This is a genomic window from Micromonospora sp. NPDC047670, assembly GCF_043204915.1.
In the GTDB taxonomy this organism is placed as follows: domain Bacteria; phylum Actinomycetota; class Actinomycetes; order Mycobacteriales; family Micromonosporaceae; genus Micromonospora.
On the sequence record NZ_JBIDDA010000006.1, the window covers coordinates 336,451 to 392,796 of the forward strand.

Sequence of the window (56,346 nt, forward strand, 5' to 3'; positions counted from 1 at the left end):
GAGGCGGCTTGCGTTGGCGGTGACGCCCAGTAGCGCGTTGGCCTGCTGCCGTTGGGCCGCGCCGACCGTGCCGGCGACCAGTGGTGAGGTGGTGGGCAGGGCGAACGCGCCGGCGGCGCCGCCGACCGTGGCGGCCACCGCGATCACGCCCAGCGACGCCTGGCCGAGCAGTTCGAGGCCGACGACGAGTTGCGCGAGGCAGCGCACGAGATCGGCGACGATCGCGACGCGGCGGGCGTCGAGGCGGTCGGCGAGCACGCCGCCGAGGGGGAGCAGGAGCAGCCGGGGCACCATCGCGCAGGCCAGCACGAGGGCGAGGGCACCCGTGGAGCCGGTCGCGCGGAGCACGGCCAGCGCCAGGGCGGCGGGCACCACGGCGTCACCGACGGCGGAGACGGTGCGGCCGAGGAACAGCAGCCGGAAGGGGCGTGCGCGCAGAGGATGGGTCACCCGAGCAATATACTTCGACATCGAATCTTTCGACAACGAATATTTTGATGTCGGCATAGGCTGGAGCCATGACCGACCGCGACCACGTCGACCGCCACGTCGAGCGCTGGCTGCCGATCCTGCCGACGCTCGACCCCGACGTCGAAGGGGCGGTGACCCGGATCCAGTTCCTCACCCGCCACCTGCGCGACGTCAAGGAGCGGACCCTCGTCGGCTTCGACCTGCACGGGCACGAGTACGACACCCTGCACGCCCTGGCCGGGCGAGGAGGTCGGGCGGCCCCGTCGGACCTGGCGCGCGACCTGGCGATGGCTCCCGCCTCCGTCACCGCCCGGGTCGACGCGCTGCTCCGGCGCGGCTTCGTGCGCCGGATCCCGTCCAGCACCGATCGGCGGCGGGTCGACGTGGAGCTGACCGAGGCGGGCCGGGCCGCCTGGCACGGGGCCATGGACGTGCGGGGCGCCGAGGAGCACCGGCTGCTCGCCGCCCTCACCCGGCCGGAGCGGCGCCTGCTGTCCGACCTGCTGCGCCGGGTCGTGCTGCGCACCGAGCAGCCGCGCGACTGATCGACCCGGCGAGGAAACGCCGTGGCGGCGCCCGTGCGCCTGCTGGCAGGGTGGCCGGCACGACGACGCGGGAGGTGGCGGGGCGCTCGCCGACGACGTACGACGGCGGGTCTTCGCGGCGATCGTGCTGGGCGGCGCGGACGCCGCGGCGGTGGCCGGCCGGACCGGCCTGTCGGCGCGGCAGGTGGTCACCGCGTTCCGGCGGCTCGTCGACGCGGGCCTGGTGGTTGGCGGCGACGGTGAGCTGCGGGTGGACGCCGATGGTCGTCACCCTCGACCAGTTGGAGACCGCCGGGCTGGCGCGGCGACGCCCGTCACCCGGCGATCGGCGGGCCCGCCTGGTGGAGGTCACCCCGGAGGGCGAAAAGGTCCTCGTCCAGGCCCAGCAGATCGCCGCCCGGATTCAGGACGACGTGCTCTCCGCGCTGCCCGAGGCCGATCGCGCGGTGTTCGTGCGGTCGATCACGAGCCCGGTCGGCGGCCGGCTCGGCGGCGCCGGCGCCTGCGGCCCGGCCCGCCGCGCCTGATCGGCCCCTCCGCGTCGTGGCAGCGGCCACCCGGCTCGATGGACCCGGTGCGGCCGGCGCGCGGATATCCGGTTGCCCCGGCCGTGATGATCGACGGGTGACGACCACAGACTGGACGGTGACCCCGACCCACCCCGACCATCCCGACGCGGTGGCCCTGCTCGAGGCGTACTACGAGGAGATGGTCCGCCGCTACCACGGCCGCCCGGTCCGCCCGGGCGAGGTCGCGGCGGCGATGGCCGACGAGCCGAGCCACGACCTGGCCGCGCCCACCGGGTTCTTCCTCGTGGCGCACCGCGACGGCCGCCCGGCCGCCTGCGCCGGGCTGCGGTTGCGCCCCGACTGGGCGGAGCTCACCCGGGTGTACGTGAGCCCGGCGCACCGCGGCCACGGCGGCGGCGCGGTGCTGCTCGCCGCCGTGGAGGAGCGGGCCCGCGCCGCCGGGATCGCCCGGATCCGGCTGGACACCCGCAGCGACCTCGTCGAGGCCCGTGCCCTGTACGCGCGGCACGGCTACCGCGAGATCCCGGCGTTCAACGACGACGTCTACGCCCAGCACTGGTTCGAGAAGGTCCTCGAGCTGACGACTCCGGCGGCGCGTGCCGGTACTGACTGATCGACCGCGCTGGCGGGGCCCGGTCCGACCGAGCCCCGCCAGCGGCGGTACCACCACTCAGTTGTCGAAGATCGCGCTGTGGATGTCCACGGGGTTGGCGGCGTTGTTGGTGGCCACGCCGTACACGGCCACGAAGACGCCGTTGTTCGGCACCAGGCCGGTGTAGTCACCGATCATGCGTCCCGCGCTCGTCGCCGGGAGCTTCCGCGTGTCGAACGGCCCCTCGATGTGCTGCTCGCGCCACGCCCCGGGCTGCGTGCAGTCCTTGGCGCAGGTGATGGCCCACAGGTCGGTGGGCAGGGTGGCGGGGTCGGGCGTGTTGTTGCGGAAGTCGTAGTACGTGACGGCGACGGTGCCGTCCTCGGCCGCGGCGACGACCGGTACGGCGGCGGAACCGGTGGGCGTCTTGTCCACCCGGATCGGGCTGGACCAGCTCTTCCCGCCGTCCGTCGAGCGGGAGTAGTCCACGTGGAACGTGCCGTCGGCGGCCTGGCTCTGCCAGACGGCGTTCACCACCTGGCTGTTCGGCCGGGCGGCCAGCAGCGGCAGGGAGGCGTTGCGTACCGGGTCGCCCGAGTTGTCCGGGTCCGGGATGCGGGGGCCCACCGCGAACGGGGCCGGCACGTCCAGCGTCGGCGCCGACCAGGTCCGGCCGCCGTCGGTCGAGCGGATGACCTGGGTGGCGGATTCGGTGTTGGTCTCGTAGTGCATGCCCATCACCAGCGTCCCATCCGCGAGGGGCACCAGCTGGGTGCCGATGGCGCCGCTGTTGTTCGGGAAGTCGTACACCTTGCGCGTGGTCCAGGTGCGCCCGTCGTCGGTCGACTTCGCCAGGTAGATCGGCTGCACCCAGCCCGCCTCCGTGCTGTCGACGCGGTCCCACACCGCGTAGACGACGCCCGGGCGGTAGGGGTCGGCGGTCACCGTGGGGCGGTCGTTGAAGAACCGCGGGTTGTCGTCACGCTGGAGGGTGACCGGGGCTTCCCAGTTCTGGCCGCCGTCAGCGGACCGGGCCACCAGGATGGCGGTCACGTCGCCGGCGCGCGACAGCGAGAACGCCGCGGCCACCGCCGCGCCCGACGGGGTGACCGTGATCCAGTGGTCGGTCGTGACGTCGTAGTCCCCGCCGTTGGCGGCCGTGCCGCCGGTGCAGCGGGAGAAGGCGGGCAGGCTCTGGGACCGCTTCCAGCTCAGACCGAAGTCGTCCGACACGGCGGTGACCGCGCCGTTGCTGCCGTAGCGGTTCCAGCGGTCCTGCTGGAACACCGTGACGAGGTGCCACGGACGGTTCGGGTCCCGCGCCACCACGGGCAGGGCTTCGGTGTTCGGGTTCAGCGTGTAGCCGTCGGTCGGGGGTAGTCCGCAGCCTGCCGGCAGCGGGCTGACGCCCGAGACCGGCCGCACGATGGCGGCTGCGGGAGCTGTGGAGCCTTCCGCGTGGGCGGGCTGCGCGACGGCGCAGGCGAACAGGACGGCCGTCGCGGACAGCAATGCCTTGGAGCGTCGGATCACGGACCTTCCTCGTCTTTCGTCGGTAGATCGTCCACAGGGGACGCTACTGCCTCATTGGGGAGATTGGAACGCCGCATCGTTCAGCCGGCACGTGAGACGAGGCACGCGGTCACCGGGCGGTCGGGACCGTCCGCATGTCAGCCCCCGGGGGCACCCGGCGGCGCCCTCGGCCTGAGCCCGCCGCCGGCCCGCTGGATGCCGACCGGCTTGACGACGACCGCGCGGCGCGCTAAATAAGGAACAGGAAGTTGAGTCGCCCAGACTCAACTAGAGACCTTCGGCCAGGAGAACCGAGGAGGCAGGACCATGCTGATGCGCACCGACCCGTTCCGCGAGATCGACCGGCTCACCGAGCAGTTCTTCGGCACCGCCGCGCGCCCGGCGGTCATGCCGCTGGACGCCTACCGCGACGGGGACTGGTTCTACGCGGCGTTCGACCTGCCCGGCGTCGACCCGGACAGCATCGACTGCACCGTGGAGCGCAACGTGCTGACCGTCCGCGCGCAGCGGCGCCGGCCCGCCGGCGACAACGTCGAACTCGTCGCCGCCGAACGCCCGATGGGCACCTTCACCCGGCGGCTGTTCCTCGGCGACACCCTCGACACCGACAAGCTCGAGGCCGGCTACGACAACGGCGTGCTGACGCTGCGCATCCCGGTGGCCGAGCGGGCCAAGCCCCGCCGGGTCACCGTCACGGCCGGCGCCAACGGCAACGGCAACGGCCGCAAGGAGATCAGCGCCTGAGCACCGGGCGGGGGCGGAACGGGCGGTGCGCCGTCCCGCCCCCGTCACGTCCCGCGAGGGTCGGCGCGGTCGGCCCGCTGCGGATAGAGGGCCGCCAGGGCGTGCGCGGTGGCGCGGAACCGCTCGCGCAGCTCGGCCGGGGCGAGCACCTCCACCTGCGCGCCGAGCTTGAGCAGCTCCACGTGCCCGTGCTTCACCGACTCGATCGGCACCGTCGTGCGCACCCAGCCGGCCGGGTCCGGCGCCGTGGCCGCCGTCCGCGCCGCCCGGCTCATGGCCGGCGGGAGGACGTGCGCCGCCAGCTCCAGCGCGGCCGTCGTCATCCGCACCCGGGCCTCGTCTCGGTACACGCCCCGCTCGTACCGCTCGGCGTGCTCCTGCCAGCAGCGGGCCAGGTCGAAGCCGTCCGGGCGGTCGAACCCCTCGTCGAGGACGGTCAGGTCCAGCACCGCCCCGACCCGGTAGGTGCGCACCTGCCCGCCCGCGTCGGCCACCAGGTACCAGCGGCCCGCCTTGAGCACCACGCCCAGCGGGGCGAGCGTCCGGGTCACCTCCCGCGGGGTCTTCCACCGCCGGTAGCGCACCCGCACACGCCGGTCCTCCCACACCGCCCGGGCCAGCTCCGCCAGGTGGGGGGTGTCTTCGGGCTCACGGAACCAGGTGGGGGCGTCGAGGTGGAACCGCTGCCGGATCCGTCCGCCCCGGTCGGCGAGCTCCGCCGGCAGCGCGGCGCGCAGCTTCAGCTCGGCGGCGGCGAGCACCGACCCGAGGCCCAGCTCGGCGGCGGGCCCCGGCATGCCGGCCAGGAACAGCGCCTCCGCCTCGCCGGCGGTCAACCCGGTCAGCCGGGTGCGGTAGCCGTCGAGCAGCCCGTACCCGCCGGCGGGGCCGCGCTCGGCGTACACCGGGACCCCGGCGGCGCCGAGCGACTCCACGTCCCGGTAGACGGTGCGCACCGACACCTCCAGGGCCTCGGCGAGCTGCGGGGCGGTCATCCGGCCCCGGGTCTGCAGGAGCAGCAGCAGGGAGACCAGCCGACTCGCGCGCACCGCCCGACCGTACCGCCCGGGGCGGCGGGTGATCGGTGGCCGGTGCGCCGATCGCGTAGGGCGCGCCTCCGCCCGTTTGCCAGCCGGGGCTGAGAACCTTTTTCACATGCTGTCCCCGAACGCTCCGGCGCGGCCCCGCCAGTCGCCGGCGCCGGCCCTGCCCGGTGGGCCCGCCGACTTCACCGAGGCGTGGCTGCGCAACCGGCGGCTGTCCGAGCACACCCGGGACGCGTACCGGCGGGACGTCGCCGGGTGGCTCGGCTGGTGCGCCGCCCGCGAGCTGGACCCGCTGCACGCGAACTTCCTGCACGTCAACGAGTACGCCCGGGCACTGGAGGCGACGCTGGCGGCGCGCAGCGGCAAGCCGCTCACCCCGGCCACCGTCGCCCGCCGGCTCTCCGCGCTGTCGAGCTGGTACGACTTCCTGGTCAAGCTGCGCGCCGTGGAGGCCAACCCGGTCGCCGGCGCCGACCGGCCCCGCATCGACCGCGACCACTCCGCCACCGTGGGGCTCAGCCCGGAGGAGGTGGACGCGCTGCTCGCCGCCGCCGAGGCCGACACCGGGCCGACCGCCGCGCGCAACCGGGCCGCCATCGCCCTGCTGGCCGACCTCGGGCTGCGCGTCGGGGAGCTGGTCTCGCTCGACCTGACCGATCTCGGCGCCGAGCGGGGCCACCGCAGCGTCCGGTTCGTCGGCAAGGGCGGCAAGTCCCGTCGCCGCGCCCTCACCCCCGGCACCGCGTACGCCCTCGACGCGTACCTGGCCCAGCGGGCGGCCGCGCAGGGCGTGGCGGTGCAGGAGCTGACCGGCCCGCTGCTGGTCACCGCCACCGGCGCCCGACTGGACCGGCACGCCGTGTTCCGGCTGGTGCGCCGGCTGGCCCGCGCCGCCGGCATCCCGGCCTGGGCGAAGCTGTCACCGCACTCGCTGCGGCACGCCTTCGCCACCACCGCCCGCGCCGAGGGCGTCCCGCTCGAGGACGTGCAGGACGCGATGGGCCACGCCGACCCGCGTACCACCCGCCGCTACGACCGGGACCGGCACAACCTCGACCGCGACCCCGCGTACGCCATCTGGGCCGCCCGCGCCCGCCGGCGCGGCTGAGCGGCCCAGCGCGGGACCGTGCGCGGCGGCGGCCCGTGCCCCACCGCGCACGGTCCCCACGCCGGGCTGCGAAGGTGCGGCCGGCGGCGGCCCGTGCCCCACCGCGCACGGTCCCCACGCCGGGCTGCGAAGGTGCGGCCGGCGGCGGTCAGCCCTGCGGGCGGGGGCAGATGCAGAACGGCTGCCCGGCCGGGTCGGTCAGCACCACCCACCGGTCGCCGCCGGGCTGGAAGTCCGGCTTGGTGGCGCCGGCGGCCACGAACTCCCGCTCGGCCCGCGCGAGGTCGTCGACGTGCAGGTCGAGGTGGTAACGCTTGCCGGTGTCCGCGTCCGGCCAGGACGGCGGCCGGTACCCCTCGACGAGGCCGAACCCGACGGCCACGCCCCCGGCGGAGACCATCGCGTACTCCGGCTGGCTGTGGGTGATCTCCCCGCCGAGGACGCGCTGCCAGAACGCGGCGTGGGCGACGGGGTCGGGGCTGTCGAGGTTGACCATGGCGAGGTCGGCGGTGACTGTCATGCCCGGCAGTCTGCCGCGCGTACCTGCCATCCTGTGTCAGGTACGCGCGCCGTCCCCGCCCCGCTGAGGCGTCGGCGCCGGCCGCCGCGACCGCGCCGACTTCCTGCGGACGGCCCCGTCGGTTCTCTACGGTCGACGGGTGGGCGCTGAGCAGCCGTGGAACCGGCCGGCCCGGCGGCGCCGGCCGGTGCGCACCGGGCTGGTGTTCGCGGGCGTCGCCGTGGTGCTGTGCTGCGTCGGGGTGGCCGGGCTCGGCGCCTGGAACGTGCAGGTGGTCACGCAGGCCAGCGGCCCGGTGCGGGAGACCGCCGACGGGTTCCTGCGCTCGGTCGCGGCGGGCGACACGGACGGCGCGTACGACCGGCTCTGCGCCGACGCGCGCAGCCGGTGGAGCCCGATCGGGTTCACCAGTTGGCTGCGCACCCCGCCGCTGGTCAGCGGCTACGAGATCCTCGACGTGTCGGTGGCGACGCGCGGTGGCCGCCCGCACGGCACGGTGACGGTGCGGCTGACCCGCGACAGCGGCCTCACCGAGGAGCGGAAACTGTCGGTCGTGCGGGAGGACGGGGACTGGCGGGTGTGCGGTGACCCGTACTGACTCCTCAGCGGCGCGGACCGAGCTCGCCGGCCCGGTAGTGTCGCCGGCAGAGCACCTGGTAGCGCACCTCGGCGGTGTCCACGGTGTCGCCGATGACGACCTGCTGGCCCTCGCGGACCACCCGCCCGCCGACCACCCGGGCGTTGAGCAGCCCCTCCCGGCCGCACCAGCACAGCACCTCGACCTGGATGCGGGCCACCTCGTCGGCGAGTTCGAACAGCCGCTGGGCGGCCGGGAACAGGCAGGACCGGAAGTCCGTGGCCAGCCCGAACGCGTACACGTCTACGTCGTAGCTGTCGACCAGCTCGGCCATCTGCTCGATGTGTTCCAGGTTGTAGAACGAGGCCTCGTCGCAGATGAGGTAGTCGACGCGGACCCCCTCGGCCCAGGTGTCGCGCACCAGCGCGACCAGGTCCAGCTCGTCGGTGACCTCGACGGCCTCGTGGGCCAGCCCGATGCGGGTGGTGACCTGCGGGCCGAGTGAGCGGTCGATGCGGGTGGTGACCAGGCCCCGGCGGCCCTGCCGGGCGTGGTTGTGGTTCATCTGCAGGGCCATCGTGGACTTGCCGCAGTCCATCGGCCCCCAGAAGAACTTCAACGCCGCCGCGTGCAGCGGACGCCCGTCCACGCCGCGCGCCGCGGCGCAGCCGGCGGATGATTCGTCGGGGCCCAGCGGCGGGCGCGCCAGACAGGTCGGGGCGGCGGCGTGGTCGGTCACGGACGGGCAGCCTAGCCGATCGGCGCTCCCCGATCCGGTCGGCGCGGGCCGTGCCGGCTCAGAGCACCCGGGGCGGGGTGTTGCCGGCGGCGACGATCGCCCGGCGGATCGGCACGGCCAGCAGCAGCAGGAACCCGACGACGAAGAAGATCAGCAGGGAGACCAGACCCACCCGGTACGAGGAGGTGAGCTGGAACACCAGGCCGAAGGCCAGCGGCCCGAGCCAGCTGGTGCCCTTGTCGCTGATCTCGTAGAAGCCGTAGTACTCGCCCTCCTTGCCGGCGGGGATGAGCTGGCTGAACAGCGACCGGCTCAGCGCCTGGCTGCCGCCGAGCACCAGGCCGATGGCCGCGCCGAGGACCATGAACGGCACCGGCGCCTCGGCGGGCAGCCGGAACGCGCCGAGGATCACCCCGGTCCACAGCACCAGGCTGATCAGCACGGTCTTCCAGGCGCCGATGCGCTTGGCGAGGGCGCCGAGCAGCAGCGCGCCGCCGAAGGCGAGGAACTGCACCAGCAGGATGGTCACGATCAGGGTGCTCTGCCCGAGGTTCAGCTCCTCGGTGCCGTACTGGCTGGCCAGGGCGATGACGGTCTGGATGCCGTCGTTGTAGACCAGGAACGCGAGCAGGAAGAACAGCGTCAGCGGGTACGCCTTCATCTCCCGCAGGGTGCGGCCGAGCTGCCGGAACCCGTCGGTGAGCGGGTTGCCGCCGGCGAGCGCGGCGGCGGTGGGATGTTCGCGCAGCCAGCGCAGGGGGACCAGGGTGAACGCCGCCCACCACAGCCCGGCGGACACGATCGACCAGCGGGCGAGGTCCAGGGTGCGCTGGTGGTCGCCCTCCTCGCCGAGCATGCTCACCGCGACCAGGTTGAGCGCGAGCAGCAGGCCGCCGCCGAGGTAGCCCAGCGCCCAGCCGCGGCTGGAGATGCCGTCGCGGTCGTCGGGGCCGCCGAGCTGCGGCAGGAACGAGTTGTAGACCACGACGCCGGCGCCGAAGGCGATGTTCGCGACCACGAACAGCGCCCCGCCGAGCAGATACCGGTCGCCGGTGACGAAGAGCATGCCGACGGTGGCGCCGGCGCCGGTGAAGGCGGCGGCGGCCAGCAGCCGCTTCTTGTGCGCGGAGCGGTCGGCGATCGCGCCGACGATCGGCAGCGCGAACACGGTGAGGAACACCGACAGCGACACCAGGTACGGGAAGTACGAGCCGGCGGCGACCTTGATGCCCAGCGGGTACACGTGCCCGGAGCAGGTGTCGACGCCGAGTTCGCAGCCGGCGGCGAGTTCGGTGACGGTGGTCAGGAACGGGCCGAGGAACACGGTGATCACCGTGGTGGAGAAGGCGGACATCGCCCAGTCGTAGAAGTACCAGCCGGTGCGTTCGCGGCGGGTGCTCGCCGGGGCGGGGGTGTCGCCCACCGTGGGGGCGGCGGTCTCGGCCATCGGGGTCCTTCGAGGCGGGTCAGGCGGCCCAGTGGCCGCGGCTGCGGTAGACGTCGCGCAGCACGCCGACGTGATCGGTCATGATGCCATCCACTCCAAGATCAAGTAACTCGTGCATCTCGGCAGGTTCGTCGATCGTCCAGACGTGCACGTGCAGTCCGAGTCGGTGGGCGTAGCGCAGGAACCGGCTGTCCACCACGCGCACCCGTCCGTAGCGCACCGGCACCTGGGCGGCGACGACCGACGGGGGCAGCCGCAGGGCCCGGCCGGTCAGCGAGGCCATCCGCAGCCGGGCCACCCCGCGCATGCCGAGGCTGGTGGCGATCCGGCCCTCGGTCAGCGCGCGCAGCCGGGTCAGCCGGGCGTCGCTGAACGAGGCGAGCAGCACCCGGTCGCCGGCCCTGCCGCGCGCGACGGCCGTCACCGTCGGGTCGACGCCGCCGTCGGCCTTGACGTCGATGTTGAACCGCACCTCGGGCCAGGCGTCGAGGACCTCGTCGAGGCGGGGCACCACGGCGGCGCCGCCGACGCGCACCGAGGCCAGGTCGGCCCAGCGCAGGTCGGCGATGCGCCCCGGCTCGCCGGTGACCCGGGTCAGGGTGGCGTCGTGGAAGATCACCGCCACGCCGTCGGCGGTGCCGTGCACGTCGGTCTCGACGTACCGGTAGCCGAGCCCGATCGCGCGGGCGAACGCCGCGGCGGTGTTCTCGTCACCCTCGGCGGCGCCGCCGCGGTGGGCGAAGGCCAGCGGCGCGGGGGCGTCGAGGTAGGGGTGACGGGTCAACACGCGACGCAGTATGCCGGTCCCCGGTGGCCGCGCGGCGACCAGCCCGTGACCGTCGATCGCCCGCGGGCGGAGACGCCGGTGTCGTCGCCGGATCACCGATGCCGGCCGCGCCCGCGTCGGGCGCGTGGGGCGCCAGCCGGTGCGGTGCCGCCGGTTCTCTCGGGGTGCAGCAAAGCGGCCAGGACGTGCCGCGCATGACCGCCGGGAGCGGGCGCGACCCGTTGGGCGGGGCGGGTGGGGGCCCGGAGGAGGCGCGGATTCAGGGGGCCGGGCGGCGGCGGTGGGAGCGGCTGGTGTCGGCGGGCCGGCCCGGGTCGACGTGCCGGGGCCGGTCGGGTTCGTCGGGCCGCAGCGGGACGAGGGCGTCGGTGATGGCGTCGATGATCCGGTCGGTGGCGAGTCGGGCCGCGCCGGGCGTGCCGTGCGTTACGCCGGTCAGGTCGACCGGGTCACCGAAGTGCACCCGGACCACGGGGCGTCGCCACACCGCCCGGGCGACGCCGCGCAGCAGTCCCTTCGGGGCCCGGTAGGGCAGCACCTCGTGCGCGCCCCACTGGGCGACCGGGATCACCGGCGCGCCGCAGGCCAGCGCGAGGCGGGCGGTGCCGGTCTTGCCGCGTTCGGGCCACAGACCCGGGTCCAGGCCGATGCGACCCTCCGGGTAGACCAGGATCATCGAGCCGCTGGCGACGGCCGCCGCGGCGTCGTCGAGGGCCTGGTGCACGGCAGAGGTGCCCCGGTCGACGCGGATGTGCCCGGCGCGGCGCATCGCGGCGCCGATGACGGGCGTGCGGAACAGCCCGCCGGTGGCCATGATCCGGGGGGCGACGCCCCGCGCGCGGCAGGCGGCGGCGAGGACGACCGGGTCGAACGGGCTGATGTGGTTGGCGGCCAGGACCAGGGGACCGCGGCGCAACGCGTCGGGCACGTCCCCGCTGACCTCCAGGCGGGCGACGAGCGCGACGACGACGCGGGCGAGCAGCTGCGCGGCACGCCAGATCAGCGGTGGCTGCCAGGTCGAACGGGCGGTGTCCATCAGCCGGCAATCGTCGCACGCACGTGCCACGCCGCCGGCGCGGGGCGTCCGCCGGAGCCAGGATCGCAGGTCGCGCGGCAGGGGTGATCAGGGTCATTGGTCCCGTACCGATCAGGGCCCCCCGGCCCTGCCGACTTCTCTACGACGGGCGGTAGTATTTACTACGTCCCGTAGTACGCACAGCTGGGGGTTTCTGGTGGACGCGTTGGACGTCGCCCGCTGGCAGTTCGGTGTCACCACCGTCTACCACTTTCTCTTCGTGCCGCTGACCATCGGCCTGTCCGTGCTGGTGGCGATCCTGCAGACGCTGTGGCACCGCACCGGCGACGAGAAGTACCTCAAGCTCACCAAGTTCTACGGCAAGCTCTTCCTGATCAACTTCGCCATGGGCGTGGTGACCGGCATCGTGCAGGAGTTCCAGTTCGGCATGAACTGGAGCGACTACTCACGCTTCGTCGGCGACATCTTCGGCGCCCCCCTGGCGATCGAGGCGCTGGTCGCGTTCTTCCTGGAGTCGACCTTCATCGGCCTGTGGATCTTCGGCTGGGACCGGCTGCCCAAGCGGCTGCACCTGGCCAGCATCTGGGCCGCCGCGATCGGCAGCAACCTGTCCGCGTACTTCATCCTCGCGGCGAACTCGTTCATGCAGAACCCGGTCGGCTACCGGATCAACCCCGACACCGGCCGCGCCGAGCTCACCGACTTCGTCGCCGTGCTGACCAACAGGGTCGCCCTGATCACCTTCCCGCACACGATCGCCGGCGCGTTCCTGGTCGCCGGCTCGCTGCTGGTCGCCGTCGCCATGTGGCACCTGGTACGCGATCGCGACTCCGTCGACACCCCCGCCTACCGATTCGCCGCGAAGTTCGGCTCCTGGGTCACCCTCGTCTCCACCGCCGCCGTCGCCATCACCGGCGACATCCAGGGCAAGATCATGACCCAGGTGCAGCCGATGAAGATGGCCGCCGCCGAGGGCCTCTACACCACCGAGAGCCCCGCCTCGTTCAGCGTCCTGACCGTCGGCAGCCTCGACGGCAGCCGGGAACTGTTCGCGCTGAAGATCCCGCACCTGCTGTCCTGGCTGGGCACCGGCGACCCGAACGGCACCGTCCAGGGCATCAACGACCTCCAGGCCCAGTACGCCGCCCAGTACGGCGCCGGCAGCTACACCCCGATCATCCCGGTCACCTACTGGAGCTTCCGCTTCATGATCGCGTTCGGGATGGCCGCCGCCGCGATCGCCCTGCTGGTCCTCTGGAGCCAGCGCAAGGGCCGCACGCCCACCAGCAGGTGGCTGCTGCGCGCCGGCCTGGTCATGCCGCTGCTGCCGCTGGTCGCGAACTCCTTCGGCTGGATCTTCACCGAGATGGGCCGCCAGCCGTGGATCGTGTTCGGCGAGATGCTCACCCGCGACGGCGTGTCCCGCAGCGTCTCGCTGACCGAGGTGCTCACCTCGTTCACCGCCTTCACCCTGATCTACGCGACCCTGGCCGTGATCGAGGTCAAGCTGCTGCTGCGCTACGCCAAGGCCGGCGTGCCCGACCTGACCCCGAACCCCGAGATCGACGACAGCCACGACGACGCCGAGCGCCCGCTCGCCTTCGCCTACTGATCACCGGAGCCCACCGTGGAACTCACCACCATCTGGTTTCTGCTCGTCGCGGTCCTGTTCACCGGGTACTTCATCCTGGAGGGCTTCGACTTCGGCGTCGGGATGCTGCTGCCCGTGCTCGGCCGCGACGACCGCGAACGCCGCGTCCTGATCAACACCATCGGCCCGGTGTGGGACGGCAACGAGGTGTGGCTGATCACCGCCGGCGGCGCCATGTTCGCCGCCTTCCCCGAGTGGTACGCCACCCTGTTCTCCGGCTTCTACCTGCCGCTGCTGCTGATCCTGCTCGCACTGATCGCCCGGGGCGTCGCCTTCGAGTACCGCCACAAGCGCCCCGAGGCGTCCTGGAAGCGCCGCTGGGACACCGCCATCTTCGTCGGCTCGGTGGTGCCGGCGGTGCTGTGGGGCGTGGCGTTCGCCAACATCCTGCGCGGCGTGCCGCTGGACGCCGACCACGAGTACGTCGGCGGGCTGTTCGACCTGCTCAACCCGTACGCCCTGCTCGGTGGCGCGACCACCGCGGCGCTGTTCGTGACCCACGGCGCGGTGTTCGTCGCGCTGAAGACCGTCGGCGACGTCCGCGAGCGTGCCGGCGCGCTCGCGGTGCGTCTGGGCGTGGCCACCGCTGTGCTCGCGGTCGCGTTCCTGGTCTGGACGTTGACCATCCGCTCCAGCGCGGCCGCCGTCGTGTTCGCCGTCGGCGCGGCCGTCGCGCTGCTCGGCGGTCTCGCCGCCGCCCGGATACGCCGGGAGGGCTGGGCGTTCACCGGCACCGCCGTGGCGATCGGCCTGGCCGTGGCGACGCTGTTCGCGGCGTTGTTCCCGAACGTGCTGCCCTCCACCGCAGACGCGGCCGGGACGCTGACCGCCACCAACGCCGCCTCCACCCCCTACACCCTGAAGATCATGACCTGGGTGGCGGTGGTGTTCACCCCGATCGTGCTGGCCTACCAGGGCTGGACGTACTGGGTGTTCCGCAAGCGCATCGGGGTGGCCCACATCCCGCAGCACTGACCTGCCCCGCCGGGTGGCCGCGGGCCCCGCCGCCGCCACCCGCGCCGCGGGCCGCCGGGGCGACGCGAACACCCTCCCGCGTCGCCCCGGCGGCCCGCCACCTTCCGCGATCGCATCGTCACCCGGAAACCGGCCGCCGGCGATCCCGCGGTCACTCCGACCCGGCGGCCGTGGGTCGACCCGCACCCGCACTGAGCCGGGCCGCCCGGTGCGCGACCCACTCGGCCCAGGTGTGCGCGGGGCGGCCGGTGACCTGCGCGACCGTGGGCACAACCCGGGCCGGGTGCTCCTGCGCGGCGGCGAGCTGGTCGAGGGCGAAGTCGGCGGCCTGGTGTGGCATGTGCCGCACCATCGCCTGCCGCGCCTGCTCGCGGGTCACCTCCTCGACCTGGGCGGGCCGGCCCAGCACCTCGCCGACGACGCGCACCCGCTCGGCTTGGCTCAGCGCCTGCGGCCCGGTCAGTTCGTACGCGGCGCCGTCGCGCGGGTCACGCAGGCTCCGGGCGGCCACTGCGGCGATGTCGCGCTCGTCCACCGGTGCCATTACGGCCCGCTTGTACGGCACCCGGACCACCTCCCCCGCGGCCACCTGTCGCAGCCAGTCCCGGTCGTTGGCCATGAACATGGTGGGGCGCAGCAGGGTCCAGGACAGCCCGGACCGGGTGAGGGCTCGCTCGCACTCCAGGTGCATCTCGCCGACCCAACCGGGCTCGGCGAGGAGCACGGCCTGGGTGGACAGCAGCGTGACATGACCGACGCCGTGGCGGCGGGCGAAGTCGAGGAAGCCCTCGACGGCGCCGAAGACCGGGAACAGGAAGACGCGGTCGACGCCGCGCAGCGCCCGGTCGAGGGTGTCCGGGGCGGCGATGTCGCCCAGGTGGACCTCGACGTCGGTCGACGGCAGGTCGGCGTCGGCACGGCGGGTGAGGGCCCGCACCGGCTCGCCGGCGGCGAGCAGGTCCCGTACGACGTGGCTGCCGACGTTTCCGGTGGCGCCGGTGACCAGGATCATGAGGTTCTCCTTCGTTCGGTTCGGGTGGTCGGGGGCGGTCAGCGGGCGGGCCGGCCGGCGCCGAGCACGGCGGCGACGACCGGGGCGGCGAGGCACAGCAGGGCGGCGGCGGAGAGGCCGGCGATGGCGTAGCCGCGCACGGCGGCCTCCGTGGGGGCGCCGGCGTAAGCAGCCGCGACCGCCGCGGCGACACTGCCCAGCAGCGCGACGCCCAGCGACGAGCCGACCTGCATCGCGGTCATCACCGTGGCGCCGGCGACGCCGGCGTCGGGGCCGGCGTCCTGGGTGGCGACGCTGTTGGCCGGCACGAGCACGAGGGCGTTGCCCAGACCGAGCAGGACGATCACCGGCAGCAGCAGGGACGGGTAGCCGCTGTCGGGGCGCAGCAGGCCGAGCAGCGCCAGCCCGGCGGCGGTGACCAGCAGGGCGGGCACCAGCAGCTGGCGTACGGGCGCGTCGGTGAGCAGCCCGCGGGCGGTGCGCACCCCGACGACGATGGCCACGGTGTAGGGCAGAAACGCCAGCCCGGCCCGCACGGGGGACCAGCCGAGCACGTGCTGCAAATGGAAGGTGAGGAAGAAGAACGCGGCGAAGTTGCCCACGGCCATCGCCAGCACCGCCAGGTACGCACCGCCGCGCCGTCGGTCGAGGACCACCCGCAGCGGCAGCAGCGGGTGCGCCACCTGCCGCTGCGCAACGACGAAGGCCACCAGCAGGATCGCGCCGGCGGCCAGTGCGGCCAGGGTCGACGGGGCGTCCCAGCCTGCGGCTTCGACGCGGCTGAACCCGTACACCAGCGTCATCAGCCCGGCGGTGGCCAGGACGGCGCCGACCAGGTCGACCGGCGCATCGGCCTGGCCGGTGCCGCCGTCGACGGTGCGCACGATCCCGGCGGCGGCCAGGGCCGCGATCGGGACGGCGACCAGCAGGCTCCACCGCCATCCGGCCAGGTCGGTGAGGACGCCGCCGAGCAGCAGGCCCACGCCGCTGCTGCTGCCCATGACGGTGCCGTAGCGACCGAACGCCCGGGCCCGGTCGGCGCCGGCCGGGAACGCGGTGCCCAGCAGGGCCAGCACCGAGGGGGTGAACAGGGCGCCGGCGACACCCTGCGCCGCCCGCGCGGCGATGATCATTGCGGGGTTCGCCGCCAGGCCGCCGAGCAGGGAGGCCGCGGCGAAGACGCCGAGGCCCACCAGTAGGCACCGGCGCCGCCCCCAGCGCGCCGACAGCCGTCCGCCGAGCAGCAGGAACCCGCCGTAGCAGAGGGCGAAGGCGGTGACGACCCACTGCGCCTGCGCGGGGGAGAGGGCCAAATCGCGCTGCACGGTGGGCAGCGCGATGTTCATGATCGTCGCGTCGGCGGCGATCATGAGTTGGCCGATGGCGACCCAGGCGAGGGCCTGCCAACGGCGTCCATGGGTGGCGACCGGTGGCGCGGTCACGATGGTTGCGGACATGACGGATCCCTTCCGACAGCGTTGGCGTGGCCAATGTTGGACGCGCCAACGATAACAGGATCCGTGGGTCGCGCCAACGATTGCGGTAGAGTCACCCCATGCACCACATCGGCGAACAGGAGCCGCCCACCCGGCTGCGCACCACCCCGAGCTGGCTGCTCACCCAGACCGCCGGCCACGCCAGCCGACTGGTCGGCGAGGGCTTCGCAACAGTCGGCGCCCGCGGCTACCACTACCGCGTCCTCGCCACCCTCGACGAGTTCGGCCCCGCCAGTCAGGCCGACCTCGGCCGCCGCGGGGGCATCGACCGCAGCGACGTGGTCGCCACCGTCAACGAACTCGCCGCCAACGACCTCGTCGTGCGCGCCCCCGACCCCGCCGACCGGCGACGCAACATCATCACCCTCACCCCCACCGGCCGCGCCGGACTGCGCCGCATGGACGAAGCCCTCGCGCGCGCGCAGGACACCCTGCTCGCCCCGCTCACCGACACCGAACGCGCACAGCTCACCCGCCTGCTCGGCAAGCTCTTCGACCACCACGCCCGGCAGCGCGGCTGACAGACGGTGGCGGGGCGGGCGGCGCCGCCCGCCCCGCCACCGGTACGCCTCAGCGCGCCTCGCGCAGCTCCGCCAGACGCGCCTCGATCTCGGCCAGCTCCGCGCGCAGCTTCTCCGCCTGCTGCTCCGCCTCGGCCCGCTCCGCGGCCATGATCTGCTCCACCGCCTCGTGCACCCCCGGCACGTCGACCAGCGCCACCATCCGCAGCGCCTCCGCCGGCTTGACCACGTACGGCTTCGCGAGGGACTTGCTGCCCTGCTGCGCCGCGACCGTCCACTCGCCGTCGGCGTACGCCAGCGTCACCGTCAGCCCCGCCGGGCCCTTCGGCTTGACCGCCTTCACCGCCCGCCGCGCCGGCTTCGCCTCCACCGTCTCCACCTTCGGCTCCTCCCGCTGCTCCCGCGGCGCCGGCACCCGCGCCCGGTCCAACACGAACTCCGGCTCCGCCGGCGCCGCCGGCGGCTCGGGCTCAGGCTGCGGTTCCGCCGCCTTGCGGCCCGCTCCCCGTGGTGCCACCGCCACGTCGGCGGGGGAGAAGGGCAACTCGTCGCGGCCGAACCGGACCACCACGTACTCGTCCGAGGCAGCCGGGTCGGTCAGCTCCACCACCTGCCCCACCTGCCCGGCGATCTGACCCGCCGACGCGGTGAACACCACCTTCGGTTTCCGCCCCGCCGCCAACGCCTCCCGGATGCTGCGCACGTCCTCGTCGGACAATCCCTGGCCAGCGGCACCCATCAGCAACCTCTTCCCTCGTACACCTGTTCAGATGCCTGCCTTGATACCAGCCGGCCCCGACACGCGGACGATCAACCCCCCAGCGCCCGCAGCGCCGCGTCGGCGTGCGCGTTCATGTCCAGTTCACTGTGGACCACCTCGATCACCCGTCGGTCCGTCCCGATGACGAACGTCATCCGCCGCGTGCTCAACGCGCCCAGCGGTAGCCGCCGCCGCACCCCGAACCGGTCCGCCACCACCGCGTCCGGGTCGGACAGCAGCGGATAGTCGAACCCGTGCAACCGGGAGAACTCGGCCTGCTTCGCCACCGGATCCCGGCTGATCCCCACCCGGATGGCGCCGACCGCCGCGAACTCCGCCGCCAGGTCCCGGAAGTGACAGCTCTCCGCCGTGCACCCGCGGGTCAGCGCCGCCGGGTAGAAGAACAACACCACCGGACCGGCGGCCAGGAACTCCGACAGCCGCCGCGGCGTACCCGTCTCGTCGGGCAGCTCGAAGTCCTCCACGACGTCCCCGACACCCACACCCGCCACCGTGCACCTCCACCGTCGTCACCACAGTGCGCCGAGCGTATGCGGCTGCCACACCGCCCGCGTCGTGTGACGTTCCCCTCCCGTCCCGGCCGTCCCGGTCACGGTAACGTCGGCCCGGCAACCGCAGCAGGGGAGGCACATTGAGTCCCGTCACCGTCATCACCGGCGGCAGCCGGGGTATCGGCGCGGCCACCGCCCGCCGCCTGGCCCACGCCGGCCACCACGTCGCGTTCAGCTACCGCCGCGACCGTGCCGCCGCCGACAAGGTGCTCGCCGACATCGAGGCCACCGGCGTACGCGGCCTCGCCGTGCCCGCCGACACCCGCGACCCCGACCAGGTCGCCGCCCTGTTCGACGCCGCCGCCGACCTCGGCCCGATCACCGGGCTGGTCAACAACGCCGGCGTCACCAGCCCCATCGGCGCCTTCGTCGACCTCGACCCGGCCGACCTGCGCGACGTCGTCGACGTCAACCTCGTCGGCTACGTCCTCTGCGCCCAGCAGGCGGCCCGCCGGATGGGCAGCGGCGCCGCCATCGTCAACGTCTCCTCCGCCGCCGCCACCCTCGGCAGCCCCGGGGAGTACGTCCACTACGCCGCCGTCAAGGCCGCCACCGACACCCTCACCACCGGCCTCGCGAAGGAACTCGCCCCCCGCGGCATCCGCGTCAACGCCGTCGCCCCGGGCATCATCCGCACCGACATCCACGCCCTGTCCGGCCAGCCCGACCGGCCCGACCGCGCCGCCGAGCGCATCCCGCTCGGTCGCGCCGGCGAACCCGACGAGGTCGCCGGCGCCATCGCCTGGCTGCTGGGCCCCGACGCCACGTACACCACCGGCGCAATCCTGCGCGTCGCCGGCGGCCTCTGACGCCCGGCGTCGCGCTGCCGTTTCGACGCCGGGCCGCCGCCGTCACCGGTGCGCGGCGTCGGCGGTGCCGGGCCCACCGACGAGCCGGCCCGGCACCGTAGCGGCCGACCGCCCGACCGGGGTGGCACGGGCGCGGGCCGCCCGACGCCACCCGGCGGGCGGCGCCCGACCGGCTCACAGGTCGAGGACCGCCTTGCCGGGGACCTGACGGGCGAGCAGGGCTTCGGCCGCGGCCCCGGCCCGCTGCCACGGACCGCGCCAGCCGACCTGCGCGTCCAGGTGACCCTTGTCCAGCAGCCCGACAAGGTAGGCGAGGTCGTCGCCGAACGGGGTCGCCACGTTGAAGGTCTCCAACCGTCCCCGGTCGACGGAGGTGCGCGCCTGCTCGAAGTCGATCAGCGTGGGCTCGCGCGACGCCATGCCGATCGCCTGGACGATCCCACCGTCCTGCAGCCGGTGGTACGCGTCGGCCAACTGCCCGCCGCCGACGTTGTCCAGCACGCCGTACACCCGCTCCGAGAGGTTCGCCGGCCCGACGACGATCTCCGCCGCCCCGAGCTCTCGAAGCCCTTCGGCGCGGGCAAGGCTGCCCACCGAGGCGATGACGTGCGCGCCGGCGCGGGCGGCGAGCTGCGTCGCGTACCGCCCGACGCCACCGGACGCGCCGGTGATCAGTACCCGGCGGCCGATCAGCGGTCCCAGCCGCCGCACCGCCTGCAGCGCGGTGACGCCGGCGACCGGGAGCGCGCTGGCCAGCCCGAGGTCGACGCCCTCGGGCACGGCAGCCAGATTGTTCGTGTCCACGGCGCGCAACTCGGCCCATGCGCCGGCCCAGCCGAAGGTGACCACCCTCGTGCCCACCGCCGGGCCGGATCCGTCGTCGGCGGCCCGGATTACGACGCCCGCGGCGTCCCATCCGGAGACGTGCCCGACCTGTCCGTCGGTGGGTCGGAACGCGATCTCGCCGAAGTTGAGCGAGACCGCCGCCACCCGCACCAGTGCCTGCCCTGCGGTGGGCACCGGGTCGGGCGCGGCGCCGAGCCGGAGGCGGTGCGGGGCGGCCGGGTCGTAGATCAACGCTTGCATCGTCTGCTCCTGGGTAAGAGGGGGACCGCCGGCCGTGCGGGCCCGCTGCGGAAGACGGGGCCCGCACGACAGGGCGGTGGGAAGGACCTTCGGCCGGTCAGCGGTGCCTACCGGCGCTGCGGCACCTGAACTCGCGGCCGGCAGCGGGAATTCGCTCAGGGCGGTGCTCCGCGCGGATTTCGTGTTCCTGCTGTTGCCGGCGCTCAGGAGGCGAGGCGGACGAGCATCTTGCCGGTGTTGGCGCCGCGCAGCACGCCGAGGAACGCCTCCGGCGCCCGCTCGATGCCCTCGACCACCGTCTCCTCGGTGTGCAGGGTGCCGTCGGCGAGCCAGCCCGCCGCGTCCCCGATGTACTCGCCGAAGCGGTGCAGATGGTCGCTGACCAGCACGCCACGCAGGGTCAGCCGCTTCGTCGCGGCGACGTAGATGTTGCCGGGGCCGGGCACCGGCTCGGTGGCGTTGTAACCGCTGATCATGCCGACCAGGGCGACCCTGCCGTGCACCCTCATGGCGTCGAGGGCGGCCTCCAGGTGGTCACCCCCGACGTTGTCGACGTAGACGTCGATGCCCTCGGGCGCGACCGTGGCGAGCTGCTCGGTCAACGAGCCGGCCCGGTAGTCGACGGCGGCGTCGAAGCCGAAGTCCTCGACCAGCTTCCTGCCCTTCTGCGGACCTCCGGCCGAGCCGATCACTCTGGCCGCGCCGAACTTGCGGGCGAGCTGCCCGGCTACGCTGCCGACCGCGCCCGCGGCCGCCGAGACGAACACCGTGTCGCCCTGCCTCACCGGGGCGATCTCGGTGACCGCGAGGTAGGCGGTCAGCCCGGTCGTCCCGAGCGCACCTAGGTAGTCCTGGGGACGGGCGATGGTGGTGTCGACGACGATCGCCTCGGCAGCGTTCAGGACGACGTACTCGCGCCAGCCCTGGAAGTGCGACACCGTAGCCCCGACCGGGATCTCCGCGACGCCGGAGGCGACCACCTCGCCGACCGCGCTCCCGTCCATCACCACGCCGAGCTGGAACGGCGGCATGTACGACTCGACGTCGTCCATCCGACCCCGCATGTAGGGGTCGACCGACATCCAGGTGTTGCGGACCAGGATCTGCCCCCGCGCCGGCTGCGGCACCGCCACCTCGACCACCTCGAAGTTCTCCGGTCCCGGCTCACCGACCGGGCGGGAGACCAGCCGGATCTCGCGGCCGATGATCGTGCTGTCACTCATGTCATTGCCCTTCGCCACAGTGGGTCGTTCCTTGACGCCCTCCACCCTGCGGGCGGGCACTTCAGGTCCTCCCCAGGTTCGCTGTGGGTCGCCCGACACCCAGCCACAGCCGCCCGATCATGGCCGCACCGCTCGGATAACCTGCCGTCATGCGTTTCGGGGTGCTCGGCCCGCTGGCCGTCTGGACGGCTGACGACCGGCCCGTACGGATTCCCGAGCTGAAGGTCCGCGCGCTGCTGGCTGACCTGCTCACGCACGACGGACGCCCCGTGTCGGCCGACCGGCTCATCGACGACCTGTGGAGCGGACGACTGCCCCGCAACCCCACCAACGCCCTGCACACGAGGGTGTCCCAGCTACGCCGGGCCCTGGACACCGCCGAACCGGGGAGCCGGGACCTGGTGGTCTCGCAACCACCCGGCTATCTTGTGCGTCTCGACCCCACCGCGACCGACGTCGGCCGCTTCCGGACCCTCACCGCCCAGGCGCGCGCGGCACACGATCCACGCGTCCGCGCCGACCTGCTGGCCGACGCGCTCGCGCTGTGGCGGGGACCGGCGTACGCCGACTTCGCCGACGAGCAGTTCGCCCGGCCGGTGGCCGCCCGGCTCGCCGAGGAGCGGCTGCTGGCGCTGGAGGAGCATGCGCAGGCGCGGCTGGAGCTCGGCGAACACGCCGTGCTGGCGGGCGAGCTCGGCGACCTGGTGGCGCGCCACCCGCTACGGGAACGACTGCGCGCCGTGCACCTGCGCGCCCTGTACCTGGCGGGCAGGCAGGGTGAGGCGCTGGCCGGCTACGCCGAGCTGCGGGAGCGACTCGCCGACGAGCTCGGCGTGGACCCGGGCCCGACGCTCGTCGCCCTGCACGAGGCGATCCTCAGACAGGACCCCGCGCTGGGCCCGGCGACGTCGACCCCCGCGGGGCGGTCCCGCACCAACCTGCCCGCCGCGCTGACCAGCCTGGTCGGGCGGGCAGCGGCCGTGACGCAGCTCCGTGCCCTGCTGGGGTCACGGCGTCTCGTCACGCTCACCGGCCCGGGGGGAGTGGGCAAGACCCAACTCGCCCTGGCGGTAGCCCGCGACGCCGTCGACATGTTCCCCGACGGGACCTGGCTGGTGGAACTCGCTGGCCTCGATCGGGCCCGCGACCCCCGTCCGGCGGCGCTGGCCGACGTCGTGGCCTCCGTCCTCGACATCCGCGACGACATGGCTACGGCCGCCGGCGACCCGCTGGACCGACTCGCCGGAGCCCTGCGGCCGAAGCGGCTGCTCCTCGTGCTGGACAACTGCGAGCACGTCGTCGGGCCAGTCGCCACGCTGACCGAGGCACTGCTGCGTGCCGCACCCGACGTACGCGTCCTGGCCACGAGTCGGGAGTCCCTCGCGATCACCGGCGAGCAACTCTGGAGCGTCGCGCCACTGGACGTGCCCGGCCCCGACGCCGAGCCCGCCGACCCGGCCCACTTCAGCGCCGTGGAACTCTTCGTGACCCGGGCCGCCGCCGCCGCGCCCGGGTTCGCCCTCGGCCCGGGCAACGCGGCGGCGGTCAGCGCGATCTGCCGCCGCCTCGACGGCATTCCCCTCGCGCTGGAACTGGCCGCCACCCGGGTACGCGCGCTCGGAGTGCACGAACTGGCCGCCCGCCTCGACGACCGGTTCCGGGTGCTGGTCTCCGGCAGGCGCGGTGCGCCGGCCCGGCAGCAGACCCTCCGCGCCATGATCGACTGGAGCTGGGAGCTGCTGTCGGCGCCCGAGCGGATGGTCCTGCGCAGGCTCAGCGCGCACGCCGACGGGTGCACGCTGGCGGCGGCCGAGCAGGTCGCCGCCGAGGACGGCATCGACGTCCTCGACCAACTCGCCCGTCTGGTGGACCGCTCCCTCGTCGCCGTGACGGACAGTCCGGACGGCCCGAGGTACCTCCTGCTGGAATCGGTCCGGGACTACTGCGCGCAACGCCTGCACGAGGCGAACGAACACGACAAGGTGCGGCGCCGACACCTGCGCCACCACCTCCACCTGGCCGAACACGCCCGAGCGCACCTGCACGGCCCCGACCAGCGGCGGTGGCTGGAACGCCTCGACCGTGAGCGGGCCAACCTCCGGGTGGCCCTCGACACCGCGGTGCGCTCGGCCGATGCCGACAGCGCCGCCCGGCTGGTCAACGCGCTGTCCTGGTACTGGGTCCTGCGCGGCCGGCTGACCGAGGCCCGCCGGTCGCTGGACCTGGCGTCGACACTGTGCGCGGACGGCGAGGTGGCCGCCTGGCGGGCGGGCATGGCACTCCTGCTCGACGCGGGCACCGACCCGGCCACCCGCCCGGGCGAGGTCCCGTACGAGACCATCGGCGACCCCCGCGCCCGGGCGATGGCCCGCTGGTTCGTCGCGTACGCCCAACGTGGCTTCACCGGTCTGGCCGCCACCGCCGACCTGCTCGACGCGGCGCTGGCCGATTTCCGCGACCTCGACGACACCTGGGGCACCGCCGCCGCGCTGAGCGTACGGGCCACGATCGCCCGAGCCCGCGGCGAACTGGCCGACGCGCGGCGTGACGCAACGCGCAGCGAGGCGCTCTTCCGCGAACTCGGCGACCGCTGGGGACAGGTCAAGGCGACCAACACGCTCGCCGAACTCGCCGAGATAGCCGGCGACTATCCCCTGGCGGCGCGGCTGCACCGCGACGGCCTGCGGATGGCGCAGGAGCTCTCCCTCTGGAGTGAGGTCTCGTTCCGGCTCTCCGGACTCGGCCGGATCGCGCTGCTCACCGGCGACCTCGCCGCCGCCGACGACTTCCACGAACGGGCCAGGCGCGTCGGCGCCGGGCAGTTCGACACGGTCGCCGAGCACTTCGCGGAGATGGGGCTGGCGTTGAGCGCCCGCCGCCAGGGCAGGTACGAACTGGTCGACGCCCACCTCGCCAAGTGGGTGGACTGGCTGCGCGGCGTCGACGGGGAGCCCGGCCTGGCACTGGTCCTGGCGGAACTCGGATTCGCCGCCGAGCAACGCGGCGACGCCGAGAAGGCCCTGCGCGTGCACCTGGACGGACTCGCCGCCGCCCGCAGGATCGGCGACCCCCGGGCGGTCGCCCTCGCCTTCGAGGGCCTCGCCGGGGCGCGGGCGCTCGCCGGCGACACGACGCACGCCGCCGGCCTGCTGGGCTCGGCCACGGCACTGCGCGAGTCGGTCGGCGCCCCGCTGCCGCAGGCCGAACGCGGCGACGTCGACCGCATCACCGCCGCCGTGCGCCGCAGCCTCGGAGACGAGGAGTTCACCGCCCGGTACGAACAGGGCCGGCGATCCGGTGCCGACACCGAGCACCTGACCGCCGTCTGCCCGCAGCCCCGCTGAGCCGTCCCGTGCCACGATGGACGACGTGACCGGTGTCTTCGGCGACGTCGCCGACCTCTACGACGACGTGCGCCCCGACTACCCGAGCGAACTCGCCGACCTCGTCCGCGCCTACCACGGCCGCACCCCCGACGCGGTCGCCGAGATCGGCGCCGGCACCGGCAAGGGCACCGCCGTGCTGCTGCGCCTCGGCGCGCCCGTCACCTGCGTCGAACCCGACGCCCGCATGGCCGCCCGGCTCACCGCCAGGTTCCCGCAGGCCCGCGTGGTCACCTCGACCTTCGAGCGGTGGCGGCCGCCCGCCGGCGGCGTACCCCTGATCGCCTGCGCGCTGGCCTGGCACTGGCTCGACCCGGCCACCCGCAACCGGCGCGCCCACGACGCGCTCGTCCCCGGCGGCACCCTCGCCGTGTTCGGCCACAAGTACGACTACGCCGACCCCGGGCAGTCCCGCGCCCTCGACGGCTTCTTCCGTTCCGCGGTCCCCACGGCGCCCGAACGACCCGCGGACTGGTTCCACCGCGACATCACCGACAGCGGCCTGTTCGCCGACATCCGGGCCACGCACCTGCACCGCGACATCCCGCTGCCCACCGAGCGCTACCTGCAACTCGTCGCGACCTTCGGCCCGTACCGGACCCTCGGCCCGCAGGACCGCAGCCGCGGGATGGCCGCGCTGCGCCGCCTCGTCGACGGCCTCGACGCCCCGGTCGTCCTGCGACTGCGCACCACCCTCGTCCTCGCCCGCCGCGCCGCCGACGCCGGACGGTGAGCCGGCGCGGCGGCCGGACCACGCACGTCGGCATGCCCTGCTCAGCACCCGCCCGACGGGCGGTTCGGCGACCGCCCGGTCGGTGCGGCGGCGGACCACCGCACCGACCGGGTCCCGTGCTCAGGCGGCGAACCCCAGCGCCATCGCGCCGACGACCGGCGCCAGGTACAACAGCGGGAACGGCACGTGGGAGTAGGACCGGGCCCGCAGGACGGTGACGACGGCCCCGGTGAAATACAGCACCAGACCGATGCCGGCCAGGACGCCGATCACCGGCACGGCCAGGCCCACCAGCAGCCCAGCCGCCCCGGCGGCCTTGGCGACCCCGAGCCACGGCCACCACGAGCGCGGCACGCCGTAGTCGGCGAGTGGCTCGACCACCCACCGGGCCCGCAGGAACACCGACGCCGCGGAGAACCCGGCCCACAGCGCGGCCGCCACGGTGACAATCGTGTGGGCAGTTGACATTGCTTCACTCCTCGTCTTCTCGAAACCTGTGCCGGCCCGGACCGGACCGGCGCACCACGACCACCTCGGGCGCGGGCGTCAGCGCTCGTCGACGATCTCGCCGTTCTGGACCGTGCCGTCGTGGGTGAGCGCCATCGTCGCCGCCACGGGCGGGAAATCGGCCGACGCCGCCACGGCAGCCGCCATCTCCTCCGCGTTCTCCCACCGCCACACGTCGTGGTAGGTGCCGTCGTCCAGCCGGACGAGCCGCGTTTCGAGCAGGCCCTGGAAACCGGAACGGATCCCGGCGATCAACTCGGCCCGGCGGGCCAGCAGTTGCTCCAGGTTCGCCGGGTCGACGGAGTAGTGATGCACGCGGACAGCAGTCATGGTCGTTCCCTTCGAGCGGTCGACGTGGTCGACGGCCGGTGTGACAGAACGGATCATGTGCGGCCACGTTGACAAACCCGCGATGCGTCTACGATGCGTCCTCGACCGATCCACGATCGGAGCCACCGGGCGAGGGGAGTCAGACGGTGACGGTGCGCTTCGCGTTGCTGGGCCCCGTCGAGGTCAGCGCCGACGGGCGAGCCCTGGACGGTCTCGCCCCCCGCCACCGCGCCGTCCTGGCGTACCTCCTGCTGCACGCCGGCACCGTGATCGGCCCCGACCGGCTGACCACCGCGATGTGGGCCGACACCCCGCCCGACACGTCACGCGCCCAGATCCACGCCGCCGTCACCGCCATCCGCCGGGTCCTGCGCACCGCCGGCACCGAGGACACCCTGGCCACCCGGGCCGCGGGCTACGTCGTCACGCCCGAGGCCGGCACCCTCGACCTCGCCGAGTTCACCCGGCTGACCGCGACGGCGCAGCGCCTCGCCGCCACCGACCCCCGCACCGCGGTGGACCAGCTCCGCGAGGCCCTGGCCCTGTGGCGCGGCGACGCCCTCACCGGCGTCAACGCCGCCTACGCGCGCGGCACCCGAGCCCGCCTCGAGGAGCGGCGCCTCGCCGCGGTGGAACGGCTGGCCGAGCTGGAGCTGGCACTGGGCCGCCACGACGCCCTGGTCGACGAACTCGCCACCTGGGTCGCCGCCTACCCGCTGCGCGAGCGCCTCGTCGGGCAGCTCATGCGCGCCCTGCACGCCGCGGGGCGACAGACCGACGCCCTCGCCGCCGCCCGCCGCTACCGCGACAGCCTCGCCGAACTGCAGGGACTCGACCCCGGCCGCGCGTTCCTCGCCGTCGAGCAGAGCATCCTGCGCGGCCCTGAACCCGAACCCGTCGTCACCGCCGAAACCCCGCCGCCCGGGCAGAGCGAGCGCGCCGCCAACTTCCTGCCGTACGACGTCGCGGACTTCACCGGCCGCACCGTGGAACTCGACCGCCTCCTCACCGGCCCGACGCCCCGGATCTGCACGATCGACGGCATGGCCGGCGTCGGCAAGACCGCACTCGCCGTGCACGCGGCCCACCGCCTCGCCGACCGCTACCCCGACGGGCAACTCTTCGTCGACCTCCGGGCGCACACCGCCGGCCAGCCACCCGTCGACGCCGCCACCGCCCTGTACACACTGCTCCGGCAACTCGGCGTGGCACCCGACCACATCCCACTGGGCGAATCCGAGCGCTCCGCGAGGTGGCGAGCCGAACTCGCCCGCCGGTGCGTGCTCGTCGTGCTCGACAACGCAGCCGACACCGACCACGTACGCCCGCTGCTGCCCGGCGTCACCGACAGCCTGGTCCTGGTCACCAGCCGACGCCGACTGGTCGACCTCGACAGCGCCCACACCCTCTCGATCGACGTGCTGCCCACACCGGACGCGGTCGCCCTGTTCACCAGCATCGTGGGTGACCGCGCCCGCGCCTCGTACGCGGCCGTCGGCGAGGTGCTGCGCATGTGCGGATTCCTGCCGCTGGCGGTCCGCATCGCCGCCGCCCGACTGCACCACCGACCGCGGTGGACCGTCGAGCACCTGGCCGACCGCCTCCGCGACGAGCGACGCCGGCTGACCGAGCTGGCCACCGCCGAACGGGGGGTCGCCGCCGCGTTCACCCTGTCCTACCAGCACCTGCCCCCACGCCAGCAACGACTCTTCCGCCTGCTGGGCCTGCTTCCCGGCCGGGACGTCGACGCCCACGCCGCCGCGGCACTCGCCGACGCTGACGCCGACGACACCGACGCCGACCTGGAACACCTGCTCGACGCGCACATGCTCGCCCAACACGAGCCGGCCCGCTACACGTTCCACGACCTGCTGCGCGAGCACGCCCGCGCGACGTGCGCCGCGCAGGACACCGACGACACCCGCCACGCCGCGCTGACCCGGCTGTTCGACTACTACCTGCGCACCGCCGCGGCCGCCATCGACGTGCTGTACCCGGACACCAGGCACCGCCGACCGCCCGTCGCGCCGCCGGCCGCCGGCCGAGAGTTCACCACCGCTTCCGCCGGGGCCTGGCTCGACGCCGAACGCGCCAACCTCGCCGCCGTCTGCGCCCGCGCCGCCGACGGTGACTGGCCGACGCACGCCGCCAACCTGGCGACCATCCTCTACCGCTACCTCTACGACAACGCCCACCACGCCGACGCCCGCGACATCTACACCGCCGCCCTGGCGGCCGGCCGCCGGCTCGGCGACCGCGGCGCGCAGTCACGAAGCCTCGCCGATCTCGGCTGGCTCTCCTTCGGCCAGGGCGCCTACCGGAGCGCGGGAGATCAGTTCGCGCAGGCCGTCGAGCACGGCAGGGCCGCCGGTGACGACGTGGCCGAGGCCCGCGCCTGGCACGGCCTGGGCAGCGTGCACCAGCAGCGACGCGACCCCGCCCGGGCGAGCGAACACCTCACCCGGGCGATCGAACTGTTCCGCGGCCGCAACGACCGGTTCGGCGAGGCGGTCGGCCTCAACACCCTCGGGGCCGTCCAGGCGCAGGCCGGTCAGCACCCGCAGGCCCACGACGCCCTCCACCGCGCCCTCATGCTGTTCCGGGAGGTCGGCAGCCCGGGCGGCGAGGCCGACGTGCTCGACAACCTCGGCCGGGCACACCGGCAGCGGGGCGCACCCGCCGAGGCGCGCGAGCACCACCGGCAGGCCCTCGAGCTGTACCGGCGGTTCGGCTACCGCCGCGGTGAGGCGCGGGCGCTCAACGGGCTCGGCGACGCGGCCGCCGACGTCGGCGACCAGGCCGGGGCCGCCGAGCACCACGGCGACGCGCTGGCCGTTGCCCGCGACGTCGGCGACCGACTGGAACAGGCTCGCGCCCACGAGGGACTGGCGTACGCCCACGCCGGGCAGGCGCCGGCGGCCGCCCGCGACAACGCCGAGCAGGCGCTCGGCCTGTACGCGCAGCTCGGCGAGCCCGAGCCCGGCGAGCTGCGCGCCCTGCTCGCCCACCCGCCCGGCTGACCGCCGCGCCCGCCGGGTGACCGCCGCGCCCGCCATGGCGGGGTCCGCCGGGTCGGGTGCGGCGCGACCGGGTGGCCGCGTCGGCCGCGAGCCGCGGCAGGACGGCCCTCACCATCGGACGCCTTGTCAACGTACCGTTGACCGGTGATGCCGGAGATCGCGCAGCTGGCCGACGTCGCCGCCGATCGCGCGCGGCTCGACGAGCGGGAACTCGACCTGATCGACCGCGCGCGGCACGCGGGTGCGACGTGGGCCCAGATCGCCGCCGCCCTCGGCCTCGGCAGCCGGCAGGCCGCGGAGCAACGCCGGCAGCGCCTGGCGGCCCTGCGACGGTCACGGCGAGAGCAGCGCGACGCCGCGTACTCGGCGCGGATCGCGGCGATCCGCGGTGCGGTGTGCGACCTGCGGCGGTGGATCGACGCCGACCGGCGGTGGGACACGCGGTTCCGGCGCGCGGCCCTCGTGCGCGAGACCGTGGCGGCGGCGCTCGACGCCGATCCGGGCGCGCTGTACGCGTTGGCCTCGCTCCTCGCGGCCGACCTGGCCGAAACCGCAGACGCACGGCTGCCGGCACCGGCGCGGGCCGTCGCAGCCAGCCTGGACGCGCTGCTGTCAACAGACAATTGACAGACCCCGACAGGGTTGCGTGGCAGTCACTCAACGCCTGAGGATCTGAGTCGTCCCCGCTCAACCCTGGAGGACTCATGCGCCGCAACGCCTGGCTGTTCGTGGCGATCTCGCTGCTGTCGTGCTTCGGCAGCACCGCCATGTCGCTGGTCGCCGGAATCTGGATCCTCGACCTCACCGGCTCCACCGGCCTCGCGGCCCTCGCCGGGCTCTGCGTCTACGCCCCGGTGCTCGCCGGCCCATGGCTGGGCGGCCTGCTCGACCGGGCACCGAGACGGCCGCTGGTGATCGCGACCAACCTCGCGCTGGCCACCGTTCTGCTGAGCCTCCTCGCCGTGCGGGGACCGGGCCAGACGTGGCTCATCCTCGCCGTGTCGTGCGCCTACGGTGTCAGCTACGTGCTCATCGACGCCGGGGAGACGGCGCTGCTGCCCGCCGCCCTGCCGCCCACGGAACTGGCGAACGTCAACGGCTGGCGTTCCAGCGCCCAGGAAGGCATGAAGCTCGTGGCACCGCTGGCCGGCGCGGGCCTCTACGCCTGGCACGGCGGTCACGCGGTCGTCGTGCTCAGCGCGGCGATGCCGGTCCTGGTGGCCGCCCTGTACCCGGCCGTGCGACTGACCCGCACACCAACCGAGCCGCCGGCCGCGCGGGCGCGCGGCTTCCGCGCGGGGATCGCCGCCCTGTCCGCACAGCGCGCGACGCGCGTCAGCGTCGCGCTCGCCGCCGTGTCGATCGCCATGTCCGGCTTCACCACGGCGGCCGGGTACGCGGTCGTCACCATCGACCTGGGCCTACCGACCACGTTCCTCGGCGTGCTGCTCAGCGCGCAGGGCGTCGGGTCCGTCCTCGGGGGCCTCGTCGTGGGCCGGCTCATCGCCCGGTGGGGTCCGGTCACCGTCGGCGGCGCCGGCACGACGCTGTTCGCCGCCAGTTGTCTGGTGCGGTGCCTGCCCTGGTGGCCCGGCACCCCTGCCGCCTCGGTGCTCGCCGGCGTCGGCCTGCCCTGGGCCCTGGTCGCCGCGGTGACCGCGGTGCAGACGCACACGCCGGCGGCGATGCTCGGCCGCGTGTCCGGAACCGCCAACACCGCGATGTTCGGTCCGGTCGCGCTGGCGATTCCGCTCGGCTCCGCGGCCGTTCACCTCGGCGGCCGCCCGACGCTCGTGGCGGCTGCCGCCCTCTGCCTGGTGTGCGTGCTGGCCCTCGCGCGCCGGCGGGCCGTCCCGCCCGCGGGGCGCGCCGGGGCCGGGCCGGACGCGGCGCGGGGGTGGGACGCTGACGGCGCACGAAGCCCGGCGCGACTACGATCGCACGGGTGAGCAGCACCTCCACCGCCGCGCAGCGGCTGCGTGACCTCGTGCGGTTGCGTCGTGTGCGTGATCGCATTGATCGGGAGTATGCGCAGCCGTTGGATGTCGAGGCGTTGGCTCGTGGGGTGAGCGTGTCGGCTGGGCATTTGAGTCGGCAGTTCCGGTTGGCTTATGGGGAGTCGCCGTACGCGTATCTGATGACGCGGCGGGTCGAGCGGGCGATGGCGTTGTTGCGTCGGGGGGATCTGAGCGTGACGGAGGTGTGTTTCGCGGTTGGCTGTGCGTCGTTGGGCACCTTCAGCACCCGCTTCACCGAACTCGTCGGCGTGCCGCCCAGCACCTACCGGGCCCAGACTGCCCGCGCGTCGGCAGAGCTGCCGCCGTGCGTCGGGAAGCAGGTGACGAGACCGGTCAGGAATCAAGAAGCGCCGCTCACGCGGTCGCACCTAGCGTGACGGCCGTGAGCCGTACGATCGTCGCGCCCGCGACGCGGACGCCGTCCCAGGCCATCCACGGCCGCAACGAGCGGCGCCGAGCCGTCCGGCAGGGTAGCCGCAGCTGCTCGACGCTGGACAGATCGAGCGAGGCGACGCCGACGGGGACCGCCAGGGCGGCCCCGCCTCACAGAGGGAGACACGATGAGCATGGCCACGAGGATCGACACGCGATCGCCCGCGCCGCACGTCGCCGACAGCCACGATCTGATCCGCGTGCACGGCGCGCGCGAGAACAACCTCAAGGACGTCAGCGTCGATATCCCCAAGCGCCGGCTGACCGTCTTCACCGGCGTCTCCGGCTCGGGCAAGAGCTCGCTGGTGTTCGGCACGATCGCCGCGGAGTCGCAGCGGATGATCAACGAGACCTACAGCGCCTTCGTGCAGGGGTTCATGCCGACACTGGCGCGGCCCGAGGTCGACCGGCTGGAAGGGCTGACGACCGCGATCATCGTCGACCAGGAACGGATGGGCTCCAACCCGCGCTCCACCGTCGGCACCGCCACCGACGCCAACGCGATGCTGCGCATCCTGTTCAGCCGACTCGCCCAGCCGCACATCGGCCCACCCAACGCCTACTCCTTCAACGTCCCCTCGGTGAAGGCCAGCGGCGCCATCACCGTCGAGCGCGGCGCCGGCAAGACGAAGACCGAAAAGGCGACCTTCACCCGCCTGGGCGGCATGTGCCCCCGCTGCGAGGGCATGGGCTCGGTCAACGACATCGACGTGACCCAGCTGTACGACGACAGCAAGTCCCTCAACGAGGGCGCCATCACCGTCCCCGGCTACAGCATGGACGGTTGGTACGGCCGGATCTTCCGCGAGGGCGGCATGTTCGACCCCGACAAGCCGATCCGTAAGTACACGAAGAAGGAGCTGCACGACCTGCTCCACAAGGAGCCAACCAAGATCAAGGTCGAGGGCATCAACCTGACGTACGCGGGACTCATCCCGCAGATCCAGAAAGCGTTCCTGGCCAAGGACGTCGACTCCCTGCAACCGCACATCCGCGCCTTCGTGGAGCGGGCCGTGACGTTCACGACCTGCCCCGAGTGCGACGGCACCCGGCTCAGCGGGGAGGCCCGGTCATCCAAGATCAAGGGGAAGAACATCGCCGACCTCTGCGCCATGCAGATCAGCGACCTGGCCGAATGGATCCGGGGCCTCGACGAGCCGTCGGTCGCCCCACTGCTCACCGGGCTGCAACATCTGCTCGACTCGTTCACGGAGATCGGGTTGGGATATCTCTCGCTGGACCGGCCGGCCGGCACCCTCTCCGGGGGAGAGGCCCAACGCACCAAGATGATCCGGCACCTCGGCTCGTCGCTGACCGACGTCACGTACGTCTTCGACGAGCCCACCATCGGCCTGCACCCCCACGACATCCAGCGGATGAACGACCTGCTGCTGCAACTGCGCGACAAGGGCAACACCGTGCTGGTCGTCGAGCACAAGCCGGAAGTGATCGCGATCGCCGACCACGTCGTCGACCTCGGCCCGCGTGCCGGCACCGAGGGCGGCGAGGTGGTGTTCGAGGGGACCGTCGAGGGGCTGCGGGCCAGCGACACGCTCACCGGGCGGCACCTGGACGACCGGACCACCCTCAAGAAGTCGGTGCGTTCCTCCTCCGGCGCCCTCGAGATCCGCGGTGCGTCGACCCACAACCTGCAGAACGTGGACGTCGACATCCCGCTCGGGGTGCTCTGCGTACTCACGGGCGTCGCCGGCTCCGGCAAGAGCTCGCTGATCCACGGCTCAGCCGCCGGCCGCGACGGCGTGGTCGTCATCGACCAGGGCGCCATCCGCGGGTCACGACGCAGCAACCCGGCCACGTACACCGGCCTGCTCGACCCCATCCGCAAGGCGTTCGCGAAGGCCAACGGCGTGAAGCCGGCGCTGTTCAGCTCCAACTCCGAGGGCGCGTGCCCCGCCTGCAACGGCGCCGGCGTCATCTACACCGACCTGGGTGTCATGGCCACCGTCGAGTCCACCTGCGAGGAGTGCGAGGGCAAGCGGTTCCAGGCGTCGGTTCTGGAATACACGCTGGGCGGCCGGAACATCGCCGAGGTCCTCGCGATGTCGGTGAGCGAGGCCGAGAAGTTCTTCTCCGACGGCGACGCACGAACCCCGGCCGCGCACAAGATCCTCGACCGGCTCGCGGACGTGGGGCTCGGCTACCTCAGCCTCGGCCAGCCGCTCACCACGCTGTCCGGCGGCGAGCGGCAGCGGCTCAAACTGGCCACCCAGATGGCGGAGAAGGGCGACATCTACGTCCTCGACGAGCCGACCACCGGCCTGCACCTCGCCGACGTCGAGCACCTCCTGGCCCTGCTCGACCGGCTCGTCGACTCCGGCAAGTCGGTCATCGTCATCGAACACCACCAGGCGGTCATGGCCCACGCCGACTGGATCATCGATCTTGGGCCGGGCGCCGGCCACGACGGTGGCCGGATCGTCTTCGAGGGCACGCCCGCCGACCTCGTCGCCGCCCGCTCCACCCTGACCGGCGAGCACCTCGCGGCCTACGTCGGCACCTGACCGGTCGTCGGGGCTGTCCATCCTGAGCCACCCGCTCGCGCAACCAATGGTTGCACATCGCGCGTCGGTCGGCTAGCGTGATGCGCAACCAAACGTTGCAGAAGGTGGCGAGCATGGAATCAGGAACCATCGAGCGGGAAATCCACATCGGCGCCTCACCCGAGGTCGTCTTCGACGTGGTGAGCAGCCCGGAGCACCTGCGGGAGTGGTGGCCGGACGAGGCGGAGTTCCCCGCCGTGCCCGGGGGAGCGGGGCGCATCGGCTTCGGGGACTGCTCGCGCGACGGCACCTGGGTGCAGTTCGCGGTCGTCGACGCCGTACCGCCGCGGCTCTTCTCCTTCCGCTGGACCCACGAGGAGGGGCAGTCCGCAGCCCCGGGCAACTCGTTCCTGGTCGTCTTCGAACTCGAGCCCGCCGGGACAGGGACGCTGCTGCGGATGACCGAGAGCGGCTTCCGTGAACGCGGCTGGGACGAGGCGAAGGCCGCCGCCGAGTACGCCGCGCACGTCACCGGCTGGGACTTCTACCTGCCGCGGCTGCCCGCCTACGCCGCGAAGATCGGAGCGAACGCGTGAGCGCGACGGTGGACGACGACCTCTGGTCGGCCGTCGGCGACCCGACCCGACGCCGGATGCTCGACCTGCTGCTGAGCGAAGGCACCGCGACGGCAACCAGCCTGAGCGAGCACCTGCCGGTCACCCGTCAGGCGGTGGCGAAGCACCTCGTCGTCCTCGACCGGGTCGGCCTGGTACACGCAAGCACCGCCGGCCGCGAGAAGCAGTTCCACGTCGACCACGCCCAACTCGCCCGCGCCGTCGCCCAACTCGCCGACGTCGGCGCCGCCTGGGACTCCCGTCTGCAGCGCATCAAGCGCATCGCCGAGGCGATCCAGCGCGGCACGGACCCGAAAACCGAGCAGTAGCGAGGGGCACGCAGCTGGCAGACATCCTCCACCGCGTCGGCGTCGAGCAGTCCCCGCCGGAGCAGGCGTACGGCGCGTCCACCACCCTGGACGGGCTGTCCGTCTGGCGGACCGAGACCACGTCGGGCGTGAAGATCAGCGCCTGGCACCGACCCGGCGACCCCGACCCGCGCCGAAACGGTCCGTCGGATCGATCAGGATTCGAGAAGCCCGGCCCCGGAGCCACACCTAGCCTGATCGTCATGGACATCACCATCCACACGAGCGTCCTGCCGCATGACGACCCGGACGCCGCCCTGGCCTTCTACCGCGACGCCCTCGGCTTCGAGGTCCGCAGCGACGTCGGACAGGGCAAGATGCGCTGGATCACGGTCGGCCCCGCCGGCCAGCCCGGCACGTCCATCCTCCTGGCGCCGCCGGCCGCCGACCCCGGCATCACCGAGGACGAACGCCGCACCATCGTCGAGATGATGGCCAAGGGCACCTACGGCTGGATCCTGCTGGCCACCCCGGACCTCGACGGCACCTTCGAGAAGTTGCAGGGCGACGACGTCGAGGTCGTCCAGGAGCCGACCGAGCAGCCGTACGGCGTGCGCGACTGCGCCTTCCGCGATCCCGCGGGCAACCTCGTGCGCATCCAGGAGCTTCGCTGAGCCACCACCGGCCCGGCCGGCGCCGCGCCCACCCGCGAGGAACCCGGCCGCCAGCGCCTCCCGGCCGCCGGCTGCGACCACCTCCTCGGCGGCCGACATCGCGAGCACGGCGATGCCGCGCCCGCCGAGCGGGTGTCGCTTTCCGCATCGAGCGCCTCGCCACCCACCCCGCCAGGCAACCCGGGTGCTCGCGAACATCGACGAGAAGGAGTTTCCATGTGTCACCCCTCGTGGGCGCGCGCACGCACCGCCGCGCAGCGGCTGCGTGACCTCGTGCGGTTGCGTCGTGTGCGTGATCGCATTGATCGGGAGTATGCGCAGCCGTTGGATGTCGAGGCGTTGGCTCGTGGGGTGAGCGTGTCGGCTGGGCATTTGAGTCGGCAGTTCCGGTTGGCTTATGGGGAGTCGCCGTACGCGTATCTGATGACGCGGCGGGTCGAGCGGGCGATGGCGTTGTTGCGTCGGGGGGATCTGAGCGTGACGGAGGTGTGTTTCGCGGTCGGCTGTGCGTCGTTGGGCACCTTCAGCACCCGCTTCACCGAACTCGTCGGCGTGCCGCCCGACACCTGGGCCGAGACAGCCCGCGCCACGGGAGCTGCCGCGGTCGCCTATGGCGGTGCCGGACAAGCCCTCCACGGCGCGGTCGGGGAGGCCGCCGGCCCCGTCGAGAAACGACACCGGCCGAGCCGCACGGCGGGCCGCCTCGCTGGCGCCCACGCCTGATGTGGCACTGTTGCCTGCCCCGCCCGACCGCCGATCACGAGACGCCCGCCGGGCGGGCCGACGATGACCGACGGGGTCCCACCCGCGAGGGAAGGGCCCCTGCACGACGTGACCGGAGGAAAGCATGACGGACGCGCCGCCGCGTGGGCTTGAGGAGAGGCTGCGGGACACCCGCGCGAGACTCGAGGGCGACGTCGATCTCTGGGTCGCGACGTCGGGCTCCCCGGGCGGCGTCCACCTCATCCCGCTGTCGTACCTGTGGGACGGGACCGCGTTCCTCATCTCGACGCCGCGCGCCTCCGTCACGGGCCGCAACCTGCTGGCGGACGGCCGGGTGCGACTCAGCCTCGGGCCGACCCGCGACGTCGTCATCGTCGACGGCACCGCCGAGCCGGTGGACGTCGCCGACCTCGGCCCGGACACGGGCGACGCGTTCGCGGCCAAGACCGGGTTCGACCCGCGCGAACTCGACGAGCCCTACCAGTACTTCCGGATCCGGCCGTGGCGCATCCAGGCCTGGCGGGAGGCGAACGAGCTGCGGGGACGCGTCCTCATGCGCGACGGCCGCTGGCTCGGCTGATCGCCGCGCGGCGCCGGGCTCGCCCGGTGACGTCGACAGCGACGAGGGCAGCGCGGGCATGCCTCGCCTCGGAAAGGTCATCGAGGTTTCGCTACGCCTCGTCGACCTTTCCGGAGCGGTCATGCCCGCTCCGCCACGTCCCGCGCGGGCGGGTCTACCCCCACCAGGCCGGGTGCCCGCCGCGGCTGCGCCACAGCCCGGCGGTCACCCCGCTCGCCACCCTGCCCCTCGCTGGTGCACCGATTCCAGGTCGCGGTTGGTCTCGCGCATGATGTCGGTCATCGCGTGGTAGGGCTGATCCTGCTGGTTGATCAGACCCATGTTGAACGCCTCGGTGGAGCCGGGTTTCCGCGTGACCGCCTGGTCGTAGTGGACGAACCACGCCGATCCGACGAACACGGCGCTGGCGGCCTGTGCCCGCACGAAGTCCCGGAACTTCTCGCCCCGGTTGGCGATGCTGGTCGCGGTGATGGTCGGGTTGTGGGAGGTGAGCCCGCGATCGGGATGGCAGAAGGAGAATTCCAGGTTGATGACCGGTTTGTCGTGGACCCCGTACTGGCGCAGGTAGTCGGCGTTGTCCGAGTACCAGTCGAACGAGATCGCGTCGAGGTAGTCGACGCCGCCCACGTTCCACTCCGGGCTGGTCCGCCAGGTGGGTACGAGGCACGACCCGAGGAAGAGATGGTGCGGGTCGTGGCGCTGGATGGCGTCGCGCACCTTGCGGTAGTAGGTCCTGGACGCCTGCGTGATGAACGCCTTGACGTCCCTGTCGGGCACCCGGTCGATGTCGATGACCACGTCGGCCAGCGCCCGGAACGACTGGGCCGCGGTGCCCAGCATGGCGTTGACGCGCGCCAGGTCGTCGTCGTACGTCGCCGCCAGGTACCGCGTGAACGCCTGCTTGGCGGCAAGCGACGAGTCGAGCCGCAGCACAGCCGCCACCACGTCCCGGTTCCACCCCCGCTCGTTTTCGAAGAAGTAGCCGATGAGCCAGGGATCGTTGCGGAACTTGGCCAGGCCGAAAGCGTCGAAGGCGCGGTCGAGTTTGGCGGAGAACTCAGGGTCGAAGGGATCGATGCCCCACAGCACCTTGACCACGTCGGGCGGTGTGGGTGCCCGCTCGATGTAGGGCATGACGACCGCCTCGTCGCGGCGCCACTTGCCCTGCGCGTTGAAACCCCAGTCGATCATGCGCCGCCGGGTGATGTCCCGCCACTTCGCCTTGTAGTCGTCGCCGTACTTGCGCATCAGGTTGGCCTTGACGAAGTTGACGGTGTGCAGTCCGTTCTCGACGACGGCGTACGCGGCGGCGAAGCGCTGCGGGTCGGGCAGTTCGTCGAACACGTCGCGCAGGGTCCCGTCGGCGTTTCGGTAGAGCGTGCCGTAGCCCCACTCCTCCTCGGACAGCGCGTCGACGGCCTTGAGGAAGAACAGGTGGCCCTCGGGAGTGACGAACCACCACCGGCCGTCGACCTTCTGCAGCCGGAAGTAGCCCGTCGCGCCATGCGTGCCGAGTTGCCGCAGGCCGCCGTAGCGGTCGTACCTGGACAGGTCGAACTCGACGCCGGCCAGCCTGGCTTCCTCCCGCGCCGCCTCCGCCCGCAACTGCGCGTCGGAGGTGACCTTGCCGGGCCAGGTCTGGTAGAGGTACTGGCCGTAGCGGTCGACCAGCCGCGTGTAACGGGACAGCTCCTGCCGCATGCCGTCGATGCTGGCCGCGGGAGCCGGGTTCCGCCCGGGCTCGCCCTGGCCGAGCACCAGCCGGATCTCGTTGAGCGGGATGTGCAGCCCCTGGTTGTTGCGGAGCAACTCGATCCGCAGGAAGCGCGCGGTCGTGCCGCTCATCGGCACGGTGAGCTGGTAGTCCAGCTCGGTGCGGGCACGGGTCGCGCGGGCCGCGATGCGGTAGGTGGCGCTGGCTTCGGGCCGGTAGGTGACCGTGATCTCGTCGAATCCCCACAGGTCGTTCGGCGCGGTACTGAGGACCGTGATCTGATCCAGCGGGTAGTCGTTGAGCAGGTCGAAGACCATGGAGACGGTCTTCGGCGCGGTGGCGCCCCCGCGCCAGCCGACAACTCCCGTGACGTCGCGGTCGAACAGTGCCCCGCGCGAGAACGGAGTGAGTTCACCCGAGCGATCGACAGGCGTGCCGTCGTCGGGAGCGACCGCGAAGTAGTAGTTGCCCTCGCCGAACGACTCCGTCCGGGCGGCCAGGGCGGAGCCGGCCCCCGGGAAGGCGGCGGCCGCGGCCACCGCGGGGACCCCGGCGATGAGTGTGCGTCTTGAGATCACGGCTTTCCCTCTCCTTGCTGCCAGGTTGCTTTCCTGAAGTGCTTCCGTGCGGGCTCGGGTTGCCGCGGCTGCTCACTCGTACCGGTCGAGGTTGCCGCACATGCCGAGTGCCTCCCACGCGGACGTCGTGACGACCTCGGCCTCCCGCAGATGGCTCACATCACCGCGGCGCAGCCGGTCGAGGTGGTGTCCGGTCAGCTCGGCGGCGGCCAGCGCGCCGCCGCGCCACCGGCTCTCGAAGTCGTCGAGCAGCGGCGCGACCAGACCGGCGGCGGCCCGGTGAAACTCGGCCAGAGCCGCCTGGCCGCCGCCGCGCAGCAGCCGGAACCCTTCGAGGGCGAGATCGCGCCGGTGCCGGGCCTGCTCCGGCGTGCCGGCCCGCGCCGCCTGGCGGTACGCCCCGGGGTCGGCCAGGATCGCCGGCGGGAAGGTCAGCACCGCGTCGCCGGCCTCCGGAAGGCCACTGTTCGCCATGATCACGACCAGGCGCAGCGCGCCGTCGCCGTTGACCAGCCGGTGGATCGTCCCGGGGCCGAAGTGCAGCAACGTCCCCGGTGACAGGGGCGTCTCCTCGAAGCCGGTCCAGGTCAGCGTCTGCACCGCCCCGGTGCCGCCGGTGACGAAGTACGCCTCCGCGCAGGCGAGGTGCAGGTGCGGGGTGCCGCCGCAGAGCCCGTCCGCGGCGGGCCAGTCGTAGACGCGCAGCGCCGAGACGCCCACGCCGCCCGGCAGGCTCCCGGTCACGGCAGCTCCGCCAGGCACGACTCGATCCGCTCGCGGCCCCACGCGCCGTCGGCCACCACGATCCGGTAGGCCAGCGACAGGGTCTCGTCGGGCGGCAGCGTGACCTCCTCGAAGAAGGCCAGCGACGGGTTGACCGCCGGGAACGGGGTGGTCCGCACGAACCAGGTGGTGCCGGGCGCGGCGACGAACAGCAGGGTGGAGCAGCGGTCGACCTCGTCGTGGCGGCCCGCGTACGCCAGCCACGCCGACTGCTCGCCCATGAGCCGCGGGCCGGACCGGTCGGCGTCGGCGAGCACCTCTCCGTCGGTGAAGGCGCGCGGGCCGCGCCAGAACAGCCCGCTGTAACCGGCCATCGGCCGACCGTGCGTGGTGGGGCTGCCGAAGCGCAGCGCCCCGGTGTGCACGTTGCGGATGGCGGTGTGAAACGACATCAGCCAGGTGCTGGCGTCGAGTTGGCGTACGGCGATCTCGCGCCGCTCGTCGACCCAGTGCTCGCCGGCCTGCGTGTGCCAGGCCAACGTCTCGGTGAACCCGTCCGGGCCCAGCTCGTCGAAGCCGGTGTGCCGCATGGTGCCGTTGTTGGGCAGGTCGACGTAGCCGTCCGGGTGCACGTAGCTGCCGCCGCCCCAGAAGTTCTCGCCGGACAGGTGCGACACGGTCATCTGGATGCCCTTGTGCCACCGATGGTCGTGCGGCCGGTAGGCGGTGACCACGTCCGACGCCAGCGTCCGGATCGGATGGAAGTACGGCTTGGGTGACTCGCTGACCGGCGTGTCCGGCCGGTACACGTAGCGGAACACCTCGACGCCCGACAGTTCGGCGATCAGTTCCGTGCCGGTGTCCTTCAAAGGGTCATGCCTCCGTTGAGCCGGTGGTAGAAGGGGTGGTGCGGGCCCAGGTCCGCGCGGCGTACCGGCTCGCCGGTGAACGCCGCGGCGTAGAGGCCCGTGACCAGTTCGAGGGCCTGCCGGCCCGCGTGGCCGCTGACCGGCGGTCGTTCGCCGCGCTCCAGGCTGTCGAGCAGCCGGGCGAGCTGGGCGCTGTGCGAGCTGGGTTCGTCGTCCTCGGGCTGCCACAGCTGCGGGGGCGTGCAGCTCCAGTCGGCGTTGCGGTAGCCGTACAGGTGGCGTAGTTCGACCGTGGCCCGGCTGAAGTCGAAGCGCAGGTAGCTCTCCTCGCGCCGGGACAGCACGCTGTTGACGACGGACGCCATGGCGCCGCCGGCGAAGCGGACGACCGCCATGGACACGTCCTCGGTCTGCACCGGGCGTTCGAGTCGGCCGGCCATGGCGCGGATCTCGGTCCAGTCGCCGAGCACGGAGAGCATCAGGTCCATCTGGTGGATGCCGTGTCCCATGGTCGGCCCGCCGCCCTCGGTGTCCCACCGCCCGCGCCACGGCACGTCGTAGTACGCCTGGTCGCGGAACCAGGCGGTCACGCACTGGGCCACCAGTGGCTGGCCGAGCGTGCCGTCGGCGACGAGCCGGCGCAGGTGCCGGGCGCCGGAGCCGAACCGGTGCTGGAACACCACGCTGGCGTACGGGCCGTTCGCGCCCTCCGCGGCGGTGATCGCGTCGTACTCGGCCAGGCAGAGGCAGACGGGCTTCTCGCACCACACCGACACGCCGGCGCGCAGGCACGTCGTGACCTGCTCGACGTGCGCGGACGGCGGGGTGCACAGGTGCACCAGGTCCGGCTGTTCGGCGCGCAGCATCTCGCCCAGGTCGCGGTAGCCGGCGGGGATGTCGTGCTCGTGGCAGAACCGTTTGACCCGGTCCTGGTCGATGTCGACGGCGGCGACGACCCGCGCGCGTCGGGCCTCGGCGCGTAGGGCGGGGATGTGGCAGCTGGCGGCGATGCCGCCGGTACCGACGATGGCTACTCGGATCATGGTCGACTCCGTGCGAACGGGGTGGGCAGCGCCGGCACGCGCACCGCGAGGTCGCCCCACCGCCAGTGGTGCTCGACCTCGCCGCGCGTGTGCAGCAACTCGTGGGGGGCGGGTGTGCAGCCGGCGGGCACCAGCTCGATCGCGAAGCCGGCGTGCAGGGTGGCGGTGTGCAAGTCGACCTGGCGGGTCTCGCCGCGGTGCAGCACCGCCTCGACCCGGGCCTCGCCGTCGCGGTTGTCGACCTGCCAGGTGACCTCGCCACCGAGGAAGGTGGCGGCGACGGTGTGCACGACAGCGCTCCACCCTCCGGCGGTCAGCGCGAAGCGGCCCCCGCCGAGGTCGCTTCCGCGGACGCCCAGGCCGCGCAGGCAGACCGCCAACCGCAGGTCGCTGAGGGTGAAGATGCTGCCGGCGGGCTTGTCCAGGGCGGGGTGGAAGTCGCCGGAGTCGTAGCTGAGCCACCACGCCGACAGCACCCGCGGGCCGTCCTGGGCCTGGCGGCACCACGCCGCGCTCAGGTCGTGCCCGTCCAGCAGCATCCGGGCACGCAGCAGCACCGCGGGATCCTCGCTGGTGCGCCAGTAGCCGAGCAGGGGGCGGCGCTGGGTCCAGGCGAACTCCTCGTCCGCCGAGCCGAGGCAGGCGTCGTCGGCCAGCCAGGTGACGCCGCCGGTCTGCTCGTTGAAGCGGGTGCGCAGCTGCGTCGGCGCTGCGGGCAGGGCGTGGAAACGCGGCGCGACGTCGGCCGGGCACGGCAGTGGCGGCACCAGGTCGCTGGCCGGCCTGCCGGCCTGTCGGGTGCGGGCGGTGATGGCGGCGCCGGTGCGCGCGGCGAGATAGTCGACCAGGTCGGGCTGCAGCCAGTCGTGGTACGCGCGGCTCATCGGACCGGCGAGCTGCCCGGTGCCGGGGTGGAACCGCTCGGCCAGCGCCGCCCAGGTGAGCGCTCGCAACTGTTCGGCCAGGTCGCGGCACTCCCGGTCGGCCACGATCAGCGCGGCGCGTTCGAGTTCCTCGAGCACGACCCGGTGATAGGCGGGCGAGTTGTACTCGGTGAACCCGCCGATCCGCTCCCGCAGCGCCAGCACGGCGGCCAGCCGGGCGCGACCGTACTCGAGAAGCAGCGGCAGGTCGAGCAGTTCGCCGGCGGCGGCGCAGGTGACCGCGCCCATGACGGCGATATTGGTGTAACCGGCGTCGACGTTGCGGCGGAAGATCGCCATCGCCGCGTGCCGCAGCGCCGCGCGCACCCGCGCCGCCAGCGCCGGTGGCAGCTGCCCGGCGTGTACGGCGAGCACCTGCGCCAGCCGCACACCGATGAAGTCGGCCCAGTTCCAGTCGGCCGGGCGCATCTGCTGCGGCGGCTCCTCGAGGAACCAGCCCCAGATGCCGTAGTGGTCGGCGAGTGGATCGGTCACCTGAAGATCGACCAGCGCGTCCAGCACCTGATGGGCGCGATCCACCCGGTCGGCGGCGCCGTGCCGCAGCAGGGCCAGCGCGTAGTCCGCGGCCTCCCGGGTCTGGTGTGCGCGGGCCCCTTCGGGCACCCGGGTGTGGTAGCCGGGGCCGGTCGCGTGGCACCACGGCATGCGGGCGTCCGGGTCGTAGCGGGCGTCGAGGTCCGCCAGGTGCGCGACGGTCATCGGCGCTCCCGCTCCTCGTTGACGCAGCGCAGCACCGGGTGGGCGGTGAGGGCCGCGGCATCCAGCCGGCGGTCGCTGCTGACCCGGATGGTCACGCTCTCGCCGGGCAGCAGCGTGGTCAGCATGTCGTCGACGGTGGCGTCCGGGTCCAGGCGGTCCGGGAAGAGCGCCAACTCGCGCACGATGGTGTGGGCGGTGACCGTCACGTCGTAGCCGCCGGGCACCGGGGTGACCGCGGCGTGGAACTCGGCCGGCGGGTAGTCGACTTCGGTGTCCTCGGCGAACATCCGCACCGCCCGGGCCTCACCGAGCTGGGCCAGCAGCAGTTCGCCCGCGGCGCGCGCGGGCGTGTACACGGTGTGTGGCAGCGCGACCGCGAGGTTGCCCCGCGCCGGGACGGTGACGTCGACGCTCTCCTTCGCCAGGGGGGTGCCGGCCAGGCTCAGTCGGCTGACCGTCAGCTGCCCCCGCCATGGTTCGGCGTTGTCGTTGAGCGCGGACACCACCAGCGCGCCGTCGCGCGGCTGGATGGTGAGCAGACGGTCGGCGAAGGCCCGGCGCAGCGCGTACCACAGCGGCTTGCGGCGCCCGTCCCCGTCGATCGCCGCCCAGGAGATCACCGGCCAGCAGTCGTTGAGCTGCCAGACGATGCTGCCGCTGCAGTACGGCGCCAGTGAGCGGAAGTGCTCGATACCGAACGTGACCGCCCGGGCCTGGTTGAGCTGGGTCAGGTAGTGCCAGTCGTCGAACGAGTCCGGGACCGGCAGGTGGTCGCCCAGGCCGCGGCGTAGCTTCGCGTCGCCGTCGACGGCCTTCTGGTGGTGCAGCAGCGCGGGGGAGTCCGGGGCCAGCGGGCCGGTGATGGCGCGGCGCAGCGTCGGGAAGGTCGCCGGGCCCTGGAAGCCGAACTCGGCGACGAACCGTGGCCGCCACCGGGCGTACGCCGTGTAGTCGATCTCGTTCCACACGTCCCAGACGTGCACCGTGCCGCGCGTCGGGTCGTTGGGGTGGATCGCCGGATCCCCCGAGTACGGCGTACCCGGCCAGTACGGCCGCGACGGGTCCAGCTCGGATACCACCGTCGGCAGCAGGTCCAGGTAGTAGCCCGCGCCCCAGCTGCGCCCATCCAGCGGTTGCTGCCAACCCCAGTCGGCGTGGCCGAGGAAGTTCTCGTTGTTGCCCAGCCACATGACCAGGCTCGGGTGGGGGGTCAGCCGCGCCACCTGCTCGCGCGCCTCGGCGCGTACCTCGCCGGTCAACGGCTCGTCCTCGGGATAGGCGGCGCAGGCGAACGGGAAGTCCTGCAGCACCAGCAGCCCGCGTCGGTCGGCGGCCTCGTAGAAGTCGCGGCTCTCGTACAACCCGCCGCCCCAGACCCGCAGCAGGTTGATGTTGGCGGCGCACGCCTGGTCGAGCCGTTCGGCGATGCGGTCGGAGGTCAGCCGCGCCGGGAAGCAGTCGTCGGGGATCCAGTTGGCGCCCTTGACCAGCACCGGCACGTCGTTGACCAGCAGCGTGAAGCGGGTGCCGTCCCCGTCGGGCGAGGTGTCCAGCGCGACCGAGCGGAACCCGATGTCGCGGCGCCACACCTCGCCGGTGTCCGCGAGCGTGACGGTCAGCGGGTAGAGCGGCTGGTCGCCGTAGCCGCGCGGCCACCACCGCTCCGGCCGCGTCACCCGCAGGGTGAGCACCCCTTCGGTGACGCCGGGTGGCAGCGTCAGCTCACCGGAGGCGTCCGCGACCGTGGCGGTCACGGTCAGCGGCGCCTCGCCGGCCCGCTCCACGCCGACGTGCACGCGCACGTCGGCGTCGGCGCCGTCGAGGGTGACGATCGGGCGTACCTGCGCCAGCCGCGCGGTGCTCCACGAGTGCACCCCGATCGGACGCCAGATGCCGGCCGTGACCAGGGTCGGTCCCCAGTCCCAGCCGAAGTTGCAGGCCATCTTGCGGATGAACTGGTACGGCTGCGGGTACGGTCCGGGCCGATCACCCATCCGTTCGCGGTTGGCCTCGGCGTACGCGTACGCGGAGTCGAACGTGATCGCCAGCGTGTTGACGCCCTCGCGCAGCACCGAACCGATGGGGAAGCGGTACGAGCGGTGCATGTTGGCGCTCGTGCCGACCTCGACGCCGTTGAGCCGCACCGTGGCGACCGTGTCCAACCCCTCGCAGCACAGGTCGGTGCGCTCCGATCCGTCGTCGGACCAGTCGAAGGTCGTCTCGTAGCGCCACGTCTCGTGCCCGATCCAGGCCAGCCGCCGCTCGTTGTCGTCGCGGTAGGGGTCGTCGATCAGGCCCGCGGCCAGCAGGTCCGTGTGCACGCAGCCGGGCACGGACGCCGGCACGGCGCTGATGTCACGGCCCGACGACGTTGCCGTGACGGTCCAGCCCTCGTGCAGCGGATGGTACGCGCTCACCGGATCTCCCTACCTGACGGAGGAACTTAAGCGAATAAGTCCCGAAGCTTAAGGACGCGTTTCGAGGGTGTCAACGCCCTTGTAGAGACAGCCTTCGGCCGGCGTGAAGGCTACTTAGGCGCTTCATCTGAACCCTTGACATGCCGAATGTGTTAATCGATAGTGACGCTCACGTGAAGGACCACCTGCCACGAACGGAGCCCCCGATGCGCAAGCAACTCCCGGGTCTCCTCGCCGGTTGCGTGAGCATGACGCTCGTGCTCGCCACCGCCGCAGGATGCTCGTCGAACGACTCCGGCGACGCCGGAGGCAAGATAAAGATCACCGTCGGCGACATGCCACCGACCACCCAGCAGAACGTGCGCCAGGACTTCCTCGACCGGGTGGCCGAGTTCGAATCGGCCAACCCGGGCATCGACATCGAACCCAGCGAGTCGAAATGGGAGGCGAAGACCTTCGCCGCCCGGCTCGCCGGCGGCCAGCTCGAAACGGTCCTGCAGGTACCGCTGACCGAGCCGGCCGGCCTGATCAAGCGCGGCCAGATCGCCGACATCACCACCGAGGCACAGGCACTGCCCAACGCGTCGGCCTTCGACAAGCGGGCGCTGGCTCCGGCCACCGGCCAGGACGGCCACGTCTACGGCCTGCCGACGAGCCAGTTCGCGCTGGGCCTGGTCTACAACCGCCAACTCTTCCGCAAGGCCGGTCTCGACCCGCAGCGGCCGCCGAGCACCTGGGACGAGGTGCGCACCGCCGCGAAGGCGATCTCCAGCGCCGCCGGCGTACCCGGATTCGCCATGCCGGCCACCAACAACACCGGCGGCTGGATCTTCACCGCCATGACCTACACCTGGGGCGGCCGCCTCGAACAGGACAACGGCGGCAAGCACGTCGCCACGCTCGAGACCGCGCAGGCCCGCTCGGCGCTCGAGCTGCTGCGGGCGATGCGCTGGCAGGACAACTCCGTCGGCACGCAGCACCTGCGCAACGCCGCCGAGATCGCCAAGGACTTCGCCGCCGGCAAGGTCGGCATGATGATCGCCACGCCCAGCTCGTACACCGAATTCGCGACCCAGTTCGGCGGCACCGCCGAGGCGTTCGGCATGGGCCCGCTGCCCAGCGGCGGCACGGCGGCCACCCTACTCGGCGGCAAGGTGGCCGTGGTCAACCCCAAGGCGACCAAGGCCGAGCGGGAAGCAGCGGTCAAGTGGATCGACTTCTACCACCTCCGGCCGCGCTACGACACCACCTTCGCCGAGCAGGTCGCCGCCGCCAAGGCCAAGGACAACGTCCCGGTCGGCTTCCCGTACGTCTCGCTCTACGGCCCGGCCATCGCGGGCCCGGTGCTCACGGCCGAGCGCAAGCACGCCAACGTCCCGGTGACCAACTTCGCCCCCTACGAGTCCGGGGTGGCCAACCAGGAGTTCGTCACCGAGCCACCGGTGGCCGGCCAGGAGCTCTATGCCGCGCTCGACACCGCCCTGCAGGCGGTGCTCACCCGCCAGGACGCCGACCCGAGCGACGAACTGCGCAAGGCGCAGGCGAAGGTCGCGCCGGCGCTGGAGCGTGCACAGCAGTGAGCCGATGACCGCGCAGACACACCAGACGCAGACAGCGGAAGGGTCGCCGGCACCGGCGACTCTCCCGCCGCGCCCGCCAAGGGCCGCACGACCGGGCCGGCGCCGCGGCGCCGACTGGTCCGGGTGGGCGTTCCTCACGCCCACGCTGGTGGTGTTCGGCCTCTTCGCCTGGTGGCCGATCGCCCGCAGCCTGCTGCTGAGCTTCCAGCAGACCAACCTGGTCGACCCCGCCGAATGGGTCGGCCTGGACAACTTCACGAAACTGTTCGACGACCCACTGCTGTGGATCACACTGCGCAACACCACCTGGTTCGTGGTGCTGGCGCTGATCATGGGCTTCCCGCTGCCGGTACTGCTGGCCGTGGTGATGTCGGAAGTGCGCCGCTTCGGCGGACTGTTCCGCGTGCTGGTCTACCTGCCGGTGGTGATGCCCCCGGTGGTCGCCGTGCTGATGTGGAAGTGGTTCTACGACTCGGACTTCGGCCTGTTCAACCAACTGCTCGGCACGGTGGGGCTCGGCCCGTACCCGTGGCTGCAGGACACCACCACCGCCATGCCCAGCCTCGTGCTCGAGGCGACCTGGGCCAGCGCCGGCTCCACGGTGCTGATCTACCTGGCCGCGCTCGCCTCCGTGCCGACGGAACTCTACGAGGCCGCCGAGCTCGACGGCGCCTCGATCCTGCGCCGGGTGTGGCACGTGACGCTGCCGCACCTGCGCGGCGTGCTGCTGGTGATGCTGCTGCTGCAGATCATCGGCACGTTCCGGGTGTTCACCGAGCCGTTCGTCCTCACCGACGGCGGGCCGGAGGACTCGACAGTGCCGGTGCTCCTGCTGATCTACCGCTACGCCTTCATCTACGGCGACTACGGTGCGGCCGCGGCGCTCGGGGTGCTGCTGGCTGTCCTGCTCGGCGTGCTGTCGGCGATCTACCTGCGACTGACCAGAAGGTGGGCTGAGTCATGAGCGAGCGAATCGGTCAGCTCAGTGCGGTGCTGCCTCATGGCGCCGCCGACCGTAGGGAGGCGACGCCATGAGCGCGGCTGACGAGCACGAGGGCGGCCGGGGGATCGTCTCGACCAACGACCGGCGCCGCCGCGCGGTGCGCTGGCCACTGCGGCTGGTGCAGGGTCTGCTGCTGGCGGCGACGCTGGTCGTCGGCCTCGGGCCGATCCTGTGGACCGCCAAGGCGGCCCTGTCACCGACGCAGGACCTGCTGGTCGACCCGCTGCGCCTGTGGCCGTCGCAGGTGCAGTGGGAAAACCTGACCACCGCCTGGACCGAGCTGCGCGTCGGGCACTACCTGCTCAACACCGTGGTGCTGGTCGGCGGTTCGTGGGCGGTGCAGCTGGTCGTCGCCACCACCGGAGCGTTCGCCCTGTCGGTGCTGCGGCCACGCTACGGCCGGATCGTGTACGCGGGGATCCTCGCCACGCTGTTCGTGCCGGGCACGGTCTCGCTGGTCGCCCTCTACATGACCGTGCTGGACCTGTCGATGGTGAACACGCCGTGGGCGGTGTGGCTGCCGGCCGGCGCGCACGCCTTCAACGTACTGATCATGAAGCAGTTCTTCGACGGCCTGCCACGCGAGCTGTACGAGGCGGCCCAGGTCGACGGCGCCGGCCCATGGCGGTTGTGCTGGCGCATCGTGTTGCCGATGTCCCGGCCGATCCTGGCGGTGGTGTCACTGCTGGCCGTCATGGACGCCTGGAAGGACTTCCTCTGGCCCATGATCGCCATCGCGGACACGGAAGCGCAGCCGCTGGCGGTGGCCCTGCCCCGACTGGCGGAGACAGCCGAGCAGAATCAGGTCATCGCCGGAATGCTGGTCGCCATCGTGCCGCCGGTGCTGCTGTTCCTTGTGTTCCAGCGGCATATGGTTCGTGGCATAAGTTTCACCGGACTCAAAGGGTAATCCAGGTGACATATCCGGCACACCAACCGATGAGCAGGAAACGCCGATGAGAAGGCCGACCATAGCGGACATAGCCCGCCGCGCGGGGGTGTCCCAGGGCGCGGTGTCGTACGCGCTCAACGGGCGACCCGGCGTGTCCGAAGCCACCCGGACCCGCATCCTGAAGGTCGCCGACGAACTCGGCTGGCGCCCCAGCGTGGCGGCCCGCGCGCTGACCGGCGCCCGCGCCGGAGCCATCGGGCTCGTGCTGACCCGGCCGCCGAGCATACTGGGCGTCGAGCCGTTCTTCATGGAGCTGTTCAGCGGGGTCGAGGGTGCACTCAAGCCCCGACACTGCGCCCTGATGCTGCAGATGGCCGACGACGAGGACGCCGAGATCGAGGTCTACCGGCGTTGGTGGGCCGAGAGCCGCATCGACGGCGCCATCATCGTCGAGATACGCGAACCGGACCGCCGGATCCCGGTGCTCGAGTCCCTCGGCATGCCCGCCGTCGTCATCGGCGGCCCGCCCGACCTCGGTACGCTCGCCTCGGTCCGCACCGACGAAAGCGCCCCGGTACACGAAACCGTGGAGTATCTGGCCGCACTCGGCCACCGGCGGATCAGCCGGGTCGCCGGGCTGCCCGACCTGGTACACACCAAGGTCCGCGACCAGGCGTTCGCCGACGCCTGCACCCGACTCGACCTCTCCGGCTGCGCCACCGTGCACACCGACTACACCGGCGAGGAAGGCGCCTGGGCCACCCGCAAGCTGCTCAGCTCCGCCCAGCGGCCCACCGCGATTATCTACGACAACGACATCATGGCCGTGGCCGGGCTGTCCGTGGCGCAGGAGATGGCGCTGAAGGTGCCCGACGACCTGTCGCTGGTCGCCTGGGACGACTCGCAACTGGCCCAGGTGGTCCGGCCGGCGCTCACCGCGGTGCGCCGGGACGTACCGGCGCTGGGCGCCATCGCCGCGCGCATGCTGCTCGCGCTCATCCACGGCGAGGAACTGCGCCACACCGAGGTGGAGCCCGCCCGGCTCACCTCGCGCGGCAGCACCGGACCACCGCCGCGGACCTGAGAGGCGAACGGAGGGGCGGCACCGAACGGTGCCGCCCCTCCGTCGTGCTGCCCGGCGGTCACCCGGTCACGCGCCGGGCACCCACACCGTGATCGGCCGGGTCCGGGCCGCGCTGCCGTCGCGGGTACGGGTGACCTCCAGCTCGACCGTCACCCTGGTGCGCCGGCTGGCCGGCGTGACCGTTCCGTCGGTGCCGACGATGCCCGGATGGCTGGACGAGACGATCCGCAGCCGGAACGCCTCCGGCACCGCCGGAAGCGACAGCCGGGTGTCGCCCCGATCCACCCTGCCGAGCCGGGTGATGCTGCCGGCCAACATCTGCGCGGTCAGGTCGCTGGTGCCGTGGTAATGCACCAGCTCCAGCGTGAGATTGGTGTCCCGCATGATGTCCGTCATCTCGCCGTACGGCTGGTCCTGCTGGTTGAGCAGGCCGAAGTTGTAACTCTCGCCGTCCCCGGGCCGGCCGGTGACCGCCTGGTCGTAGTACACGAACCACCCCGACCCGACGAACACCGGGCTCTTGGCCTGCGCTTCCAGGAAGGCACGGTACTTGTGGCCGCGCTCGGCGACACTCTGCGCCCGCACCGAGGCGTTGATGGCGCGCAGCCCCCGATCCGAGGTGTTGAACGAGTACTCCAGGTTGAGCACCGGCTTGTCCAACGCCTCGTACTCGGCCAGGTAGGCCGCGCTGTCGCTGTAGACATCCAACGACACGGCGTCGAGTTGGTCGATGCCACCCACGTTCCAGTCCAGACTGCTGTGCCAGGTCGGCACCAGGGCCGAGCCGAGGAACAGGTGGTTCGGGTCCTGCTTGACGATCGCCGCGCGGACCGCCGTGTAGTAGGTGCGCGACGCCAGCCGGACGTACCCGCGCACGTCGTCGGCCGGCACCCGCGCCACGTCGACCGGCGTGGCGACCAGCGCCTCGAAGGACCCGGCGTCGGTGCCGAGCAACGCGTTGACCCGCGCCAGGTCATGCCCGTACGCCCCGGCCAGGTAGTCGACGAAAGCCCGCTTCGCCGGCAGGCTGCCGTCGCGCCGCAACACCTCCTTGACGACCTCGGTGTTCCAGCCGCGCTCGTTGTCGAAGAAGTAGCCGATCAGCCACGGGTCGTGCCTGAGCGCCCTGATGTCGGTGTGGCGGTCGAGCTTCGCCCCGAACTGCGGATCGAACGGGTCGATCGCCCACAGCACCCGGACGGCATCCGGCGGCGCCGTCACCTGGGAGATGTACGGCATGCGCAGCCCCGGGTCGCGAGCCCACTTGCTCAGACCGTTGAAGCCCCAGTCCAGCAGCCGCCGGCCGGTGACCTCGCGCCAGTCCTGCCGCCACTCGTCACCGTACTTCGCCATCAGGTTCGCCTTCACGAAGCTGACCGTGTGCCCCCGATCAGTCACGGCGTACGCGTCGGGGTACAGCTGCGGGTCCGGCAGGCCGTCGAAGACGTCGCGCGCGCTGCCGTCCGCGTTGCGGTAGAGGGTGCCGTAACCCCACTCGTCGTGCGAGACCGAGTCGACGCCCTTGAGCAGGAACAGGTGACCATCGGGCGTGACGAACCACCAGCGCCCGTCCACCTTGCGCAGCCGGAAGTACCCCTCCGCCGGCTGCTTGGGCAGGGACTTCACGCCGCCGTACCGGTCGTGCACGGCCCGGTCCGCGCTCACGTCCTTCAACCGGCTCCACTCCTGCCGGTGCTCCTGCCTCAGCTGCCCCGCCGAGGTCACCTTGCCGGGCCAGTCCTGGTAGAGATACTGCCCGAACTGGTCCACCATCCGGGTGTGACGGGCCAGTTCCCGCTGCAACTGGGCAGCCGCGTACGGCGGGGCGGGATCCTGCCCGACGGGGCCGTTGCCGACCGTGAACTCCACCTCGGACAGCGGGATGTGCAGGTACTGGTTCACCCGGCTGACCTCGATCCGCACGAACCGCGCGACCTGATCGGACATCGGCACCTCGAGCGTGTAGCTCAGCTCGGTGCGCGCCCGCACGGCCCGACTGGCGACCCGGTAGGTCTCGCTGCTCTCCGGCCGGTACGTCACGGTGATCTCGTCGAAGCCCCAGAACTGGTTGGGCGCGTTGCCGACGATCCTGATCCGGTCGAGCGGATGGTCGCGCAGCAGGTCGAACACCAGCGCGACGCTCTTCGGTGCGTCGGCCCGCCCGCGCCAGCCGACGTTGCGGGTCACGTCCCGGTTGAACAGCTCCCCGTAGCCGAACGGCACGACGCCGCCGGCCGAGTCCGGCACGCCGTCCTCCGGGGTGACCCCGAAGTAGTAGTTGCCGACGTCGACCATGCCGGGCCGGGGGACCTGCTTCGTCGGCTTCGCCAACTCGGCGCGCAGCTGCTCCGCGGTCAGCGGCGGGGCCGGGTTGCCCCCGGGCGCGTCGGCGGCCGGGTGCAGGGCGATCTCGTTCAGCACCATGTGCTGGTATTCGTGCAGACGGGTGATCGTCACGATCACGAAGCGGGCGGTGTGCCCGTTCATCGGCACGGTGAGGGTGTTGTTCAGCGCCGTGCCGGCCGGCAGGGGGCTGGCCGTGCCGTACCACGGCCGCGCGGCGAGCGACGTGTAGTCCGCCTCGCCCTCGGAGCGGGCGCGAACGGCGATGCTCTTGATGCCGTAGTACGCGTTGGGTGCGTTGCTGACCAGCTTCAGATGGTCCAGGCGGTGGTCACGCAGCAGGTCCAGTACCACCGACACCTGCTTGTACTTCGCCACCCCGTCGCCCACCCACTGCGCCCGCGTGGTGGTCTGGGTGTCGGCGAGCGCGCCGGTGCCGAACGGCAGCAACCCGGTCTGGCCGGCGTCGGTGCCAGCGCCGGCGTTGGGCGCCTGGTCGTAGGCGTAGTTGCCGGTGGTGACGGCCGGCAGCGGCTCGGCCGCCGCAGGCGTCACGTCTAGTAGGGAGACGGCGAGGACCGCCGCCGTCAACGCCGCAAGGCGTCGCCAAACAGGCAGCATTGATGAACCCCTTCAGGTGTGGTCGTCTGACGCACGTGCGCCCCGTGAGGGCTCCGGATGAACCCCGCCGTGCGCTGATGGTGGGGTAGGGGAGCGTGCTCCTTGAGGGGATACATTCGCGAAACAAAAGAGCCATGTCAATGCTCGACGGAGCTTAATACTTAAGCGCTATAGCGGCGTTCCCCGAACGGCGGGCGCGCCTCGTTCAGGCGGTACCCGACGCCCAACACCACCGGCCGGCGCGAAATCCGGGTGTGTGCAGGCCCGGCGGATGGTGTGTGATCGCCCGATGGCGGTCGAGATGGGTGAGCCCGGCGTCGACGGGCTCGGTGACTTGGTGCGGGTGTTGCGGCGACGGCAGCACGACGCGGGGCCCGTGCAGCTGCATCCGGGGGACCTTGGGTGGTTCTGGCGATTCGGCGCGCAGCGGACGGCGCAGGCCACGCGGCGCGCTGCCCGGGGGCAGGCAGGGCGTACGTCGAGGCGCCGACGGGTGCGCTGCTGCAGGACCTGTTGGTCGAGGCCGGCTGGCAGAGTGTCGAGGCGTGGACGCCGCTTCGGCGTGACCTCGGCGCGCCTGTGAGGTCGGGTGTGGTCGGCGACCCGCGAGGCCACGACCCAGGCAGACATTCGATAATGTACATTATGTCAAGTAGCGCGGATCGGGCCCTCCCTCACACGGGTCCGCCGGGAGGTCCGCGAGCCGCCCCAGGTGCGCCTCGACCAGCGCGACCCGCAGCTCCACCGGGCCCGGCGGGACGGCGATGAGCTGGTGGCCGTGCGCCCGGTAGACCTCCTCGTGGACGCGGGCGAACGCCAGCGACTCGGCGTAGCCGATGCGGCGTGCGGCGGTGCGCCGCACGAAGCCCAGCGGTTCGACGAGGAGCGCCGGGCGCTGGTAGGCGCCCGTTTGTAGTGCCCGCGTGATCTCGGCGGCGAGCACCGCCCCCACCGGGTGGCCCAGGTACCGCGCGAGCGCCAGGGTGCACAGTGGAGCCCGGTCATGGGATCTGTGGGCCGCGCGTGCGGGCCTCCTCCCGGCGTCGCCGCTGCAGGCTTGCCACGGCGTGGAGGAAACCCGCCCCGCGCCAGGGTTCGGCGACGCCGCGCCCCTGCTCCGCTGCGATGACGTCGGTGGCCGCCTCCGCGACGACGATCCACCCGCGCCGGCGCAGCGCGTCGGCCAGGGTCGTCTTGCCCGCCCCGGGCGCGCCGGTGAGCACGTACCGTCGCACGGTCTCCCCTCTCCTGCCGTTGCGGGCGAACGCGAAATTGATGCATAATAGTCCTTATGCATGACAAAAAGGACGAATCGGTAGAGTGTCTGATCGAGGAGTTCCTGACCGCCCGCGCCACCCGCAAGCCATCCCCCCACACGCTGGAGGCGTACCGGCGGGACCTGCGCACCGTCGCCGCGCTGGCGGCCGAGGAAACCACCCCTCCCCTCCCCCTCGACGAGCTGCCCGTCGCCGCCCTCACTCCCCGGGTCATGCGGGCGGCGTTCGCCCGGTTCGCCGCCCCGCGGGCGGTCGCCTCCGTGCACCGGGCGTGGTCCACCTGGAACGGTTTCTTCTCCTTCCTGGTCGCCGACGGCGTGGTCGCGGGCAACCCCATGCCGGCGGTCGGGCGACCCCGGGCGCCGCTCCCCCAGCCCAAGCCGCTGCGCGGGGCGGACACCCCGGAGCGGCTGCTGGCCTCGGTGGCCCGGCAGGAGGGCCGGCAGCGCGACCCGTGGCCGGAGCGCGACCTGGCGGTGCTGGCGTTGGCGCTGTGCGCGGGCCTGCGGCTGTCGGAGCTGCTGGCGTTGCGGGTGGGCTCGGTGGCGGGCCGTGCGGGCGAGCGGCGCGTCGACGTCGCCGGTAAGGGCGGACGGCCGCGGGTGGTGCCCATCGAGGCGGAGCTGGACCGGGTGCTGACGGGCTACCTGGACAGTCGGGCGCGCCGGTTCGGGTCGCGGACGGTGCGGCCGGACGCGCCGTTGCTGGTGGACCGTCGGGGTGAGCCGCTGCGCCGGGGCGGGTTGCAGTATCTGGTGGAGTCCTGTTACCGGCGGGCCGGCATCACCGACCGGGTGCCGCGGGGGGCGCGGTTGCACGCGTTGCGGCACACGTTCGCGACGCGGTTGGCGGAGGACGGGGCGAGCGCGGCGGAGATCATGCGGTTGCTGGGGCACGCGTCGCTGGCGTCGTCGCAGACGTACATCGAGGTGACGGCCGGGCAGCAGCGGGAGGCG

Annotated in this window: 52 protein-coding genes (2 of these 52 cut by a window edge); 27 read left to right on the forward strand and 25 right to left on the reverse strand. The window is 72.8% G+C overall.

The window, feature by feature from the left end:
- A protein-coding gene (locus ACGF7U_RS17715; RefSeq protein ID WP_393107750.1) for an MFS transporter crosses the window boundary here: on the reverse strand, positions 1-450 show its 5' end (the start). 774 nt of this gene lie to the left of the window's left edge; only the first 450 of its 1,224 coding nucleotides appear in the window; it begins with the start codon at positions 448-450; the stop codon falls past the left edge of the window.
- 68 nt (positions 451-518) lie between these two features.
- Between ACGF7U_RS17715 and ACGF7U_RS17720 the strand changes: the two genes are divergently transcribed.
- The 3 genes from ACGF7U_RS17720 to ACGF7U_RS17730 all read left to right on the forward strand — a co-directional run bounded on the left by ACGF7U_RS17720 (position 519) and on the right by ACGF7U_RS17730 (position 2,159).
- Complete coding sequence (locus ACGF7U_RS17720) at positions 519-1,016, forward strand: MarR family winged helix-turn-helix transcriptional regulator (RefSeq protein WP_393107752.1); 498 nt, start codon at positions 519-521, stop codon at positions 1,014-1,016.
- A gap of 260 nt (positions 1,017-1,276) precedes the next feature.
- The gene (locus ACGF7U_RS17725; protein ID WP_393107754.1) at positions 1,277-1,543 is read left to right on the forward strand and encodes a MarR family winged helix-turn-helix transcriptional regulator; all 267 of its coding nucleotides are present in this window, start codon (positions 1,277-1,279) and stop codon (positions 1,541-1,543) included.
- Between the two features lie 97 nt (positions 1,544-1,640).
- Positions 1,641-2,159 (forward strand): GNAT family N-acetyltransferase, encoded by a 519-nt coding sequence (locus tag ACGF7U_RS17730; RefSeq protein ID WP_393107756.1) that lies wholly within the window; start codon positions 1,641-1,643, stop codon positions 2,157-2,159.
- 57 nt (positions 2,160-2,216) lie between these two features.
- Here ACGF7U_RS17730 and ACGF7U_RS17735 read toward each other — a convergent pair whose 3' ends face one another.
- Positions 2,217-3,671 carry a sialidase family protein gene (locus ACGF7U_RS17735; RefSeq protein WP_393107758.1) on the reverse strand — a complete coding sequence of 485 codons (1,455 nt, stop codon included), beginning with the start codon at positions 3,669-3,671 and terminating at the stop codon, positions 2,217-2,219.
- 306 nt (positions 3,672-3,977) lie between these two features.
- On the opposite strand from ACGF7U_RS17735, the gene ACGF7U_RS17740 reads away from it, so the two are divergent.
- Positions 3,978-4,415 carry an Hsp20/alpha crystallin family protein gene (locus ACGF7U_RS17740; RefSeq protein WP_393107760.1) on the forward strand — a complete coding sequence of 146 codons (438 nt, stop codon included), beginning with the start codon at positions 3,978-3,980 and terminating at the stop codon, positions 4,413-4,415.
- A 44-nt stretch (positions 4,416-4,459) separates the two neighbouring features.
- Here the strand turns inward: ACGF7U_RS17740 and ACGF7U_RS17745 are convergent, their stop codons facing one another.
- Positions 4,460-5,464 (reverse strand): helix-turn-helix transcriptional regulator, encoded by a 1,005-nt coding sequence (locus ACGF7U_RS17745; RefSeq protein WP_393107762.1) that lies wholly within the window; start codon positions 5,462-5,464, stop codon positions 4,460-4,462.
- Between the two features lie 106 nt (positions 5,465-5,570).
- Between ACGF7U_RS17745 and ACGF7U_RS17750 the strand changes: the two genes are divergently transcribed.
- Positions 5,571-6,569 (forward strand): tyrosine-type recombinase/integrase, encoded by a 999-nt coding sequence (locus tag ACGF7U_RS17750; protein ID WP_393107764.1) that lies wholly within the window; start codon positions 5,571-5,573, stop codon positions 6,567-6,569.
- A 148-nt stretch (positions 6,570-6,717) separates the two neighbouring features.
- Here ACGF7U_RS17750 and ACGF7U_RS17755 read toward each other — a convergent pair whose 3' ends face one another.
- Entirely contained in the window at positions 6,718-7,089 is a 372-nt protein-coding gene (locus tag ACGF7U_RS17755; protein WP_393107766.1) for a VOC family protein, read from the reverse strand.
- A 139-nt stretch (positions 7,090-7,228) separates the two neighbouring features.
- On the opposite strand from ACGF7U_RS17755, the gene ACGF7U_RS17760 reads away from it, so the two are divergent.
- On the forward strand, positions 7,229-7,687 hold the full coding sequence (locus ACGF7U_RS17760) for a hypothetical protein (RefSeq protein WP_393107768.1): 459 nt from the start codon (positions 7,229-7,231) through the stop codon (positions 7,685-7,687).
- A 4-nt stretch (positions 7,688-7,691) separates the two neighbouring features.
- Here ACGF7U_RS17760 and ACGF7U_RS17765 read toward each other — a convergent pair whose 3' ends face one another.
- From ACGF7U_RS17765 to ACGF7U_RS17780, 4 genes are all read right to left on the reverse strand, one after another.
- Positions 7,692-8,405 carry a thymidine kinase gene (locus ACGF7U_RS17765; RefSeq protein WP_393107770.1) on the reverse strand — a complete coding sequence of 238 codons (714 nt, stop codon included), beginning with the start codon at positions 8,403-8,405 and terminating at the stop codon, positions 7,692-7,694.
- A 58-nt stretch (positions 8,406-8,463) separates the two neighbouring features.
- Entirely contained in the window at positions 8,464-9,852 is a 1,389-nt protein-coding gene (locus tag ACGF7U_RS17770) for an MFS transporter (RefSeq protein ID WP_393107772.1), read from the reverse strand.
- Between the two features lie 19 nt (positions 9,853-9,871).
- The gene (locus ACGF7U_RS17775; RefSeq protein WP_393107774.1) at positions 9,872-10,639 is read right to left on the reverse strand and encodes a glycerophosphodiester phosphodiesterase; all 768 of its coding nucleotides are present in this window, start codon (positions 10,637-10,639) and stop codon (positions 9,872-9,874) included.
- 259 nt (positions 10,640-10,898) lie between these two features.
- Entirely contained in the window at positions 10,899-11,675 is a 777-nt protein-coding gene (locus ACGF7U_RS17780; protein ID WP_393107776.1) for a lysophospholipid acyltransferase family protein, read from the reverse strand.
- Positions 11,676-11,871: 196 nt separating this feature from the next.
- On the opposite strand from ACGF7U_RS17780, the gene ACGF7U_RS17785 reads away from it, so the two are divergent.
- Both ACGF7U_RS17785 and cydB read left to right on the forward strand, forming a co-directional pair.
- Entirely contained in the window at positions 11,872-13,287 is a 1,416-nt protein-coding gene (locus ACGF7U_RS17785; RefSeq protein WP_393107778.1) for a cytochrome ubiquinol oxidase subunit I, read from the forward strand.
- A 15-nt stretch (positions 13,288-13,302) separates the two neighbouring features.
- Positions 13,303-14,301, forward strand: coding sequence for a cytochrome d ubiquinol oxidase subunit II (gene cydB, locus ACGF7U_RS17790; protein WP_393107780.1), 999 nt, complete (start codon positions 13,303-13,305; stop codon positions 14,299-14,301).
- Between the two features lie 151 nt (positions 14,302-14,452).
- Here cydB and ACGF7U_RS17795 read toward each other — a convergent pair whose 3' ends face one another.
- The gene (locus tag ACGF7U_RS17795; RefSeq protein WP_393107781.1) at positions 14,453-15,313 is read right to left on the reverse strand and encodes an NAD(P)H-binding protein; all 861 of its coding nucleotides are present in this window, start codon (positions 15,311-15,313) and stop codon (positions 14,453-14,455) included.
- A gap of 38 nt (positions 15,314-15,351) precedes the next feature.
- Positions 15,352-16,770, reverse strand: a complete 1,419-nt coding sequence (locus ACGF7U_RS17800; protein WP_393107783.1) for an MFS transporter — start codon at positions 16,768-16,770, stop codon at positions 15,352-15,354.
- Between the two features lie 98 nt (positions 16,771-16,868).
- On the opposite strand from ACGF7U_RS17800, the gene ACGF7U_RS17805 reads away from it, so the two are divergent.
- On the forward strand, positions 16,869-17,330 hold the full coding sequence (locus tag ACGF7U_RS17805) for a MarR family winged helix-turn-helix transcriptional regulator (protein WP_393107785.1): 462 nt from the start codon (positions 16,869-16,871) through the stop codon (positions 17,328-17,330).
- 49 nt (positions 17,331-17,379) lie between these two features.
- Here ACGF7U_RS17805 and ACGF7U_RS17810 read toward each other — a convergent pair whose 3' ends face one another.
- Both ACGF7U_RS17810 and ACGF7U_RS17815 read right to left on the reverse strand, forming a co-directional pair.
- A complete protein-coding gene (locus ACGF7U_RS17810; protein WP_393107787.1) occupies positions 17,380-18,069 on the reverse strand; it encodes a hypothetical protein in 690 nt (229 codons plus the stop codon).
- A 71-nt stretch (positions 18,070-18,140) separates the two neighbouring features.
- Positions 18,141-18,602 carry a peroxiredoxin gene (locus ACGF7U_RS17815; protein WP_393107789.1) on the reverse strand — a complete coding sequence of 154 codons (462 nt, stop codon included), beginning with the start codon at positions 18,600-18,602 and terminating at the stop codon, positions 18,141-18,143.
- 140 nt (positions 18,603-18,742) lie between these two features.
- On the opposite strand from ACGF7U_RS17815, the gene ACGF7U_RS17820 reads away from it, so the two are divergent.
- Positions 18,743-19,471, forward strand: a complete 729-nt coding sequence (locus tag ACGF7U_RS17820) for an SDR family oxidoreductase (protein WP_393107791.1) — start codon at positions 18,743-18,745, stop codon at positions 19,469-19,471.
- 174 nt (positions 19,472-19,645) lie between these two features.
- Here the strand turns inward: ACGF7U_RS17820 and ACGF7U_RS17825 are convergent, their stop codons facing one another.
- Together ACGF7U_RS17825 and ACGF7U_RS17830 are read right to left on the reverse strand one after the other, a co-directional pair.
- The gene (locus tag ACGF7U_RS17825; RefSeq protein ID WP_393107793.1) at positions 19,646-20,557 is read right to left on the reverse strand and encodes a zinc-binding dehydrogenase; all 912 of its coding nucleotides are present in this window, start codon (positions 20,555-20,557) and stop codon (positions 19,646-19,648) included.
- 203 nt (positions 20,558-20,760) lie between these two features.
- Positions 20,761-21,780, reverse strand: coding sequence for an NADP-dependent oxidoreductase (locus tag ACGF7U_RS17830; protein ID WP_393107795.1), 1,020 nt, complete (start codon positions 21,778-21,780; stop codon positions 20,761-20,763).
- 149 nt (positions 21,781-21,929) lie between these two features.
- On the opposite strand from ACGF7U_RS17830, the gene ACGF7U_RS17835 reads away from it, so the two are divergent.
- Both ACGF7U_RS17835 and ACGF7U_RS17840 read left to right on the forward strand, forming a co-directional pair.
- A complete protein-coding gene (locus ACGF7U_RS17835; protein ID WP_393107797.1) occupies positions 21,930-25,124 on the forward strand; it encodes a BTAD domain-containing putative transcriptional regulator in 3,195 nt (1,064 codons plus the stop codon).
- A gap of 16 nt (positions 25,125-25,140) precedes the next feature.
- Positions 25,141-25,896: a class I SAM-dependent methyltransferase gene (locus ACGF7U_RS17840; RefSeq protein ID WP_393107799.1), complete on the forward strand. Its 756-nt coding sequence runs from the start codon at positions 25,141-25,143 to the stop codon at positions 25,894-25,896.
- A gap of 120 nt (positions 25,897-26,016) precedes the next feature.
- Here the strand turns inward: ACGF7U_RS17840 and ACGF7U_RS17845 are convergent, their stop codons facing one another.
- Both ACGF7U_RS17845 and ACGF7U_RS17850 read right to left on the reverse strand, forming a co-directional pair.
- Complete coding sequence (locus ACGF7U_RS17845; protein WP_393107801.1) at positions 26,017-26,364, reverse strand: DoxX family protein; 348 nt, start codon at positions 26,362-26,364, stop codon at positions 26,017-26,019.
- Between the two features lie 78 nt (positions 26,365-26,442).
- On the reverse strand, positions 26,443-26,733 hold the full coding sequence (locus ACGF7U_RS17850) for a hypothetical protein (protein ID WP_393107803.1): 291 nt from the start codon (positions 26,731-26,733) through the stop codon (positions 26,443-26,445).
- Positions 26,734-26,879: 146 nt separating this feature from the next.
- On the opposite strand from ACGF7U_RS17850, the gene ACGF7U_RS17855 reads away from it, so the two are divergent.
- The 10 genes from ACGF7U_RS17855 to ACGF7U_RS17900 all read left to right on the forward strand — a co-directional run bounded on the left by ACGF7U_RS17855 (position 26,880) and on the right by ACGF7U_RS17900 (position 37,603).
- Entirely contained in the window at positions 26,880-29,753 is a 2,874-nt protein-coding gene (locus ACGF7U_RS17855) for a BTAD domain-containing putative transcriptional regulator (protein ID WP_393107805.1), read from the forward strand.
- A 147-nt stretch (positions 29,754-29,900) separates the two neighbouring features.
- Positions 29,901-30,380 (forward strand): hypothetical protein, encoded by a 480-nt coding sequence (locus tag ACGF7U_RS17860; protein WP_393108004.1) that lies wholly within the window; start codon positions 29,901-29,903, stop codon positions 30,378-30,380.
- A 77-nt stretch (positions 30,381-30,457) separates the two neighbouring features.
- On the forward strand, positions 30,458-31,702 hold the full coding sequence (locus ACGF7U_RS17865) for an MFS transporter (protein WP_393107807.1): 1,245 nt from the start codon (positions 30,458-30,460) through the stop codon (positions 31,700-31,702).
- Entirely contained in the window at positions 31,699-32,148 is a 450-nt protein-coding gene (locus tag ACGF7U_RS17870) for a helix-turn-helix transcriptional regulator (protein WP_393107809.1), read from the forward strand. The genes ACGF7U_RS17865 and ACGF7U_RS17870 overlap by 4 nt, the downstream gene beginning before the upstream one ends.
- A gap of 183 nt (positions 32,149-32,331) precedes the next feature.
- Complete coding sequence (locus tag ACGF7U_RS17875) at positions 32,332-34,725, forward strand: ATP-binding cassette domain-containing protein (protein WP_393107811.1); 2,394 nt, start codon at positions 32,332-32,334, stop codon at positions 34,723-34,725.
- Positions 34,726-34,838: 113 nt separating this feature from the next.
- On the forward strand, positions 34,839-35,300 hold the full coding sequence (locus tag ACGF7U_RS17880) for an SRPBCC domain-containing protein (protein ID WP_393107813.1): 462 nt from the start codon (positions 34,839-34,841) through the stop codon (positions 35,298-35,300).
- On the forward strand, positions 35,297-35,647 hold the full coding sequence (locus ACGF7U_RS17885; protein ID WP_393107815.1) for an ArsR/SmtB family transcription factor: 351 nt from the start codon (positions 35,297-35,299) through the stop codon (positions 35,645-35,647). The genes ACGF7U_RS17880 and ACGF7U_RS17885 overlap by 4 nt, the downstream gene beginning before the upstream one ends.
- Positions 35,648-35,889: 242 nt before the next feature.
- Complete coding sequence (locus ACGF7U_RS17890) at positions 35,890-36,300, forward strand: VOC family protein (protein ID WP_393107817.1); 411 nt, start codon at positions 35,890-35,892, stop codon at positions 36,298-36,300.
- Positions 36,301-36,516: 216 nt separating this feature from the next.
- Positions 36,517-37,023 (forward strand): helix-turn-helix transcriptional regulator, encoded by a 507-nt coding sequence (locus ACGF7U_RS17895; protein WP_393107819.1) that lies wholly within the window; start codon positions 36,517-36,519, stop codon positions 37,021-37,023.
- A gap of 124 nt (positions 37,024-37,147) precedes the next feature.
- Positions 37,148-37,603, forward strand: a complete 456-nt coding sequence (locus ACGF7U_RS17900) for a pyridoxamine 5'-phosphate oxidase family protein (RefSeq protein WP_393107821.1) — start codon at positions 37,148-37,150, stop codon at positions 37,601-37,603.
- 204 nt (positions 37,604-37,807) lie between these two features.
- On the opposite strand, the gene ACGF7U_RS17905 is transcribed toward ACGF7U_RS17900, so the two are convergent.
- The 6 genes from ACGF7U_RS17905 to ACGF7U_RS17930 form a co-directional block, all read right to left on the reverse strand.
- Positions 37,808-39,895 (reverse strand): hypothetical protein, encoded by a 2,088-nt coding sequence (locus ACGF7U_RS17905; RefSeq protein ID WP_393107823.1) that lies wholly within the window; start codon positions 39,893-39,895, stop codon positions 37,808-37,810.
- 72 nt (positions 39,896-39,967) lie between these two features.
- Positions 39,968-40,639, reverse strand: a complete 672-nt coding sequence (locus tag ACGF7U_RS17910) for a cupin domain-containing protein (protein WP_393107825.1) — start codon at positions 40,637-40,639, stop codon at positions 39,968-39,970.
- Positions 40,636-41,487, reverse strand: a complete 852-nt coding sequence (locus ACGF7U_RS17915; RefSeq protein WP_393107827.1) for a PmoA family protein — start codon at positions 41,485-41,487, stop codon at positions 40,636-40,638. The genes ACGF7U_RS17910 and ACGF7U_RS17915 overlap by 4 nt, the downstream gene beginning before the upstream one ends.
- Entirely contained in the window at positions 41,484-42,530 is a 1,047-nt protein-coding gene (locus tag ACGF7U_RS17920; RefSeq protein ID WP_393107829.1) for a Gfo/Idh/MocA family protein, read from the reverse strand. Before ACGF7U_RS17920 ends, ACGF7U_RS17915 begins: the two co-directional genes overlap by 4 nt.
- Positions 42,527-44,173, reverse strand: coding sequence for a hypothetical protein (locus ACGF7U_RS17925; RefSeq protein ID WP_393107831.1), 1,647 nt, complete (start codon positions 44,171-44,173; stop codon positions 42,527-42,529). The genes ACGF7U_RS17920 and ACGF7U_RS17925 overlap by 4 nt, the downstream gene beginning before the upstream one ends.
- Positions 44,170-46,590 carry a glycoside hydrolase family 2 protein gene (locus tag ACGF7U_RS17930; protein WP_393107834.1) on the reverse strand — a complete coding sequence of 807 codons (2,421 nt, stop codon included), beginning with the start codon at positions 46,588-46,590 and terminating at the stop codon, positions 44,170-44,172. Before ACGF7U_RS17930 ends, ACGF7U_RS17925 begins: the two co-directional genes overlap by 4 nt.
- Before the next feature lie 206 nt (positions 46,591-46,796).
- Here ACGF7U_RS17930 and ACGF7U_RS17935 point away from each other — a divergent pair, with 206 nt between their 5' ends.
- From ACGF7U_RS17935 to ACGF7U_RS17950, 4 genes are all read left to right on the forward strand, one after another.
- The gene (locus ACGF7U_RS17935) at positions 46,797-48,170 is read left to right on the forward strand and encodes an ABC transporter substrate-binding protein (protein WP_393107837.1); all 1,374 of its coding nucleotides are present in this window, start codon (positions 46,797-46,799) and stop codon (positions 48,168-48,170) included.
- A 148-nt stretch (positions 48,171-48,318) separates the two neighbouring features.
- Entirely contained in the window at positions 48,319-49,134 is an 816-nt protein-coding gene (locus ACGF7U_RS17940; RefSeq protein WP_393107839.1) for a carbohydrate ABC transporter permease, read from the forward strand.
- A 67-nt stretch (positions 49,135-49,201) separates the two neighbouring features.
- Positions 49,202-50,083: a carbohydrate ABC transporter permease gene (locus ACGF7U_RS17945; protein ID WP_393107841.1), complete on the forward strand. Its 882-nt coding sequence runs from the start codon at positions 49,202-49,204 to the stop codon at positions 50,081-50,083.
- Between the two features lie 46 nt (positions 50,084-50,129).
- On the forward strand, positions 50,130-51,149 hold the full coding sequence (locus ACGF7U_RS17950) for a LacI family DNA-binding transcriptional regulator (RefSeq protein WP_393107843.1): 1,020 nt from the start codon (positions 50,130-50,132) through the stop codon (positions 51,147-51,149).
- A 66-nt stretch (positions 51,150-51,215) separates the two neighbouring features.
- Here the strand turns inward: ACGF7U_RS17950 and ACGF7U_RS17955 are convergent, their stop codons facing one another.
- From ACGF7U_RS17955 to ACGF7U_RS17965, 3 genes are all read right to left on the reverse strand, one after another.
- On the reverse strand, positions 51,216-54,047 hold the full coding sequence (locus tag ACGF7U_RS17955; protein ID WP_393107845.1) for a hypothetical protein: 2,832 nt from the start codon (positions 54,045-54,047) through the stop codon (positions 51,216-51,218).
- A 709-nt stretch (positions 54,048-54,756) separates the two neighbouring features.
- On the reverse strand, positions 54,757-55,065 hold the full coding sequence (locus tag ACGF7U_RS17960; protein WP_393107847.1) for an AAA family ATPase: 309 nt from the start codon (positions 55,063-55,065) through the stop codon (positions 54,757-54,759).
- Positions 55,066-55,114: 49 nt separating this feature from the next.
- A complete protein-coding gene (locus ACGF7U_RS17965) occupies positions 55,115-55,348 on the reverse strand; it encodes an AAA family ATPase (protein ID WP_393107849.1) in 234 nt (77 codons plus the stop codon).
- 56 nt (positions 55,349-55,404) lie between these two features.
- Here ACGF7U_RS17965 and ACGF7U_RS17970 point away from each other — a divergent pair, with 56 nt between their 5' ends.
- Positions 55,405-56,346, forward strand: the 5' portion of a protein-coding gene (locus ACGF7U_RS17970; protein WP_393107851.1) for a tyrosine-type recombinase/integrase. The gene runs 69 nt beyond the window's last position; the window shows 942 of its 1,011 coding nt (coding positions 1-942); the start codon lies at positions 55,405-55,407; its stop codon lies beyond the right edge, outside the window.

Excerpts from the sequence above, each read along its gene's own strand:
- ACGF7U_RS17720 (WP_393107752.1), top strand. The coding sequence starts at position 519 with ATGACCGACCGCGACCACGTCGACCGCCACGTCGAGCGCTGGCTGCCG.
- ACGF7U_RS17725 (WP_393107754.1), top strand. The coding sequence starts at position 1,277 with ATGGTCGTCACCCTCGACCAGTTGGAGACCGCCGGGCTGGCGCGGCGA.
- ACGF7U_RS17740 (WP_393107760.1), top strand. The coding sequence starts at position 3,978 with ATGCTGATGCGCACCGACCCGTTCCGCGAGATCGACCGGCTCACCGAG.
- ACGF7U_RS17750 (WP_393107764.1), top strand. The coding sequence starts at position 5,571 with ATGCTGTCCCCGAACGCTCCGGCGCGGCCCCGCCAGTCGCCGGCGCCG.
- ACGF7U_RS17755 (WP_393107766.1), bottom strand. The coding sequence starts at position 7,089 with ATGACAGTCACCGCCGACCTCGCCATGGTCAACCTCGACAGCCCCGAC.
- ACGF7U_RS17770 (WP_393107772.1), bottom strand. The coding sequence starts at position 9,852 with ATGGCCGAGACCGCCGCCCCCACGGTGGGCGACACCCCCGCCCCGGCG.
- ACGF7U_RS17780 (WP_393107776.1), bottom strand. The coding sequence starts at position 11,675 with ATGGACACCGCCCGTTCGACCTGGCAGCCACCGCTGATCTGGCGTGCC.
- ACGF7U_RS17795 (WP_393107781.1), bottom strand. The coding sequence starts at position 15,313 with ATGATCCTGGTCACCGGCGCCACCGGAAACGTCGGCAGCCACGTCGTA.
- ACGF7U_RS17800 (WP_393107783.1), bottom strand. The coding sequence starts at position 16,770 with ATGTCCGCAACCATCGTGACCGCGCCACCGGTCGCCACCCATGGACGC.
- ACGF7U_RS17805 (WP_393107785.1), top strand. The coding sequence starts at position 16,869 with ATGCACCACATCGGCGAACAGGAGCCGCCCACCCGGCTGCGCACCACC.
- ACGF7U_RS17810 (WP_393107787.1), bottom strand. The coding sequence starts at position 18,069 with ATGGGTGCCGCTGGCCAGGGATTGTCCGACGAGGACGTGCGCAGCATC.
- ACGF7U_RS17825 (WP_393107793.1), bottom strand. The coding sequence starts at position 20,557 with ATGCAAGCGTTGATCTACGACCCGGCCGCCCCGCACCGCCTCCGGCTC.
- ACGF7U_RS17830 (WP_393107795.1), bottom strand. The coding sequence starts at position 21,780 with ATGAGTGACAGCACGATCATCGGCCGCGAGATCCGGCTGGTCTCCCGC.
- ACGF7U_RS17835 (WP_393107797.1), top strand. The coding sequence starts at position 21,930 with ATGCGTTTCGGGGTGCTCGGCCCGCTGGCCGTCTGGACGGCTGACGAC.
- ACGF7U_RS17840 (WP_393107799.1), top strand. The coding sequence starts at position 25,141 with ATGGACGACGTGACCGGTGTCTTCGGCGACGTCGCCGACCTCTACGAC.
- ACGF7U_RS17845 (WP_393107801.1), bottom strand. The coding sequence starts at position 26,364 with ATGTCAACTGCCCACACGATTGTCACCGTGGCGGCCGCGCTGTGGGCC.
- ACGF7U_RS17850 (WP_393107803.1), bottom strand. The coding sequence starts at position 26,733 with ATGACTGCTGTCCGCGTGCATCACTACTCCGTCGACCCGGCGAACCTG.
- ACGF7U_RS17860 (WP_393108004.1), top strand. The coding sequence starts at position 29,901 with ATGCCGGAGATCGCGCAGCTGGCCGACGTCGCCGCCGATCGCGCGCGG.
- ACGF7U_RS17865 (WP_393107807.1), top strand. The coding sequence starts at position 30,458 with ATGCGCCGCAACGCCTGGCTGTTCGTGGCGATCTCGCTGCTGTCGTGC.
- ACGF7U_RS17875 (WP_393107811.1), top strand. The coding sequence starts at position 32,332 with ATGAGCATGGCCACGAGGATCGACACGCGATCGCCCGCGCCGCACGTC.
- ACGF7U_RS17880 (WP_393107813.1), top strand. The coding sequence starts at position 34,839 with ATGGAATCAGGAACCATCGAGCGGGAAATCCACATCGGCGCCTCACCC.
- ACGF7U_RS17890 (WP_393107817.1), top strand. The coding sequence starts at position 35,890 with ATGGACATCACCATCCACACGAGCGTCCTGCCGCATGACGACCCGGAC.
- ACGF7U_RS17895 (WP_393107819.1), top strand. The coding sequence starts at position 36,517 with ATGTGTCACCCCTCGTGGGCGCGCGCACGCACCGCCGCGCAGCGGCTG.
- ACGF7U_RS17900 (WP_393107821.1), top strand. The coding sequence starts at position 37,148 with ATGACGGACGCGCCGCCGCGTGGGCTTGAGGAGAGGCTGCGGGACACC.
- ACGF7U_RS17920 (WP_393107829.1), bottom strand. The coding sequence starts at position 42,530 with ATGATCCGAGTAGCCATCGTCGGTACCGGCGGCATCGCCGCCAGCTGC.
- ACGF7U_RS17925 (WP_393107831.1), bottom strand. The coding sequence starts at position 44,173 with ATGACCGTCGCGCACCTGGCGGACCTCGACGCCCGCTACGACCCGGAC.
- ACGF7U_RS17935 (WP_393107837.1), top strand. The coding sequence starts at position 46,797 with ATGCGCAAGCAACTCCCGGGTCTCCTCGCCGGTTGCGTGAGCATGACG.
- ACGF7U_RS17945 (WP_393107841.1), top strand. The coding sequence starts at position 49,202 with ATGAGCGCGGCTGACGAGCACGAGGGCGGCCGGGGGATCGTCTCGACC.
- ACGF7U_RS17950 (WP_393107843.1), top strand. The coding sequence starts at position 50,130 with ATGAGAAGGCCGACCATAGCGGACATAGCCCGCCGCGCGGGGGTGTCC.